Annotated in this window: 61 protein-coding genes and 1 tRNA gene (2 of these 62 only partly in view); 11 read left to right on the forward strand and 51 right to left on the reverse strand. The window is 40.2% G+C overall.

What is annotated here, in order from left to right; genetic code table 11:
• Positions 1–236: the 5' portion of a DNA primase gene (dnaG, locus tag ACYVQ1_RS03965; RefSeq protein ID WP_461249931.1), read on the reverse strand. 1,573 nt of this gene lie to the left of the window's left edge; the window shows 236 of its 1,809 coding nt (coding positions 1–236); the start codon lies at positions 234–236; the stop codon falls past the left edge of the window.
• Between the two features lie 162 nt (positions 237–398).
• Between dnaG and mscL the strand changes: the two genes are divergently transcribed.
• Positions 399–779, forward strand: coding sequence for a large conductance mechanosensitive channel protein MscL (gene mscL / locus ACYVQ1_RS03970; protein WP_151404455.1), 381 nt, complete (start codon positions 399–401; stop codon positions 777–779).
• Between the two features lie 158 nt (positions 780–937).
• Here mscL and rpsU read toward each other — a convergent pair whose 3' ends face one another.
• From rpsU to ACYVQ1_RS04015, 9 genes are all read right to left on the reverse strand, one after another.
• Positions 938–1,114 (reverse strand): 30S ribosomal protein S21, encoded by a 177-nt coding sequence (gene rpsU, locus ACYVQ1_RS03975; RefSeq protein ID WP_002884573.1) that lies wholly within the window; start codon positions 1,112–1,114, stop codon positions 938–940.
• Positions 1,115–1,309: 195 nt separating this feature from the next.
• Entirely contained in the window at positions 1,310–2,104 is a 795-nt protein-coding gene (locus ACYVQ1_RS03980; protein WP_461249930.1) for a transporter substrate-binding domain-containing protein, read from the reverse strand.
• A 61-nt stretch (positions 2,105–2,165) separates the two neighbouring features.
• Positions 2,166–3,275, reverse strand: a complete 1,110-nt coding sequence (locus ACYVQ1_RS03985; protein WP_461249929.1) for an aminotransferase — start codon at positions 3,273–3,275, stop codon at positions 2,166–2,168.
• Positions 3,276–3,519: 244 nt separating this feature from the next.
• Positions 3,520–4,317 (reverse strand): transporter substrate-binding domain-containing protein, encoded by a 798-nt coding sequence (locus tag ACYVQ1_RS03990; protein ID WP_461249928.1) that lies wholly within the window; start codon positions 4,315–4,317, stop codon positions 3,520–3,522.
• 12 nt (positions 4,318–4,329) lie between these two features.
• Positions 4,330–5,142: a transporter substrate-binding domain-containing protein gene (locus ACYVQ1_RS03995; protein ID WP_270615222.1), complete on the reverse strand. Its 813-nt coding sequence runs from the start codon at positions 5,140–5,142 to the stop codon at positions 4,330–4,332.
• Positions 5,143–5,357: 215 nt separating this feature from the next.
• Positions 5,358–5,822 (reverse strand): 8-oxo-dGTP diphosphatase, encoded by a 465-nt coding sequence (locus ACYVQ1_RS04000; RefSeq protein ID WP_118189174.1) that lies wholly within the window; start codon positions 5,820–5,822, stop codon positions 5,358–5,360.
• Positions 5,823–5,865: 43 nt separating this feature from the next.
• Complete coding sequence (gene uvrB, locus ACYVQ1_RS04005; protein ID WP_461249927.1) at positions 5,866–7,857, reverse strand: excinuclease ABC subunit UvrB; 1,992 nt, start codon at positions 7,855–7,857, stop codon at positions 5,866–5,868.
• The gene (locus tag ACYVQ1_RS04010; RefSeq protein ID WP_461249926.1) at positions 7,847–8,473 is read right to left on the reverse strand and encodes a hypothetical protein; all 627 of its coding nucleotides are present in this window, start codon (positions 8,471–8,473) and stop codon (positions 7,847–7,849) included. The genes uvrB and ACYVQ1_RS04010 overlap by 11 nt, the downstream gene beginning before the upstream one ends.
• A gap of 68 nt (positions 8,474–8,541) precedes the next feature.
• Positions 8,542–9,477, reverse strand: a complete 936-nt coding sequence (locus ACYVQ1_RS04015; RefSeq protein ID WP_461249925.1) for a CPBP family intramembrane glutamic endopeptidase — start codon at positions 9,475–9,477, stop codon at positions 8,542–8,544.
• Positions 9,478–9,677: 200 nt separating this feature from the next.
• Here ACYVQ1_RS04015 and ACYVQ1_RS04020 point away from each other — a divergent pair, with 200 nt between their 5' ends.
• Both ACYVQ1_RS04020 and ACYVQ1_RS04025 read left to right on the forward strand, forming a co-directional pair.
• Positions 9,678–11,876, forward strand: a complete 2,199-nt coding sequence (locus ACYVQ1_RS04020; protein WP_270615229.1) for an ABC transporter substrate-binding protein/permease — start codon at positions 9,678–9,680, stop codon at positions 11,874–11,876.
• Positions 11,876–12,616 carry an amino acid ABC transporter ATP-binding protein gene (locus ACYVQ1_RS04025; protein ID WP_037601657.1) on the forward strand — a complete coding sequence of 247 codons (741 nt, stop codon included), beginning with the start codon at positions 11,876–11,878 and terminating at the stop codon, positions 12,614–12,616. Before ACYVQ1_RS04020 ends, ACYVQ1_RS04025 begins: the two co-directional genes overlap by 1 nt.
• A gap of 76 nt (positions 12,617–12,692) precedes the next feature.
• Here the strand turns inward: ACYVQ1_RS04025 and ACYVQ1_RS04030 are convergent, their stop codons facing one another.
• From ACYVQ1_RS04030 to ACYVQ1_RS04060, 7 genes are all read right to left on the reverse strand, one after another.
• Entirely contained in the window at positions 12,693–12,890 is a 198-nt protein-coding gene (locus ACYVQ1_RS04030; protein ID WP_002884415.1) for a hypothetical protein, read from the reverse strand.
• 376 nt (positions 12,891–13,266) lie between these two features.
• The gene (gene obgE / locus ACYVQ1_RS04035; RefSeq protein WP_002891491.1) at positions 13,267–14,580 is read right to left on the reverse strand and encodes a GTPase ObgE; all 1,314 of its coding nucleotides are present in this window, start codon (positions 14,578–14,580) and stop codon (positions 13,267–13,269) included.
• Positions 14,581–14,674: 94 nt separating this feature from the next.
• Positions 14,675–14,803, reverse strand: a complete 129-nt coding sequence (locus ACYVQ1_RS04040) for a DUF4044 domain-containing protein (protein WP_002884629.1) — start codon at positions 14,801–14,803, stop codon at positions 14,675–14,677.
• An 80-nt stretch (positions 14,804–14,883) separates the two neighbouring features.
• Positions 14,884–15,615 (reverse strand): pseudouridine synthase, encoded by a 732-nt coding sequence (locus ACYVQ1_RS04045; RefSeq protein ID WP_461249924.1) that lies wholly within the window; start codon positions 15,613–15,615, stop codon positions 14,884–14,886.
• Entirely contained in the window at positions 15,616–16,590 is a 975-nt protein-coding gene (locus tag ACYVQ1_RS04050; protein ID WP_461249923.1) for a GyrI-like domain-containing protein, read from the reverse strand. It lies immediately after the preceding gene.
• Positions 16,591–16,603: 13 nt separating this feature from the next.
• Positions 16,604–16,987, reverse strand: coding sequence for a PaaI family thioesterase (locus ACYVQ1_RS04055; RefSeq protein WP_139724526.1), 384 nt, complete (start codon positions 16,985–16,987; stop codon positions 16,604–16,606).
• A 93-nt stretch (positions 16,988–17,080) separates the two neighbouring features.
• Positions 17,081–17,446, reverse strand: coding sequence for an OsmC family protein (locus ACYVQ1_RS04060; protein ID WP_037598323.1), 366 nt, complete (start codon positions 17,444–17,446; stop codon positions 17,081–17,083).
• 246 nt (positions 17,447–17,692) lie between these two features.
• Here ACYVQ1_RS04060 and ACYVQ1_RS04065 point away from each other — a divergent pair, with 246 nt between their 5' ends.
• Positions 17,693–18,058 (forward strand): histidine kinase, encoded by a 366-nt coding sequence (locus ACYVQ1_RS04065; protein WP_270615234.1) that lies wholly within the window; start codon positions 17,693–17,695, stop codon positions 18,056–18,058.
• Between the two features lie 115 nt (positions 18,059–18,173).
• On the forward strand, positions 18,174–19,064 hold the full coding sequence (locus tag ACYVQ1_RS04070) for a DMT family transporter (RefSeq protein WP_270326295.1): 891 nt from the start codon (positions 18,174–18,176) through the stop codon (positions 19,062–19,064).
• A 36-nt stretch (positions 19,065–19,100) separates the two neighbouring features.
• On the opposite strand, the gene ACYVQ1_RS04075 is transcribed toward ACYVQ1_RS04070, so the two are convergent.
• The 14 genes from ACYVQ1_RS04075 to ACYVQ1_RS04140 all read right to left on the reverse strand — a co-directional run bounded on the left by ACYVQ1_RS04075 (position 19,101) and on the right by ACYVQ1_RS04140 (position 30,936).
• On the reverse strand, positions 19,101–19,340 hold the full coding sequence (locus ACYVQ1_RS04075; protein WP_002884756.1) for a hypothetical protein: 240 nt from the start codon (positions 19,338–19,340) through the stop codon (positions 19,101–19,103).
• Positions 19,341–19,566: 226 nt separating this feature from the next.
• On the reverse strand, positions 19,567–20,214 hold the full coding sequence (serB, locus tag ACYVQ1_RS04080; protein WP_461249922.1) for a phosphoserine phosphatase SerB: 648 nt from the start codon (positions 20,212–20,214) through the stop codon (positions 19,567–19,569).
• 111 nt (positions 20,215–20,325) lie between these two features.
• The gene (ezrA, locus tag ACYVQ1_RS04085; protein ID WP_461249921.1) at positions 20,326–22,050 is read right to left on the reverse strand and encodes a septation ring formation regulator EzrA; all 1,725 of its coding nucleotides are present in this window, start codon (positions 22,048–22,050) and stop codon (positions 20,326–20,328) included.
• A 96-nt stretch (positions 22,051–22,146) separates the two neighbouring features.
• Complete coding sequence (gene gyrB / locus ACYVQ1_RS04090) at positions 22,147–24,099, reverse strand: DNA topoisomerase (ATP-hydrolyzing) subunit B (protein WP_048673771.1); 1,953 nt, start codon at positions 24,097–24,099, stop codon at positions 22,147–22,149.
• The gene (locus ACYVQ1_RS04095) at positions 24,100–24,660 is read right to left on the reverse strand and encodes an HAD-IA family hydrolase (RefSeq protein ID WP_048673773.1); all 561 of its coding nucleotides are present in this window, start codon (positions 24,658–24,660) and stop codon (positions 24,100–24,102) included. It lies immediately after the preceding gene.
• An 85-nt stretch (positions 24,661–24,745) separates the two neighbouring features.
• On the reverse strand, positions 24,746–25,441 hold the full coding sequence (locus ACYVQ1_RS04100) for an LrgB family protein (RefSeq protein WP_037598330.1): 696 nt from the start codon (positions 25,439–25,441) through the stop codon (positions 24,746–24,748).
• Positions 25,434–25,808, reverse strand: a complete 375-nt coding sequence (locus ACYVQ1_RS04105) for a CidA/LrgA family protein (protein ID WP_037598332.1) — start codon at positions 25,806–25,808, stop codon at positions 25,434–25,436. Before ACYVQ1_RS04105 ends, ACYVQ1_RS04100 begins: the two co-directional genes overlap by 8 nt.
• 152 nt (positions 25,809–25,960) lie before the next feature.
• A tRNA-Thr gene (locus ACYVQ1_RS04110) sits at positions 25,961–26,031 on the reverse strand.
• A 57-nt stretch (positions 26,032–26,088) separates the two neighbouring features.
• A complete protein-coding gene (locus tag ACYVQ1_RS04115) occupies positions 26,089–26,442 on the reverse strand; it encodes an arsenate reductase family protein (RefSeq protein ID WP_037598335.1) in 354 nt (117 codons plus the stop codon).
• Between the two features lie 34 nt (positions 26,443–26,476).
• On the reverse strand, positions 26,477–26,971 hold the full coding sequence (locus tag ACYVQ1_RS04120; RefSeq protein WP_104021263.1) for a methylated-DNA--[protein]-cysteine S-methyltransferase: 495 nt from the start codon (positions 26,969–26,971) through the stop codon (positions 26,477–26,479).
• A 55-nt stretch (positions 26,972–27,026) separates the two neighbouring features.
• Positions 27,027–28,205 (reverse strand): 3-phosphoglycerate dehydrogenase family protein, encoded by a 1,179-nt coding sequence (locus ACYVQ1_RS04125; RefSeq protein ID WP_080611865.1) that lies wholly within the window; start codon positions 28,203–28,205, stop codon positions 27,027–27,029.
• A gap of 18 nt (positions 28,206–28,223) precedes the next feature.
• Positions 28,224–28,781: a GNAT family N-acetyltransferase gene (locus ACYVQ1_RS04130; protein WP_461249920.1), complete on the reverse strand. Its 558-nt coding sequence runs from the start codon at positions 28,779–28,781 to the stop codon at positions 28,224–28,226.
• A gap of 12 nt (positions 28,782–28,793) precedes the next feature.
• Complete coding sequence (serC, locus tag ACYVQ1_RS04135) at positions 28,794–29,888, reverse strand: 3-phosphoserine/phosphohydroxythreonine transaminase (protein WP_461249919.1); 1,095 nt, start codon at positions 29,886–29,888, stop codon at positions 28,794–28,796.
• Between the two features lie 154 nt (positions 29,889–30,042).
• A complete protein-coding gene (locus tag ACYVQ1_RS04140) occupies positions 30,043–30,936 on the reverse strand; it encodes an ROK family protein (protein ID WP_461249918.1) in 894 nt (297 codons plus the stop codon).
• Between the two features lie 115 nt (positions 30,937–31,051).
• Here ACYVQ1_RS04140 and gloA point away from each other — a divergent pair, with 115 nt between their 5' ends.
• Positions 31,052–31,447 carry a lactoylglutathione lyase gene (gene gloA, locus ACYVQ1_RS04145; RefSeq protein ID WP_461249917.1) on the forward strand — a complete coding sequence of 132 codons (396 nt, stop codon included), beginning with the start codon at positions 31,052–31,054 and terminating at the stop codon, positions 31,445–31,447.
• A gap of 42 nt (positions 31,448–31,489) precedes the next feature.
• On the opposite strand, the gene ACYVQ1_RS04150 is transcribed toward gloA, so the two are convergent.
• The 8 genes from ACYVQ1_RS04150 to folB all read right to left on the reverse strand — a co-directional run bounded on the left by ACYVQ1_RS04150 (position 31,490) and on the right by folB (position 38,452).
• Positions 31,490–32,389 (reverse strand): SPFH domain-containing protein, encoded by a 900-nt coding sequence (locus tag ACYVQ1_RS04150; RefSeq protein WP_461249916.1) that lies wholly within the window; start codon positions 32,387–32,389, stop codon positions 31,490–31,492.
• A gap of 308 nt (positions 32,390–32,697) precedes the next feature.
• Positions 32,698–33,765 (reverse strand): ABC transporter substrate-binding protein, encoded by a 1,068-nt coding sequence (locus ACYVQ1_RS04155; RefSeq protein ID WP_461249915.1) that lies wholly within the window; start codon positions 33,763–33,765, stop codon positions 32,698–32,700.
• Complete coding sequence (locus ACYVQ1_RS04160) at positions 33,758–34,537, reverse strand: ABC transporter permease (RefSeq protein ID WP_368386608.1); 780 nt, start codon at positions 34,535–34,537, stop codon at positions 33,758–33,760. Before ACYVQ1_RS04160 ends, ACYVQ1_RS04155 begins: the two co-directional genes overlap by 8 nt.
• Positions 34,534–35,328: an ABC transporter permease gene (locus ACYVQ1_RS04165; RefSeq protein WP_461249914.1), complete on the reverse strand. Its 795-nt coding sequence runs from the start codon at positions 35,326–35,328 to the stop codon at positions 34,534–34,536. Before ACYVQ1_RS04165 ends, ACYVQ1_RS04160 begins: the two co-directional genes overlap by 4 nt.
• Positions 35,312–36,466 (reverse strand): ABC transporter ATP-binding protein, encoded by a 1,155-nt coding sequence (locus ACYVQ1_RS04170; RefSeq protein WP_064524180.1) that lies wholly within the window; start codon positions 36,464–36,466, stop codon positions 35,312–35,314. The genes ACYVQ1_RS04165 and ACYVQ1_RS04170 overlap by 17 nt, the downstream gene beginning before the upstream one ends.
• 46 nt (positions 36,467–36,512) lie before the next feature.
• Positions 36,513–37,415, reverse strand: coding sequence for a UDP-N-acetylmuramate dehydrogenase (murB, locus tag ACYVQ1_RS04175; protein ID WP_060972618.1), 903 nt, complete (start codon positions 37,413–37,415; stop codon positions 36,513–36,515).
• 189 nt (positions 37,416–37,604) lie between these two features.
• Positions 37,605–38,096 (reverse strand): 2-amino-4-hydroxy-6-hydroxymethyldihydropteridine diphosphokinase, encoded by a 492-nt coding sequence (folK, locus tag ACYVQ1_RS04180; RefSeq protein ID WP_461249913.1) that lies wholly within the window; start codon positions 38,094–38,096, stop codon positions 37,605–37,607.
• Positions 38,093–38,452, reverse strand: a complete 360-nt coding sequence (gene folB, locus ACYVQ1_RS04185) for a dihydroneopterin aldolase (RefSeq protein WP_060972232.1) — start codon at positions 38,450–38,452, stop codon at positions 38,093–38,095. The genes folK and folB overlap by 4 nt, the downstream gene beginning before the upstream one ends.
• Positions 38,453–38,674: 222 nt before the next feature.
• Here folB and ACYVQ1_RS04190 point away from each other — a divergent pair, with 222 nt between their 5' ends.
• A complete protein-coding gene (locus ACYVQ1_RS04190) occupies positions 38,675–40,126 on the forward strand; it encodes an alpha-amylase (protein ID WP_461249912.1) in 1,452 nt (483 codons plus the stop codon).
• Between the two features lie 36 nt (positions 40,127–40,162).
• Here the strand turns inward: ACYVQ1_RS04190 and folP are convergent, their stop codons facing one another.
• From folP to ACYVQ1_RS04235, 9 genes are all read right to left on the reverse strand, one after another.
• Positions 40,163–40,963 (reverse strand): dihydropteroate synthase, encoded by an 801-nt coding sequence (gene folP, locus ACYVQ1_RS04195; RefSeq protein WP_104021271.1) that lies wholly within the window; start codon positions 40,961–40,963, stop codon positions 40,163–40,165.
• A gap of 8 nt (positions 40,964–40,971) precedes the next feature.
• Positions 40,972–41,535 (reverse strand): GTP cyclohydrolase I FolE, encoded by a 564-nt coding sequence (folE, locus tag ACYVQ1_RS04200; RefSeq protein WP_175061450.1) that lies wholly within the window; start codon positions 41,533–41,535, stop codon positions 40,972–40,974.
• Between the two features lie 145 nt (positions 41,536–41,680).
• Complete coding sequence (locus tag ACYVQ1_RS04205; RefSeq protein ID WP_002884557.1) at positions 41,681–43,525, reverse strand: APC family permease; 1,845 nt, start codon at positions 43,523–43,525, stop codon at positions 41,681–41,683.
• Positions 43,526–43,591: 66 nt separating this feature from the next.
• Positions 43,592–44,854, reverse strand: a complete 1,263-nt coding sequence (locus ACYVQ1_RS04210; protein WP_461249911.1) for a bifunctional folylpolyglutamate synthase/dihydrofolate synthase — start codon at positions 44,852–44,854, stop codon at positions 43,592–43,594.
• Positions 44,855–45,015: 161 nt separating this feature from the next.
• On the reverse strand, positions 45,016–45,264 hold the full coding sequence (locus tag ACYVQ1_RS04215) for a KH domain-containing protein (RefSeq protein ID WP_002884680.1): 249 nt from the start codon (positions 45,262–45,264) through the stop codon (positions 45,016–45,018).
• An 11-nt stretch (positions 45,265–45,275) separates the two neighbouring features.
• Positions 45,276–45,548 carry a 30S ribosomal protein S16 gene (gene rpsP / locus ACYVQ1_RS04220; RefSeq protein ID WP_002884675.1) on the reverse strand — a complete coding sequence of 91 codons (273 nt, stop codon included), beginning with the start codon at positions 45,546–45,548 and terminating at the stop codon, positions 45,276–45,278.
• 162 nt (positions 45,549–45,710) lie between these two features.
• Positions 45,711–47,090: a hypothetical protein gene (locus ACYVQ1_RS04225; protein WP_461249910.1), complete on the reverse strand. Its 1,380-nt coding sequence runs from the start codon at positions 47,088–47,090 to the stop codon at positions 45,711–45,713.
• Positions 47,091–47,201: 111 nt separating this feature from the next.
• Positions 47,202–48,380, reverse strand: a complete 1,179-nt coding sequence (locus ACYVQ1_RS04230) for a sensor histidine kinase (protein WP_002884300.1) — start codon at positions 48,378–48,380, stop codon at positions 47,202–47,204.
• Between the two features lie 310 nt (positions 48,381–48,690).
• On the reverse strand, positions 48,691–49,428 hold the full coding sequence (locus tag ACYVQ1_RS04235; RefSeq protein WP_022496803.1) for a LytR/AlgR family response regulator transcription factor: 738 nt from the start codon (positions 49,426–49,428) through the stop codon (positions 48,691–48,693).
• Positions 49,429–49,641: 213 nt separating this feature from the next.
• Between ACYVQ1_RS04235 and ACYVQ1_RS04240 the strand changes: the two genes are divergently transcribed.
• Positions 49,642–50,892, forward strand: coding sequence for a matrixin family metalloprotease (locus ACYVQ1_RS04240; protein WP_461249909.1), 1,251 nt, complete (start codon positions 49,642–49,644; stop codon positions 50,890–50,892).
• A gap of 413 nt (positions 50,893–51,305) precedes the next feature.
• The gene (gene tehB / locus ACYVQ1_RS04245) at positions 51,306–52,184 is read left to right on the forward strand and encodes an SAM-dependent methyltransferase TehB (RefSeq protein WP_247915956.1); all 879 of its coding nucleotides are present in this window, start codon (positions 51,306–51,308) and stop codon (positions 52,182–52,184) included.
• 82 nt (positions 52,185–52,266) lie between these two features.
• Here tehB and ACYVQ1_RS04250 read toward each other — a convergent pair whose 3' ends face one another.
• Positions 52,267–53,019 (reverse strand): DUF4767 domain-containing protein, encoded by a 753-nt coding sequence (locus ACYVQ1_RS04250; RefSeq protein ID WP_247915955.1) that lies wholly within the window; start codon positions 53,017–53,019, stop codon positions 52,267–52,269.
• Positions 53,020–53,748: 729 nt separating this feature from the next.
• Here ACYVQ1_RS04250 and ACYVQ1_RS04255 point away from each other — a divergent pair.
• Positions 53,749–54,576, forward strand: a complete 828-nt coding sequence (locus ACYVQ1_RS04255) for an exodeoxyribonuclease III (RefSeq protein ID WP_002891542.1) — start codon at positions 53,749–53,751, stop codon at positions 54,574–54,576.
• A 72-nt stretch (positions 54,577–54,648) separates the two neighbouring features.
• A complete protein-coding gene (locus tag ACYVQ1_RS04260) occupies positions 54,649–55,128 on the forward strand; it encodes a QueT transporter family protein (RefSeq protein WP_247915954.1) in 480 nt (159 codons plus the stop codon).
• 40 nt (positions 55,129–55,168) lie between these two features.
• Here ACYVQ1_RS04260 and ACYVQ1_RS04265 read toward each other — a convergent pair whose 3' ends face one another.
• On the reverse strand, positions 55,169–56,797 hold the full coding sequence (locus ACYVQ1_RS04265; RefSeq protein ID WP_201712022.1) for a hypothetical protein: 1,629 nt from the start codon (positions 56,795–56,797) through the stop codon (positions 55,169–55,171).
• Positions 56,798–56,906: 109 nt separating this feature from the next.
• A protein-coding gene (locus tag ACYVQ1_RS04270; RefSeq protein WP_461249908.1) for a helix-turn-helix transcriptional regulator crosses the window boundary here: on the reverse strand, positions 56,907–56,971 show its end. 922 nt of this gene lie beyond the right edge of the window; 65 of the gene's 987 nt are visible here — the last part of the coding sequence; the start codon falls outside the window, past its right edge; its stop codon occupies positions 56,907–56,909.

Genomic DNA, 56,971 nt, shown 5'->3' on the forward strand with positions numbered 1-56,971 from the left:
GAAATCTGACGATATTCCTCTAAAAATTTGAAGACATCGCCAGACTTGCCACAACCAAAGCAATGGTAAAACTGTCTATCCTCAATAACGTTGAATGAGGGAGTTTTTTCCTTATGGAAGGGGCATAGGCCAAGGTAATTACGACCTGCGCGATTAAGGCTGACAACTTCACCAATCACGTCGACGATATTGGTACTACTCTTAATATCTTCTATTAAAGCTTTATCAATTACCATCTAATCGCCCCCTATCTTACCATAATTGCATTACCCCTAATTATAACATGATGAAAAATGAAAGTAAAATAAAATCGATTTTTCATGAGCAAATCTCTTGTCAAGATTTACAAAATCAGATAAACTATTAAAAGTAAATAAAAGAAAGGATTCATTGTCAAAATGATTAAAGAACTTAAAGACTTTTTGTTCAAGGGTAATGTCCTTGACCTTGCTGTAGCCGTTGTTATGGGGGCTGCTTTCAACGCCATCATCACTTCACTTGTTGGTGATATCATCACACCACTTATCCTTAACCCAGTTGTTAAGGCCGCTAACGTTGAGAACCTCTCTAAATTGTCATGGAACGGTATCGCATACGGTAGCTTCTTGAGCGCAGTTATCAACTTCATCATCGTTGGTACTACTCTCTTCTTCGTTGTTAAAGCTGCTGGTAAAGCAACAGCTCTTACCAAAAAAGAAGCTGAGGAAGCTGCTGAAGCAGCAGGTCCATCACAAGAAGAATTGCTCACTGAAATCCGCGACCTTCTTGCAAACAAATAATCTTTATTTGTTCAACTAAAGACATATGAAACTTAAGACGTCTGAAATCTCAGACGTCTTATTTTTTGTTTCTCATAACTACTAACTGACTTATTTATTCGATGAAAAGAAAAAAACTTGAGAATACTCAAGCTTTTTTCTGTTAATTTCATTCTTAATTAGAATTTTTTACGTTTGCGAGCTGCCTCTGATTTACGTTTACGTTTTACAGAAGGTTTTTCGTAATGTTCACGTTTACGAGCCTCTTGAAGAGTACCAGCTTTAGTCACAGAACGTTTGAAACGACGAAGAGCGTCGTCAAGTGATTCGTTTTTACGTACTACTGTTTTTGACATTGAATTCACCTCCTCAAGATAATGTAACATTTTACACGTTCTATTCAAGTATACAAGACTAGCCTTTTTCTGTCAAGAAATATATTTTAAGTTTGGGAATTTTTGCTATTACAGTTGACTTCTAAGTCTACTAAAAACTATCCAAGGTTTTTCCTATACAAAAAACTAGAGGAGTCATCTCCCCTAGCTACTGATTTATTCAACTGCTGTATATTTAGAAGCATCCTTGATGTACTCGTCGTAAGTACCATTGGCTTTCAATTTCTTGATGACTTTGTTGACTGCTTCTTTCAATTTGTCGTTGCCTTTAGCCATAGCGACTGCTTTTGCATCACCATCATCAACTTTGAGGGCAACACTTGCCAAGGTCAAATCTGAATTTTGTGCCACATAACCTTCTGCTACTGGTTTTTCAAGGTCAACAGCATCAACTTGACCAGATTTCACCTCGTTAATCGCCTCACCCATTGCTGTAAGTGATACGACTGTTGAATCTTTCAATTGTTTCTTAGCAAGACCTTCTTCAATGGTACCTTTTTGAACTGCTACTTTCTTACCTTTGAAAGCATCAAGACTTGAGTAAGTAGACTCTTGATCTTTACGAACGATGATAGCATTTTGTGTTTCGTAGTAAGGATCTGAGAAATCAAAGGTTTTCTTACGTTCGGCTGTTACTGAGATACCTGAGATAGCAAGATCAGCCTTACCTGATTGAAGGCTAGAGAGGACATTGTCAAAGCTCATTGTTGTCACTTCGAGTTTAACTCCAAGTTCATCAGCAATAGCTTGTGCCAACTTGATGTCTGACCCGACAACTTGGTCTTTACCGTCTACCAATGTTTTGAACTCAAATGGTGCATAGTCTGGGCTGACAGCCACGACAAGTTTTTTATTTTCTTTAATAGATTCGTAAGCGTCTTTTTTTGACCCACAAGCTACCAAAGTTACGGCAGCAAGGAGAGCCATCGCCCCGAGGAAAAGTTTTTTCATAAGAAACTCCTGTATAAATATAATTTTTGCTTGTTTATTTTACTTAAAATTAGTGGCATTGTCAACATTTATTAAGAAATTGCGACAGTTTTTCTAAGCCCTTTTGAAGGACTTCCTTATCACAACAATAACCGATGCGGACATGGGACTCCTTGTCAAAACGGTTACCCGGAACCACAAGAACACCATGGTCCTGAAGAAGCTCTAAGGCAAAATCTTCGATAGGACGATTCACATCTAATTTGACGAAGGAAGTTGACACACTAGCAGGACGAATCCAGCTAGCCTTAGGCTCTTTGGCAATCCAGGCATCCATAAGGGCTAGATTTTCCTCTACAATCTGACGGTTGCGTTTCAAGATGGACTCTTTATTTTCCAAGACAAGGGTAGCCACCATATCATCAAAGACTCCAGCACAAATCATCGTGTAGTCGCGGTAGTCACGCAGAATGTCCGCCACCTCAGTGTTAGAAGCTACCCAACCCACACGAATACCGGGAATCGAATAGGTCTTTGAAAGACTGTTGACGGCAATGCCCTTTTCATACAAATCCACAATAGAAGGTGCAGGTTGGTCAAAACTGCGATAGACCTCATCTGAGAAGATATAGGCGTCTACTTCTTTAGCGATAGTCACAAGCTCCTCAAGGTAAGCAGTATCCATAAGGGCACCAGTAGGATTGTTGGCATTGTTAATGCAGATCATCTTGGTATTTGGGCGAATCAGACGGCGAAGTTGGTCCAAATCAGGCAACCAGTTATTGTCCTCCTCAATCTCCCAGAGGTCCACATCTGCTCCTAGTGACTTAGGAATGTCATAGAGCTGCTGATAAGTTGGATACATGGAGATGACATGGTCCTCAGGCTCAATAAGAGCGTAAAGGGCTAGCATCGTCGCTCCTGTAGCCCCATTAGTTTGGAGGATATTATCAACCGGCATGTCCTTATATAAGCTAGCCACTTGAGTTTTGAACTCTGGTGACCCTTCAATCCAGCCGTAATCCATCTTTTTCTTTAGTAGTTGAGCAAAAAAGGCTTCCTTATCAAGGCCTGATAAGTCAAATAATTCTTCCATTGTGAGGGCCTTAATTGAAACTCCTGCGATATCATATATGGCAGACTTTTCATGGACATTCAGCCATTCTTCAACACCAAAACGTGGTAGCTTCATAGTTTCTCCTTGCTTTTCTTAAGCACTCTATACGATGTCATTTGTCTATTTTGACAGACTTACCTACTTTGATAATAACTGTTTTTAGCAGAGAATTCAATAAAAAATGGGGTATTGCCCCATTTAGATTTAAGAATTTTTGGCGACTCCCCTTGAGTGAGCAAAGCCAACACCAAACGAGACTTTCCGCCGTTGATGAAAGCACCTGAAATTGACTCGTTTCGGGTACTCAGAAGTTTTAAATTTACTTACTTTGTTTGTAGGTTGATGCTTCTTTTAACCACTGGTCAAATTTTCCAGAGTCCTTGGTTTCTTTGATGACGGCATTGATTTCTTTAAGCAAATCGTCCGAACCCTTACGTGTCGCGACTGCATAAGCATCTGAACCATCTGACTTAAGGTTAAAGCTAGCAAGGGTTAAATCATCATTCTGTGCGATATAACCTTCTGCAATAGCTTTTTCAAGGACAACTGCTTGAATCTGTCCTGACTTGAGTTCGTTAATCATCTCGCCATTTGAAGCCAGTGACACCACACTTGCCTTAGAGATTTGTTTCTTAGCAACTGTTTCTTGAACGGACCCTTTTTGCGTACCGACAGTTTGTTTAGCGAGACTGTCAGCACTTGTAAAATCATTCACCTTGTCTTTTTTGACAATCACTACATTTTCAGAGGTATAGTAGCTATCAGAAAAATCATAGACTTTCTTACGCTCGTCTGTTACCGAGATTCCTGCAATGGCGATGTCTGCTTTACCACTTTGCACACTAGCGAGGACATTATCAAAAGACATAACGGAAAATTCAACTTTCACACCAAGTTTTTTCCCGATAGCTTTAGCCAACTCGATATCTGCTCCAACTAAGGTATCCTTGCCATTGACCAACGATTTGAATTCAAACGGTGCAAATTCAGACTCTGTTGCCACGACAATTTTCTTATTTTCCTTAATCGTTTTTGTGCTCACTCCCTGACTCCCACTACATGCAACAAGGAAGCACGTGGCAACTAGGGCTATAAGCATAAACCAAAATCTCTTCATATATGTGACTCCTTATTTGCTAGAACTCTTAAGTGAAAGAGCGTAGGCATCTTGAACATAGCTGTCAATTTTACCTTCTTTTTTGAGTTTAGCGATAACCTTATTAACCTTGGCTTTAAGCTCATCGCTGCCCTTAGGCATAGCTACAGCGTAGGCATCGTTTGAATCTGATTTTAGAGCAATATCTGACATAGCTAAGTCACTATTTTGTTCCACGTAACCTTGAGCAATAGCTTTTTCTAGTACCACTCCTTCAACTTGACCTGATTTCAACTCATTGATAGCTTCACCAGGTTGCGCCAAGGAAACCACATTGGCATCCGACAAATTGGCTTTGGCGATATTTTCTTGAATTGATCCTTTTTGAACAGCTACAGATTTCTTAGCAAAGTCGCTAGTTTGTTTGTAAGTTTCTGTGGCATCTTTTTTGACAACAAGAACCGTTTCAGACTCATAGTAGGTATCTGAGAAATCAAAGATTTTCTGACGTTCCTTAGTGGCAGAGATTCCGGAAATGGCGATGTCTGCTTTACCAGATTGAACGCTAGCTAGGACATTGTCAAAGGACATCTCAGAAAATTTGACTTTTACACCAAGTTCATCAGCAATGGCCTTGGCAATTTCGACGTCTGCTCCAACAATAGTATCCTTACCATCTTGGATGGTTTTAAATTCAAAAGGGGCAAAGTGGGGATTAAGAGCGACAGTCAAAGTCCCCTTATCTTTTACTTTATCTAAGGTGTTAGTCGATGAAGAACAAGCCGCTAAAGCCGTCAAAGCAAAGACACCTGCAAGTCCCAATAAAAGTTTTTTCCAAGGTTTCATAATCAATCTCTTTTCTATATTTATTAACTATGTAAGTATAATAATGCATTATTATGCATTTGTCAACGATAAAATGGACTTTTATTGATTATAATTTTTATTTTTATTAATCTTAGCACCGTTATAAATTTTGAAATTCCTTTGTTTTAAGACCTTTTATCCGATTTTAAAGACAAAAAAACTATTCATTCATTTGAATAAATAGTTCATTTTTTTTACCAAAATTCTCGGATAAAGTCATTTTCAAGACGCTCACGATAGAAAAGTTCGGAAAGTTGATCCTCTTCAAACACTCGCAGGAGGTTGAGCATATCATAGGCTAGATCCATGTTAGGTACATCCTCTCGAGCAACCCAACGGACTTCTCCCTCTTCTGTCGAGTGAATGTCTCCTTCAAAGTCTGAAGTTCTATAGAGGAACACCAGATAACGCTCGTCATCTGTCGTGTACCAATGTTTCATACCAACTAGCTTAGGATTTCTGATGGTCAAGCCAGTTTCTTCCTTGACCTCACGGATAACTGACTCAACTAGCCCCTCGTGTGCTTCGATATGACCACCTGGCAAGGCAGCTCCCGACCAAGAATAACGCTTGGGATCGCGGATTTGCATGACAATATTTCCATGACCATCTTCGATGAGACACATATTGGTCAGAATAGTTGCTTGTGAACGTGACATATAGTTCCTTTCTTATTATATTGCTTAAGTGAGGAAAGCAGCCTTAATCCATACTCTTCAGTTCTAACACCATGTCACGGATTTGTGCAGCCAATTCAAAGTCAAGCAGTTCTGCTGCTTCGTGCATTTGTTTTTGAAGTTTCTTGATGGCTTCTTGGCGTTCTTTTTTGTTCATGGCACTGTAGTCCATAGTGTCCTCTGCTACTTCTGCTTCATTAGCCTTGGTAATAGAAATAAGGTCACGAATTTCTTTCTTAATCGTTTGTGGAACAATACCATGCTCCTTATTATAGGCCATCTGGATTTCACGACGACGAGCTGTTTCATCCATGGCCTTCTGCATAGACTCTGTAATCTTATCCGCATACATGATAACGTGCCCCTCACTATTTCGGGCAGCACGTCCGATTGTTTGGATAAGTCCACGTTCGTTACGAAGGAAGCCTTCCTTATCAGCATCCAAAATAGCAACCAGACTAACTTCAGGAACGTCAATTCCCTCACGAAGAAGGTTAATACCGATAAGAACATCAAAGACACCCAAACGTAGGTCACGGATAATCTCTGTACGCTCTAGAGTCTTAATGTCAGAGTGCATGTATTTGACCTTGACACCCATTTCCTTGAGATAGTCAGTCAAGTCTTCAGCCATCTTCTTAGTCAAAGTAGTTACAAAGACACGCTCGCCTTTTTCAGTACGGGCATTAATTTCACCAAGGAGGTCATCCATTTGACCCATAGTTGGACGCACTTCGACTTCTGGATCAAGAAGCCCTGTCGGACGGATGATTTGCTCAACCACAGTCTCGGTCTGTTCCATCTCATAGTCGCCTGGAGTAGCAGAAACATATACAATCTGATGCACATGACTCTCGAATTCTTCACGTCGAAGTGGACGGTTATCAAGCGCCGATGGCAAACGGAAACCGTAATCAACCAACATCTTCTTACGAGCTTGGTCCCCGTTATACATTCCCTTAATCTGACCCATTGTCATGTGGCTTTCATCAATCATGATGAGGAAATCTTCTGGGAAGAAATCAAGCAAGGTGAACGGTGGCTCGCCCTCTTTTCGCCCATCCATGTGTCGTGAGTAGTTTTCAACTCCATTTGTGTAGCCCATCTCACGAAGCATTTCAACATCGTATTCTGTCCTTTGGCGGATACGTTGAGCCTCGATGAGCTTACCCTCAGCTTCAAATTGTTTAACTTGAGCTTCCATCTCTTCCATAATATTCTTGATGGCCTCTTCCATATGCTCTTCATTAGTCATAAAGTGAGTCGCCGGGAAAAGAACAAGGTGCTCGACTTCACCGAGATTGCGTCCTGTCAAACTCTCAATCTCACAGATGCGGTCAATCTCATCACCGAAAAATTCGACACGAAAGGCGTGCTCATCACGGCTGGCAGGAAAAATTTCGACCACATCGCCACGCACACGGAATTTCCCACGTTGGAAATCAATATCGTTTCGCTCAAACTGGATATCAACTAGGTCATTTAGCAGCTTGTCTCGAGAAATCTCTTGGCCTGGTCGAAGGCTGACCGCTGAATCAGCATATTCTTTGGGCGAACCCAAACCGTAAATACAAGAAACAGAAGCCACAACGATAACATCATTACGCTCAAGGAGGGCCGACGTTGCTGAGTGTCGTAGCTTATCAATTTCATCGTTTACAGAGCTATCTTTTTCGATATAGGTATCTGATGATGGTACATAGGCCTCTGGCTGATAGAAATCGTAGTAGGAAACGAAGTATTCCACAGCATTGTCTGGGAAAAACTCCTTGAATTCTCCGTAAAGCTGACCTGCTAAGGTTTTATTGTGGGCGATAACCAAGGTTGGTTTATTCACGCGCTGGATGACCTGACTCATGGTATAGGTCTTACCTGTCCCTGTCGCTCCCTTTAGGATTTGAGCCTTCTCCCCACCTTCGATATTATCAACCAAGGTTTCGATGGCCTGAGGTTGATCCCCAGATGGTTCATATTTAGAAACCAAATGAAATTGGTTGTCTTCTTTTCTATCTATCATGATTTTTCCTTTCATTTATGTAATCATTCATCTCTTGGTCGGAGAAGATTTCTCCACTAGTGATGGGAATATGTATCATTCGTGTCTCAGCAACATATTTGCGCTTTCTTCGTGTCTGATAACCGAGTTTTTTGTCATAGGTAACAGCTGTCTCACCATTTTTGAAGAAGACAAGCAAAACCTGGTACCTCTTTTTATCATCAACTTCGGCATCATAGTCGAAGAGATGCTCAATACGTTTCAAAGAATATCTCACCGTCGAAGAGCGTCCAATATCCTCCATCCGTGTTGTCCAAGCTTTCTTGACAAATTCAATCTCAGATAAGGGAATGTCAAAGGTTTTCCGTCCAAATGCTTGGCCGTAGTAGGTAAAGAAATTGTCATCAAGTTCCAAGAGGTTACCATGACCTTTGAGATTTACGATACCGTCTATGAGAAGAATAATGCAAAATAAAAGCCAAAATAAAACAATGACAGCAAGAAACTGCTTGACTGGATTTTCACGGAGAGAACCTCTAATGAGCTCAGGACAAAGAATCCATAAAGACAAGACGGAAAATATAAGGCCAACCACTATTTTCAATTTCAACATGACCCTATCAAGCTTAACTATCATATTGCCCCCTCCAAGTGTTTCTTCTATTTTAACACAGAAGTAAAAAGACCGAGTCTTTGAACTCAGCCTTAAAAGTTTTCTTTCTTCAATTGTAATCGAAGGATGATGATACCTACCACCAAAACCACACAGGTAACGATATTACCTTCTAGGCCAAAGGCCCCACCTGACAACCAATCAGGCACGCCTGACCTGGCCTGAAAGTGCAATAAGCTGCCACCTGCATTTTGTCCACTAACTGACACGCCAACTAGATTTCCTTGCGCAAAGTTCCAAGCACCGTGAAGAGCCGCTACACCCCAGATATTATCTGTCTTGAGCATGTAAAGAGCCATGAGAACACCCACTAGAACAATACTGATGAGAGACAAGGCGGTAACACCTTGATTTCCTAGGTGTAATATTGAAAAGAAAGAACTTGAAATAGCAATTCCCCAAGAAAGGTTTAATTTATTAGTCACCGTCTGAAGCAACCAACCACGTGTCACCAGTTCCTCGGTTCCACCTTGGATAAACCAGAAAGGTATTAGAGATAGTATATATAGGATTGTTCTCTGAGAAAAGTCCACTTTTACAAATTCTACCCCTCCAAGTAAATAAGTCCCAAGGAAACTAACTAACAAGAGCAAAGTTCCAAGTCCCCAACCCTTAAGCAAGTTCAACCAAATATGACCCTTAAAAAATCCTAGTGTACGAATGGGGCGTTTTTCAACAACTTTAACCCAGAAAAAGATAGCTAAGGCAGTAAAGACAAAGGTTCCCAACTGAAAATACAAGGTTGAAAACAATTTATAGTAAATCGAATGTATATCCTGGAACTGAATGTTGCCATTTAATACTAAGAACGAAAGAACAATAGCCATTGGAATTCCCACAACAATCCCTGATAGAAATCCACTTATAAGGAAATAACCAAAGGCAATAAAACAGGACAGCATAATCATCAGCCAACTTGGGACTTTATCATATCGACTGGTATATTTCTCAAGCATACGTTTCTTCATTTTTTTAGCTCCTGTAACAAATCTTACATGTATTCGATTACAGTGTAACTAATTGACACAAGCTTGTCAAATTCTTCTAAAAAAGCTCTCATAACTAACTGATTTTGTCATATTTTCTAACATAACACCTCTGGAAGTTTGATATCAAGGGCTTTTTTTGATAAAATGGGAAAGTATTTTATAAAGGAGAACTTTTTATAATGAAGAAAAAACTTCTGACACTCTTTTTGAGTGCCATGTCTGTTTTCTTTGTTTTCGGAGCTAAGGTATCTGCCGAGACTGTCTCAGTCGTTTCAGATACAGCCTATGCCCCATTTGAATTCAAAGATTCTGATCAGACCTATAAGGGTATCGACGTTGATATCATCAACGAAGTTGCCAAACGTAAGAATTGGGACGTTAACCAAACCTTCCCTGGTTTCGATGCCGCCGTTAACGCGGTTCAATCAGGACAAGCTGACTCCCTCATGGCCGGTACTACTGTTACCGACGAACGTAAGAAGGTCTTTACTTTCTCAGACACTTATTACGACACCTCAATTGTTATCTACACACGTAGTAGCGATAAAGTCAGCGACTACAAACAATTGAAGGGTAAAACAGTCGGTGTTAAAAACGGTACCGCTTCTCAAACTTGGCTTGATAAAAACGCTAGCAAATATGGTTTCACAGTTAAAACTTTTGACACTAGCGACTTGATGAACAACAGCTTGGATTCTGGTTCTGTTGACGCAGCTATGGACGACACACCAGTTGTTAAATACGCTATTGGTCAAGGAAAAGACTACGCTATCAACATTAAGCCTGAATCTATCGGTAGCTTCGCTTTCGCTGTTAAAAAAGGTGGAAAACACGAAAATCTTATCAAAGACTTCAACGAAGCTCTTAAGGAAATGAAGGAAGACGGCACCTACGACAAAATCATGAACAAATGGTTGGGTGACTCATCAAAATCTTCTTCATCAAAACCTTCAGCAGATCTTAAATTGACTGGTGATGCCAACGCAAAAGCCACTCCTGCTAAGGAAACCTACACTATCTCAATGGACTCATCTTTTGCTCCATTCGAATACCAAAATGGTTCAGGTAAATATGTAGGTATCGATGTCGATATCATCAATGCCATTGCTAAAAACCAAGGTTTCAATGTCAAATTGACAAACCCTGGTTTCGATGCATCACTTAATGCTGTACAATCTAGCCAAGCTGATGCCGTATTGGCTGGTATGACCATCACTGATGCTCGTAAACAAATCTTCGACTTCTCAGATCCTTACTACACATCAAACATTCGTTTGGCTGTAGCTAAAGGAAGTAAGGTTAAATCTTACAAGGATCTTAAAGGTAAGACTGTAGGAGCTAAAAATGGTACGTCATCTTACTCATGGTTGGAAGACCATGCTGGTGAATATGGCTTTACTGTTCGTGCTTACGATGAAGCTTCTACTATGTACGACAGCTTGAACTCTGGTTCAATCGATGCTCTTATGGATGATGAAGCCGTTCTTCTATACGCTATCCAACAAGGGCGTAACTTTACAACACCTATCGAAGGTATTGCTACTGGTGAAGTCGGCTTTGCTGTTAAAAAAGGTGCTAATCCTGAGTTGATTGAAATGTTCAACAATGGTTTGGCTGCTATCGTGAAAGATGGTACTTACGATAAGATTATCAATAAATACCTCGATAGCAACAAATCAAAAGAAGGAAGCACAAAAAAAGCTACCGATGAAACAACCATCGTAGGCTTGATTAAAAACAACTACAAACAACTTCTCCAAGGTCTTGGAATTACCCTTGGTTTGACCCTTCTTTCATTTGCTATTGCCATGATTATCGGTGTTATCTTCGGTATGATGGCAGTTGCACCAAACAAGACACTTCGTGTGATTTCACAAGTCTTTGTCGACGTGGTTCGTGGTATCCCATTGATGATCGTTGCAGCCTTCATCTACTGGGGTATTCCTAACTTGATTGAAAATATCACTGGTCACCAGTCACCAATCAATGATTTTGTGGCAGCAACAATCGCCCTCTCACTTAACGGTGGTGCTTACATTGCCGAAATCGTGCGTGGTGGTATTGAAGCTGTCCCTATTGGTCAGATGGAAGCCAGCCGAAGCTTGGGTGTTCCTTACAATACAACAATGCGTAAGGTTATCTTGCCACAGGCGGTTCGCTTGATGTTGCCAAACTTCATCAACCAATTTGTTATCTCATTGAAAGATACGACTATCGTATCAGCTATCGGTCTGGTTGAACTCTTCCAAACTGGTAAAATCATCATTGCTCGTAACTACCAATCATTCCGTATGTATGCGATTTTGGCCCTCCTTTACTTGGTTATCATCACATGCTTAACGAAATTGGCTAAACGACTAGAAAAGAGACTTAAATAATGGCTGAATTGAAAATCGATGTGCAGGACTTGCACAAATCATACGGCGACAATGAAGTCCTTAAAGGCATTGACGCCAAATTCTACGAAGGTGACGTTGTATGTATCATCGGTCCTTCAGGTTCAGGTAAATCAACCTTCCTTCGTACGCTTAACCTACTTGAGACAGTGACATCTGGTAAAGTAGTCGTTGATGGCTATGAATTATCAGATCCTAAGACAGACCTTGACAAAGCCCGTGAAAATATCGGAATGGTCTTCCAACATTTCAACCTCTTCCCACACATGACAGTCCTTGAAAACGTAACATTTGCACCTGTTGAACTTGGACGTATGAACAAGGAAGAAGCTGATAAATTAGCTATGGATCTTCTTGATCGTGTTGGACTTGCTGACAAAGCCGATGCTACACCTGATAGCTTGTCAGGTGGGCAAAAGCAACGTGTGGCAATTGCACGTGGTTTGGCGATGAATCCTGACATCATGCTCTTTGACGAACCTACTTCTGCCCTTGACCCTGAGATGGTCGGAGACGTTCTTAACGTTATGAAAGAATTGGCAGAGCAAGGTATGACCATGATTATCGTTACTCACGAAATGGGATTTGCCCGTCAGGTTGCTAACCGTGTTATCTTTACTGCGGACGGTGAGTTCCTCGAAGATGGTACGCCAGATCAAATCTTCGATAACCCACAACACCCACGTTTGAAAGAATTCTTGGACAAGGTTCTAAACGCTTAATCATCACAACAGTTACTCTTGCTAGAGTAGCTGTTTTTGATTACCAATTTGGATAAGAAAAAAAACAGAGCAAGTGCTAGACTTGCTCTGTTTCTTCATTTAATTCAGGGTGTTTTGCTGCTTCTTCCCTTGCCAAACGTTCACGCTCAAGACGGAGTTTTCGGTTAGGATTTAAGCGCGTAAAGAGTTCTTCAAGTTTCTTTGGATTCCAAACATCGGCCGCAGAAACAAAGTTCCCATCTTTATCCCTGAAGGATATCGGTTTATCTCCCATTGTAAACCTCTTATTTCAATATTTTTATATTTCACCGACTTTACGCAGTTAGTGAGGTTGATAGGCAGTTCGCCATAGCGACTGCCGTAGACTAGCAAGTGCTTGGCACTTAGAGAGTCTTGCATGGTAACGACACGAAGGAAAGTTGGTCGATTATACCGACTTTGTGCAGTTAGTGAGGTTGATAGGCAATCCGCCATAGCGGCTGCCGTAAACTATCAAGTGCTAGGCACTTAGAGAGTCTTTCATGGTAACGACACGAAGGAAAGTCGGTCGATTATACCGACTTTACGCAGTTAGTGAGGTTGATAGGCAGTTCGTCATAGCGACTGCCGTAGACTAGCAAGTGCTTTAGCACTTAGAGAGTCTTTCAACGTCAATCCACAAACTCAAATTCGAAGTTACCGATACGAACAATGTCCCCATCCTTGGCGCCACGTTCACGAAGCGCTTCATCAACTCCCATACCACGCAATTGACGAGCAAATTTCATAATAGATTCGTCACGTTCCATGTTAGTCATGACAAAGAGTTTTTCAAGTTTCTCACCAGAAAGTACCCATGAGGCATCGTCGTCACGGCTAATTTCAAATGGACGTTCATCCTCGTTAAAGCCGTAGTAAACTTCTTCTTGTTCCATATCATCTTCGCTATAAAGCAAGAATTCGTCGGTCTCATCAAGCAATTTTGCAGTAGCTTCTAAGAGATTTTCCAAACCTTGGTGAGCCAAACTTGAAATTGGGAAAATTTGTGGCAACTCATCGAATTCATCGTAGTTAGCAGCCAATTTTTCCTTAAACTCTTTCAAGTTTTCCTCAGCCTCAGGCATGTCCATCTTATTAGCCACAATAATTTGTGGGCGTTCCATCAAGCGTAAGTTGTAAGTTTCCAACTCTTTATTGATCTGAAGATAATCCTCGTAAGGATCACGTCCTTCACTCGCTGACATGTCAATCACATGGAGGATAACACGTGTACGCTCAATGTGGCGAAGGAACTGCGTTCCCAAACCAACACCCTGACTAGCCCCCTCAATCAATCCTGGAAGGTCAGCCATAGCAAAGCTCTCACCTGACTTAGTACGGACCATTCCCAAGTTAGGAACAATTGTCGTAAAATGATAGGCACCAATCTTTGGTTTTGCTGCCGTTACCACACTGAGAATCGTTGATTTACCAACAGATGGGAAACCAACCAAACCAACATCAGCCAAAATCTTCAATTCCAATTGAAGTTCGCGTTCTTCACCTGGTTCACCATTTTCAGCGATTTCAGGAGCAGGGTTACGAGGTGTTGCAAAACGGATATTTCCTCGACCACCACGTCCACCGTGAGCAATGACAAACTCTTGGCCATCTTCAACCAAATCAGTAATAACCTTGCCAGTCTCAGCATCACGAACTGTCGTACCTGGCGGGATGCTAACGATGAGGTCTTCAGCACCTCGACCATGCATTCCCTTGGTCATCCCTTTTTCGCCATTCTTAGCCTTGAATTTACGGTTATAACGGAAATCCATAAGGGTACGCAAGCCTTCGTCAACCTTGAAAATGACTGAGCCACCCTTACCACCGTCACCGCCCCAAGGACCGCCATTGGGTACATATTTCTCACGACGGAAAGCGACCATCCCGTCACCACCACGACCAGCTTTGACACTAATCTTGGCTGTATCTAAAAACATACTCATCTCTATATCTCTCTTTCTGATTCATGTGTCCTATAACAAGACATTCTCATATGAGAGAATTTCTGACAGACACAAAAAAACGCTTGATAGCGTCTTAAAGGACAGCTGCGACTGCTTGGAAAATCAATGCCCCAACTGTTACTAATAGCATAATCAAAACGACCAATACTGTTAGACGTTCAAAAAATGATTTCTTACGTGGTCCGTTATCTCCAAATGCCACTTGAATTTACCTCGTTTTTTCTTCTATTATTTCACAATAATAGTAACAAAAATCTTCCCATTTCGCAACTCTTAACTAGCTTAAGCCAAAGGAATTCCAAAAACAGCTAAAGCTTCCAACTCCTCCTCGGTTAAACGTCGCCAAGCACCAAGTTCTAAATCATCTGGCAGACTTAAAGGCCCCATACTCATACGTTGTAACTCTGTCACTTCCTTACCACAAGCAGCTACCATACGCTTAACCTGATGGAATTTTCCCTCAGCAATGGTAATCTGAACCAAGCTAGTCCCAGCATCCCTATCTACGGATACAATCTCTAGTTTAGCTGGTTGGCAAGTGTGGTCTTTGAGTTCAATCCCTTTTTCAAAAGCCAGAATATCCTCCTGATCCATGATACCATCCACCTTGGCTTGATAAATCTTGTCCACATGTTTCTTTGGAGATAGCATGGCGTGAGCTAAGTCACCATTATTGGTCAATAGAAGAAGACCATGAGTGTCAATATCCAAGCGACCAACTGGAAAAACTTGCTTATGTCTTGCTGTGTCATCGAGTAAATCGAGCACTGTCTTGTGACGGGCATCCTCTGTTGCTGAAATGACACCCTGAGGCTTATTTAAAAGATAGTAAACAAAGGTCTCATGTGTCAGCTCCTGACCCAAGTAAGCAATTCGGTCTTTATTCTCATCAATCTGAGCCTTAGGTGACGTCTCCACTTGACCATTTACAGTCACTTGCTTCTTTTTTAGAAAGGTCTTGACCTGACTACGACTCCCGACACCACAGTCTACCAAAAACTTATCCAGACGCATCTAAACTTCCTCCTTTATTGGAATCCAAACTTCCATCTCATAATCTTCAGCCTGACGATTTCCTGGCAGATAAACCTCTACAGTGGGCTGGTCAATCATTTCAAAATGGTTCTTAGCATAGTGAAAACTCTCCCAAACAGCTGCCGTTGCAGGCCCTCTAAGTTTAAATACCGCATAAGTAGCTGGTGCTAGAGCAATCATTTCCATACTATCATCCTCACCAGCCAAGGCTGTTACATAAGTCTTGCGACTGCCATCATTGATCCGAATGCCATAGGTAGAAACAGACAAATCATCTTGTTCTGCTAAAAAAGGTACCCAAAGGAAGTCTGTTGGCTTACCTAATTCCTCGCCTTCAAAAGCCATCCCTGAAAAACTCAAAAATCCCTTCCGAACAATCCTCACATCATAACGAACGGTTACTAAATCCAACTTTTGAATCACCTTTTTCAGTTTTGTCAGCTCAACTGGAACCTCGTCCGCTAGGACATAGGAAATCTTTTCTACAAATGCTTCTTTTTCGGCATTACCAGAGCCTATAGGAACCAAGACCCAATCTTCTGCTGCAACACTTTGATTTTCACAAAGATAGGTAAAGTGCTTTCCTCCTTCGTTAAAAGACACATCAGCTAAACGAAAAAGAGGTTCAGGCAAATCGACAACCACCATCTCAAGCCCGTTTGCCTTAAACAAGAGCTCTTGATCTCTTAAACGAGCCTTCATAGCCAAGCTATCACTATCAATTGAAAAGGTGTTGTCAGTGTCCATTACAGACTGAAAGAAGGCCTGGTGTAAACCTGAAAAAGTCCAAACAGCATGCCAACGACACATCATCTCATAATCGTCAATGGTCACCAGAAGAGAGAGCTCCTGCTGGTCAGATGCATAGGAATATGCTTGAACGCCCAGTTGGTTTGGTGTCAGGTAGTCATTAACAAAGACCGCAAAGTCATCCATGGTTTGAAAATCTGACATAAACGCTCCTTTTCTATTCCTCGACCGAGCCTGTCACATACATAGTAAATGTAGCCCTTGTAAGAATTTTCTCTTCCTGATTAGTAATGACAACTTCCACCACCTTGGTCGTCTTGCCATTATGAACACACAATCCCTCAATCTTGAGTTGGTCAGACAAATGCCCTGCCTTGAGATAATTGATATTAGACTGAAGCGTCACCGCATAGTCACCTGTTGAAATGGCTACGAGCCCTGCGACCTGGTCACAAAGCGTAAACAGATATCCCCCATGAGCATTACCAAAATAATTCAGGGACTTCTCGACTACCTTAGTTATCACGATAACATGTCCCGTTTCAAATAGTTCTTCTTGAAAATTCTCAAATACACGGATCTCATGTAGTTTGTCTTCCATAGCAAGCCCTCCTATCGTTGCTCATTCCACACCTAGTGAAATGACACGTCTTTATCTACTAGTATAACACGAAGTTCATAAAGGATAACAAGCTTATTTAGCTAAGCTAATATCAACCTTAATATCTTCACGAAAAAGCTTCTTCACTCGACAATAATTATCCACAAAAGCCAAGAGTTCTTGTTCATTTTCCAAAATCAGATCCTTAGGTAAATGAATCGCAAGTGTGAAATGCCCTTCTTCATAGTTGGAATCAACCTGAATAGCAAGCTCCTCAATTCCCTGATACTTGGCAAAATAACTCTGTAGACACATGGTCACGCAAGAAGCCAAAGCAATATTCACCAGGCTCATAGGTGTTTCCCCATCTTCCGTATAGCCAAAAAGTTCTACAGGTGCTCCATACCCCTCTGAAAGTGAATGGAATCGTTTGTCACCTTTAATTGTTGTTTGATACATCATATCACCTCAATCTGTTTTTATTATTATAACAAAGAGAGGCCTAAGGACCGAGCTGAACGATTTGAAATATCTATCAAAAAAACAGAAAGCGTAAGGGTTTTTAACTCTTATTTTCCAATAGATTAGTCTTGTACAACACTGATATTACCTAGGGATTCCAGTTGAGTAAAAACGACTGGGAGCGCTTTTAAAATTTTGGTTTTTCATTTAAAATGAATTTATTAAGAAAAAAGGGAGTCTATTATGAAAACATTTTCTAAATTAACTTTAGCCTCTGTCTCAGTTCTTGCCTTGTTGACCTTAGCAGCATGTGGCAACCCTAAAGACAAAACTGACTCGTCATCTTCAGCACCATCATCAAGCAAGGTGACCAAAGAATCTTCTTCAACTGATTCAAGTGCTTCAGTAAAAGTCAACAAAGATGGATCAACTGAAGTCAGCGACGGAAACGGTAACTCAGCAAAAACAAACGGCAACAACACTGTAGAAGCTAACGATAGCGAAGGTAACAGCGCAACAGTTGGTCAAGATGGTTCAGTCGAAGTTAATAGCCAAGACGGTACAAACGTCAAAGTCGGATCAGACGGAACTGTTTCAATTGGTAACTAAATAAGATAAAAAAGGCTAGCTATTCTGCTAGTCTATTTTTTAGATTTAAATTGATGTAAACGCTTCCTGAAAGTGCTATAATAGGCGTGGAAATCCAAATTCAGGAGGTGAGACAATGAAAAATAAAATCATCTTGGGATGTTTGGCTGCAGCGACTTGTGAGATTCTCTTTGGGCTCAGTTTTATATTTACCAAATCTATTACAGCACAGGTCAGTGACCTGGCTTTAATCTCTTGGCGTTTTGTCACAGCCTTCCTTTTTATTAACCTCTATTTTCTCATCAGTCGACGTCGGATAACAATTAACGGTAGAAATCTTAAACCTCTGACACGTATTGCCATTCTTAATCCTATTATCTATTTTATCTGCGAAACGATTGGGATTCGGATGACTACTGCCTCTGAAAGTGGAGCCTTTCTCGCCTGCATCCCAGTCGTTGCCCTTATCATGTCTAGTCTTATTTTGAAAGAATGGCCAAGTCGTTGGCAAGTGGTCGGTGTCATTACAACCCTCATCGGTATTATCATTGCTGTCTTTGCTGCTGGCGGTTCTACCCACTTCTCCCTGGTGGGCTACTTGATTCTAGGTCTAGCAGTTGTCTCCTACGCCCTGTATTGCGTTGATGTTGAAAGGGCTAGTCAATTCAGTAGCCTTGAGATTACTTATTATATGCTTGCCAGTGGTTGCCTGACATTTGGACTCTTTGCTCTCAGCCAAGGCTTTCTAGCAGGCGATTTGAAAGAGCTCTTGCTACTCCCTGTGACCAATCCAAAATTCACTATCACCATCCTTTATCAAGGCTTGGGATGCAGTGTTCTGGGCTATCTTCTATCAAATTTTGCCATCGCAACTATCGGGGTTAACCGAACAGCATCCTTTATTGGGATTTCGACAATTATCTCAATTCTAGCGGCTGTCGTTGTCTTAGGAGAACCCTTCTCGCATTTACAAATTTTTGCAGGAATTTTAGTCGTCTTGGGCGTCTATGTGGCCAATAAAACCTAAAACTCTCGGGAATTAATCTTCCGAGAGTTTTTAGTCTTAATCAAGCTCTGTTTGGATTAACACGACGAGCTCTTCCTCATTAGGAATGCTACTTACCGCAGTCGGCTCAGGTAAAGCCTTATCTCCATACCCCTTAATAATATGTGATAAGAACACAGACGCTTTTGTCATGGCAAGAGGTAAAGAATCTGCCCTAATGCTACGACCAAAATCAGGAAAACTAATTTGATAACCTTCCTCAATCGTGTGAAAAATCGCTGGATATTCGTATAACATGTCTCTTCCCCCATTTCAATACTATGCTCCTCTATGATAAGATGAGTTTTAAGAGAAGTCAACCGAAAATCGTTATAACAAAGGTATTGAAACCATTTAAAACAATACAGCAAAGTTAAAATAAGGCTTAGTCCGTATACAACTTGAAAAAAGTGGCACCGATTCGGTGCTTTTTTGTTGCCCCAAAAGTCCCTTGGAATTATCCAAAGGACTCTTTTTATAGCTACTATTTCTTAACCTCATCCAAAATCTCAATCACCTTATACAAATCTGGTTCTGTGATTTGGTAAGGAGCTGGTTGACGGACAATTGGTTTGGCACAAAAGGCGATACCTATGCCAGCTGTCTTAATCATAGGCAAATCATTGGCTCCATCACCCATAGCAATGGTTTGCGAGAGTTCGAGACCATTTTCTGCTGCCCAATCTTTGAGTTTGGCTACCTTGACATCTTTGGTGACAATGTCACCATAGACCTTACCAGTTAAGACACCGTCAACCACCTCTAGGTGATTAGCCTTAACATAATCGATTCCTACTTCAACTGCTAGTCTATCCACAGTCTCATGGAAACCTCCAGAAACCAAGCCTACCTTAAAGCCACGGGCGTGGAGTTCATCTACAAGTTCCTTGGCTCCCTTGTTGAAATGAATACGGGCGTAGACCTTGTCAAATATACTCTCTGGCAATCCCTTGAGGGTCGCCACACGCTCATTCAAGGCCTGTCTAAAATCCAATTCTCCACGCATGGCACGCTCTGTGATTTCAGCAACCTTTTGACCAACGCCTGCTTCTTCTCCCAATAAATCAATAACTTCTTCTTGGACTAGCGTAGAATCTACGTCCATAACTAATAAACCTTTAACTTCTGACATAATTACCTCGATTCTTCGATGTCTATATAAGCCTTCACTAGATTTAATTCAAATATGAAATGAAAAACGGACCTTACAAAAAATTCTGGACCGTAGTCCAGAATCTTTCTCTTACATACGAATTTGTTCGCGTGTCTTCTCGTAAGATGATACAAAACGATCTGTCACACCTGGTTCAACTGTTTCCAAGGCATAAGAGATTTCTTCCAAAGATGCATCATAATCATGATCAACCTCAAACAATTTAAGTGCATGCTCAAAGCTACTTTGAACAGCAGGTTCGAACGAACGGTAGCGGTTTGAGTATTGCAAGAGTTGCTCAGTCAAGGTTGCATTTTGAACAACCAAGTAAGCAGTCTCTTCCAAATGATCAATGGCGTTTTTAGATGTTTCTGTCAAACGCATTACCGCATCAATATTAATACGGCCACGGCTAAGTTCGTCCATAAGGGCCTCAATTTGAGCACTAGTTGAGAAGAATACACTCAAGAAGGACTGAGGAATACCTGGCAGGTTACGTTTTTCCATGTAACGCTTGATAACATGCAATTTATTAACATAAACATCAAGCTCTTCACGTGCTTTAGCTTCGTTTTTCTCAATAGCCAGAAGATTTTCAAAGACCTCAACCTGACCGTTTTCAACAGCTGACAAGGTATTAAGACTCTTTTCAAAGATTTTCTCAAGTTCTGAGAATGGTTTTACCTGAGTTTCAAAATTTTCAAGAGTTGGAAGAACAGCCGTCTCCACACCTGAAATATCAGATGCAAAGCTACGAACATCTGCCGCATATGTTTCATCGAAGATGTAAGTCAACATGAGACGCTCAAGCTCTTCTTGAAGTTTCTTGTTGTTTTCTTTAGCATGCTTGAGATAATCTGGCAAAATTTTCTTTTGACGCATAACAACCTTGTACGATGCAATTTCACGTTCAAAAATGCTATACAAATTGTCAATTTTTTCTTGAATCTCAGCGTTTTCTTCTTCCGCACGATCCAGATCAAGAGAAACCAACTCACTTGAGTTTGAACGGATAGCTTCACGAATTTCCTGGAAGCGACGTTCGATATTTTTCTCAGGGAAGTGGTAATTTTGCTCAATCAACTTGCGGTAGCCAGATTCCAAATCATCCAACTGATCTGGGAAATCATCTTCCAACTTAGCTACAATGGCTGGAATCTTCTCTGAAATTTGACCCAAAGCAATAGTATGCTCCTCTGCACGGTCCAAAATGGTTGATGCCTCAACAGGGTCACCTGATGAGTTAAGAGTCACGAATTCAGCAAACTCTGCTTCAATGTTTTTAAGCTGTTTATTGATTTCACTCATAGTAGAGCCAAAATTATCAGAGTTTTCCTCGATAGAATTTTGCAACTCTTCGTACAAGTCAAGTGCGTGTTTAACGCGAGCACTGTTCTTTTCTTCTTGTTCTTTCAAGGTTGAGAGCGCCTCACGGATAGACTTAATGTCTTCTTCCACAAGATCTAACTGACTCTCAATATTATTGATTTCACCACTAGCCTTGAAGAAATGGAAGGTATCGTTCATATTTTCAGCTTCAAAAATATGATTTTCAATATCTGCGAATGAATTTGTCGAGATATCAATCCATTTCTGATTCCATTCACGGAATGTTGTTTGACTTTGTCCAATCAAGTGAAGCTTTTTAACTTCTTCAATTTCTTCGTTAATTGGCAAGTCAAACAATTTTTGCTTGCGTTCTTCAAGCTGTGCAATCCGCGAATCATTTCGTTTTCTAATAAGAATACCGACTAAGTAAGCGATAATTACGAGTATAACTACCACTACAATCAGTAAAACAATTCCGCTAGACATAGTTTCTCCTTAATCGTCTATTATGTTCATAAATGTAGAATAACATTACGATTATATCATAGTTATCCTAGCATTGCACCCTTTTCTAAAAGAATATTAGATATCTAGAGTACTGTAAACGGCATTTTCTTCGATAAATTCGCGGCGAGGTTCAACCTTGTCTCCCATCAGCATATCGAAAATCTTATCTGCTTCTGCAGCGTCATCCACAGAAACACGTGCCATCAAACGATTTTCAGGGTCCATGGTTGTTTCCCAAAGTTGGTGGTCATCCATTTCACCCAAACCTTTATAACGTTGAACTGTAGGTTTTGAACGTCCCACACTATACTTTTCAAGAGCAGCACGCAATTTGTCTTCTTGATCGACACCTGGTTGGATGTATTCTTTAATCTCAGAACCAACCTTAACCCCATAAATTGGTGGTTGAGCAATGTAGACATAGCCTGCTTCCAAGACTGGACGCATAAAGCGGTAAATCAAAGTCAGAAGCAAAGTACGGATGTGAGCCCCATCGACATCGGCATCGGTCATGATTACCAACTTGTGGTAACGAGCCTTGCTGACATCAAATTCAGCTCCAAAACCTGTTCCCATAGCTGTGAAGAGAGAACGAATTTCTTCATTGGCTAGAATCTTATCCATGCTAGCCTTTTCAACGTTCAAAATCTTACCTCGAATTGGCAGAATAGCTTGGAATTCACGGTTACGACCTGATTTAGCAGATCCACCGGCTGAGTCCCCTTCGACAATGAAAAGTTCATTCATTTCAGCATTATTCGATGAACAGTCTGCCAACTTCCCTGGAAGGTTAGAAATTTCAAGACCTGACTTCTTACGTGTCACTTCACGGGCACGCTTAGCGGCGATACGAGCCTTAGAAGCCAAAATCCCTTTTTCAACAATCTTCTTAGCGATTGCAGGATTTTCCAAGAGGAAGCGACTCAAAGCTTCACTGAAGAGACGATTGGTAATCTTAACCACTTCAGAGTTTCCAAGCTTGGTCTTAGTTTGACCTTCAAACTGTGGGTTTGGATGTTTAACAGAGATGATAGCAGTCAAACCTTCACGAACATCATCCCCTGTCAAATTATCATCTTTTTCTTTGAGAATCTTATTCTGACGCGCATAGTCATTAATGACACGCGTTAAGGCTGTACGGAAACCTTGTTCGTGAGTACCACCTTCATGGGTGTGAATATTGTTTGCAAAACTCATCACTGTTTCATGATAGCCAGTTGTGTATTGCATAGCAACTTCAACCGAAATACCATCCATCTCACCATCAGTGTAGATAGGTTCATCAAAGATAACATCCTTGTTTTCATTGATGTATTTCACATAAGATGTGATACCACCTTCGTAGTGATAATGTTTCTCTTGTTCGAGACCTTCACGCTTATCTGTGATAGAGATACGGAGCCCCTTGTTCAAAAAGGCTAATTCTTGGATACGTTTAGCCAATTTTCCAAAATCAAACTCGGTTGTCTCTTGGAAAATCTCTGGGTCTGGCGTAAAGTGAACAGTCGTACCATGTTTCTCTGTTTCCCCAATTACTGCCAAATCTGCTACCACTACCCCACGTTTATACTCTTGGAAGTGGATATGGCCATTTTTATAAACCTTAACATCAAGTTGTGTTGAGAGGGCATTAACGACCGAAGAACCAACCCCGTGTAAACCACCAGAGACCTTATAACCGCCTCCGCCGAATTTACCACCAGCGTGAAGTACTGTAAAGACAGTTTCTACCGCAGGACGGCCAGTTTTTTCTTGGATATCGACTGGAATACCACGACCATCATCGACAACCGTAATAGAATTGTCCGGCTCAATAAAGACTTGAATATGAGTGGCGAAACCAGCCAAGGCCTCATCGATTGAGTTATCGACAATCTCCCATACCAAATGATGCAATCCCTCTTTTGAGGTTGAGCCAATATACATACCCGGGCGCATACGTACCGCTTCAAGTCCCTCTAGGACTTGAATCTGGCTGGCATCATATTCTTGCGCTTTTTCTTCAAGATTTTTTAATTCATCAGTCATTTATGTCACAATCTCCAATAATGATTTATGGCCGTCAACAAGCAAGGTATCCAGACCCGCTACTTTTCCTGCCTCTATATCTATCTGGCGGTCACCAATGACCAAGCCGTGTTTAATATCGTATTTTTTAATTAAATAAAGGAAACTATCTGGACTCGGCTTTCTAGCAAAACCATTTTCAGAAGTTACAACCTCTGTAAAATAAGAGGCAATTTCTGCTTTATCAAGGATGTCTAGCACCAAGTGATTACGGTGGCTAACCAAAAAATTACGCCCACCCTCTGTCACAATCTTAGCTAGGACAGCCCTAGCACCTTCAAAAAGAACAGGTTCCTGTAAATGCTTGGCTTCCTCCTGCTTATATAAGGTTCGAAAATCAGCTATATCAGGCGCAAACATAGCAATGGCAGTGCTCGTTGATACCTTAAGGGCATCATAGACTGCTTGAGGTTCTGCTGTACGCTCAAATTGTTCTAAAGTTGCTAGAAAGGCTTGGGTTGATACCTGGTAATTATCCAACAAGGTACCACCCAAATCCCAGATATAATCTCCATAATTCATAACCTTAATTATAACATAAAAGGTCAGATTTTGCTTGCTTTTCACAGCTAAAAAGGCTTGGAAACCCTATCCAAACCTTAATTTTTTATTTCAGAATCAAACTCGCCACAATAGGACTAATAAAGACATATAGAATCCCTGTTACAGCGATTGAGAGACCACCCATGGCACCTGCAACTTGACCATATCTGAAGGCAGTTCCTGTACCTACAGCGTGTCCGGTTCCTCCTAGTGAAAGTCCGATAGCGACTGGGTCTTTAATCCCAATCATTTTTAGAAAGACAGGACCTAAGACAGAGGTTAAGATACCCGTAATAACAACTACAACCAAGGTTACCGTCGTAATCCCCTGCATTTTTTCCGAAATTCCCACAGCCATGGCAGTCGTTACAGACTTAGGAAAGAGCGAAATAGCCAAAAAATAATCCATTCCAAAAAGCTTAGCAATCAAGGCCGTGTAAGTCGTATTTAGAACACAAGCAACCGTTGATCCAATTAGAATACTCTTATAGTGATGGCGCATGAGGTGTAGATTTTTATAAAAAGGAACTGCTAGCGCGACTGTTGAAGGAATAATCAAACTGTTAAGATAAGAGCCACCGACATAGTAATCCTTGTAGGAAATTCCTGTATAGTGCAAAATGACGATAATCAGGGCAGTCGATACAAGAAGAGGCGTCGTCAAAGGATTAGGGAAACGGCGATAAATCAATAGCCCTAATGTGTAAGCTAGTACAGAAAGTGTTAGCCCAAACAAGGGTGTGTTAAAAAAATTAGCCACGTTTAACCTCCTCGTAATCACCTTCAAAATGTTTTTTGATGAAACCGACGACTACTGCAATCACTACAATATTAAGAACCAAGGCTCCCATAATAATCAAAATAATAGGGACAATATTCGCTGAAATAGCATTCCAACGTTCCATAATACCGACACCTGCTGGCAAAAATAGAATAGTCATATTGGCAATTAAAAATTCTGCCACAGCATGTATATGACGTAGACGAATCCACTTAAGCTGAAGAGCAATCAGAAGCAAGAATAAGCCAATAATGCTTCCAGGAATAGGTAATTTGAAGAATGTTGACAGAGCTTCACCAATAACGGCAAACAAACAAATCAACATGAATTGAACGTAGTATTTCACAACTTGCCTCCTAGGTTTAATCACCTATTAGTCTACTCCTTTTTTTTTGAATTTCAAGAGTTTTCAGTAAATTCTTTTTAAAAATTGAGAGTCATAAATCAGCCCATTTGAACATAAAAAAATCCAACCCAAAGGCTGGACTCTATCACAGATGCCACCACCGAGAATTGAACTCGGAACGGAGCATTACCATTGCTCTATTATACCATTTAACTATAGCGGCAACTGTCTTAATCTTACCATACTTCTATTTACTGTGGCAAGATTTTTTGCTTATTTTTTATAAATTTAAGTCTTGGTATGGCGTACGGTAACCAACCTGTAAAACCTTACCATCTTTAATCAAGATAGGACGTTTAATCAACATACCATCTGAAGCTAAGAGTTCAACAGCTTCATCAAGAGATAGCGTTGGTAGCTTATCCTTTAATCCTAGAGATCGGTAGGATTGTCCACTCGTATTAAAGAATTTCTTAAGTTCTAAATCTGACCCTGCCAAAAGCTCTTTTAAAAACTGAGCCGAAGGTGGGTTTTCCTTAATATTAATAGATTTAACATCTAAACCTAATTGATTGAGTTCCGCCTTTGCCTTACGACAAGTGCTACATTTGGGATATTCATAAAAAGTGTACATGTTTTTCTCCTTTTTTCTAGCATAAAATATCTGTCTAAGACTTGTCAAACCTAATGCCTTCTAAATGAAGTAAAAAACGCTTGGCTTCTTCTCCTGCTGCATATTTTCCTATATGACCACTACTAGGAAGAACCCGATGACAAGGGACGAGAACCAACCATGGATTCTTACCAACAGCAGTTCCTACGGCCTGTGCCGATTGACATGAAATCACTTTTCCAATCTGACTATAGGTTCTACTCTGCCCCGAAGGAATGTCCTGTAAAGCTGACCAAACCTTTAACTGGAAGGAGGTCCCTCTATCTGCTAGAGGGAGGGTATCTGGACTTGGATTATTACCTTTAAAATAAGCCTCTAACCAATCCCTCGTCATTTTCAAGATAGGATTTGAGGTGTCTACTAATTCCTCTTCCTTAATACCTGCCTGAAAATGCTTTTGTCCCTCCAACCAAATGCCATAAAGCGCTTGGTCACTTGCCACCAAACACAAGCGTCCAATAGGAGATAAATAATACTGACGATAAAACATATATTTATTATAACAATAAAGACAGGAATCTCTTGTTCCTGTCAATTAACTCTTATTATTTACCTTTAATCAAACGCACACGAACGATATTGTCGCTAGCCTCAAACTTAGCAACCAATTCATCAATCTTAGACTTGTCTGATTCATCAAGGTCAAGAAGTGTATAGGCATAGTCTCCCTTAGAACGGTTGATGATATTATCAATATTGATATTAAAATCAGAAACCGCTGTAGAGATACGAGCCACAATATTAGGCACGTTTTTATTAATCAAGGTGATACGGTATGGGGCACTCAAGGCCTGTTGTACACGTGGGAAGTTAACAGAGTTAACAATCTCACCTGTTTCCATGAAACGACGAATGGTTTGACCAGCCATAATCGCACAGTTAAGTTCTGCTTCACCTGTTGATCCTCCAACGTGTGGGAAGACAGTCACATGAGGTTTATTAAGTAGCTCTTCTGTACCAAAGTCGGTGATATAACGTTTAACCACACCTGTTTCCAAAGCATCAAAGAGGGCATCGTTATCTACCAACTCTGCACGGGCAAAGTTAATGATAGTTGTCCCTTTTTGCATAAGGTTAAAGGCATCCGCATTGAAAGTTCCTTTTGTGTCAGGTGTCAATGGAACGTGAACAGTGATATAATCACAGTTTTCAAAAATCTCTTTGAGATCAGAAACACGTCTTACATGGTGAGAAATATTCCAAGCTGCTTCAATAGAAACGTATGGATCGTAACCATAGACCTTCATACCCAAACGGTAAGCATCATTGGCAATACGTGCACCAATAGCACCAAGCCCGATAACACCAAGGGTCTTACCAGCAATCTCGCTACCAGCAAACTGTTTCTTCCCTGCTTCAATTTGTTTAGGAACATCGTCACCACTAAGTGTGTTAACCCAAGCATTGGCCGCAATATAGTCACGTGCTGAGAGTAAGATAGAGGCCAGAACAGCTTCTTTAACAGCGTTAGCATTGGCACCTGGAGTATTGAAGACAACAATTCCTTTTTCAGTTGCTTCGTCAACTGGAATATTGTTAGTTCCTGCACCAGCACGCGCAATAGCTTTCAAGTTGTCAGGGAAGACGGTATTATGGAGATTTTGACTACGAATGATGTAGGCATCTGGATTTTCCGCTAAATCACCATCAATTTGGAAATGATTTCCAAGTTCCTTCAAACCAATCTGGTTAATATTGTTATATGTTTTTACACTAAATACCATAATTTTATTCCTCTTAAATCAATGTATCCCGTGGTGAGCTGCTTCATCAACTTCTTGATAAAAGGCTTTCTCACGCTTGGTTTTGATTTTCTGATAAGCAAGACGTTCACCATCAATAGGGACCTTGCCACAATAGACATAGCCAAGCTTCTCCAAAATATGCTGCATGATAAGATTCTTTTCATGCGTGTCGCAACGAAAATCATGAGCATCAGTTCCCTCAATAAGACCTTGAATAAAGGTTTGAGCGACCCTTTGACCCGTAACCTCAGTCAAAACAGCAACCCTATGGAAAGTAATGTAGCGCTTATTGTGATGTTTCCAGTCTCCATCATAGATTTTGTCGTAAGCAGGGTCTCCATCAGTAATCACCGCAGCATAAGAAACAATTTGACCATCAATGAGTCCTACATAGGCCTGTCCCTTAAGGACATCGTCGAAGATTGTTTCTTCAGTAGGGTAACCATCAGCTCCTTGCCATTGGGTGCTACCAGCTTCTGCTAAAGCAGTTCTAGCACTCTCAACGACAGTCATAATAGCCCCAATTTCATTTGGAAAGGCTTGTCTAATTTCCATCTCTTTACCTAATTATTTATTTTCGGCTTCAAATTTCTTCATGAAGTCAATCAAATCAAGCACACCTTGACGTGGGAAAGCATTATAAACACTAGCACGCATACCACCTACTGAACGGTGTCCTTTGATATTCTTGAAACCAAGAGTATCTGCTTCTGCTACAAACTTAGCATCCAACTCTTTACTTGTTGTGATGAATGGAATGTTGCAGACAGATCGATCCTTGGCATCTTTGACAGGGTTTGTGTAGAAATCAGATGACTCAATGTAATCGTAGAGAAGACCTGATTTTTCACGTTGAATTTCAGCCATCTTGTCTACGCCACCAATTTCATTTTTAACCCAGTCAAAGACGAGTTTTGAAATATAGATGTTGAAACATGGTGGTGTATTGTAAAGTGATCCTGCTTCAGCTTGAATACGGTAATCCAACATGGCAGACAATTGTGGCTGGTCATTAAGGAAGTCCTCACGAACGATAACTACTGTTACACCAGCTGGTCCGATATTTTTTTGAGCTCCAGCGTAGATAAGGGCAAAGTCCTCAACATTGTAGCGAGCTGCCAAAATATTTGAAGACATATCAGCTACAATTGGCACACCGTTAGTATCAGGCAAATCGTAGATAGCTGTACCTTCAATGGTATTGTTCGTTGTCAAGTGAACATAGGCAGCTTCTGGATCAATTGTTGCTGGGTCAAAACTTGGGATGTGATCGTAAACAGTTTCTTCTGAAGAGGCCAAAAGAATTGGTTCGAAAGGAATGGTTTTTGAAAGTTTAACAGCTTCTGTATAAGCTTTTTTACCCCATGAACCACCTACAAGGTAGTAAGCTTTCTTATCTTGAGCGAGGTTAAGTGGGACCATTGTAAATTGTGTTGAAGCACCACCTTGCAAGAAAATAACCTTATAGTTATCAGGAATGGCCATGAGCTCACGAAGTGTCGCTTCCGCATCTTTAACGATCTTGTCAAATTCTGGAGAACGGTGGGACATTTCTAGCACGGACATACCGGAATCTTGATAGTTAAGCAATTCAGCCTGCGCTTTTTCAAGCACTGGTTTTGGTAATGTAGCAGGTCCTGCTGAGAAATTATAAATTGTCATAAAGACACCTCCAAAATTTTAATGGTCCCATTATAGCGAATTTTCTGAATATTGTAAAGTCCTAACAGTAAAAAACGAACGGAATTAACCGATCATCTTTAAAAAGTTAGGCATTTTATGTATATTTTTATCAGCATTTGATTTTAGTATCCGTTTATTTCTGCTTAAGAAAATAAGCTGCTCCAATCAGATTAGCTCCATTATGATGATGACAGGCCACAATCTTCGGACGTTTAATAATTTTACCAATAAAGTCAATCTCATGGTGAACCTTATCAAACTGGCGGTTGACCTCCTCGATAAGAATAGGCTGGGCTGAAATGCCACCTCCAATAACAAAGGTTTCCATATCAAAAATGGTTTGAAGATTCAAAATGGTAATGGCTAAGTTACGGCAATAGCTTTCAAAAAATGGATAGACCATTTTATCTCCTACATTGATTGCCTCAAATGCGGCTAAACCATTCTTTAAGTCAGAGTTACCTAACACTTCATTAATTTTGGTAATTAAACCTACAGCTGACAGAGTCATGCCTCGCATCAATGAAGGCTCAACTTTTTCCATTTGAACTGGTAAAATAAAGGTCAACTCGCCCGCTTGAAAGTGACTTCCTTGAAAAAGTTTACCATTAATTATAAGTCCACCACCAAGACCTGAACCCAAAACAAGGGCTGCACCATTGGTCACTCCTTGCAAATGGCCTGTGACTAGCTCTGCCAAGGCTGCCGCTTTACCATCATTAAGAGCCATTACAGGCAAATGGTACTTGGCTTCAAGGACCTCTTTAATACGAAAACCATGGAAGAACCTCAATAAGCCACCATGATAAATGACACCTTCCTCAGTATCAACCGTCCCAGGAACACTAATAGCAATACCTGATAGCTTGGCTTCAACTGAAGTAACTATATAATCAATAACATCAATAGCTTGGTCCAAGGTTTGTGGAGATGACTGCGTCGGCAGACTTTTTTCAATGACAAACTCCTCTGAAACAAGTGCTGACTTTACCTGTGTTCCTCCAAAATCAATCGCTAAAATCGTCATAATCATCCTCCACAGATTGTTTTTCGTCATTATAGCATAAAAGAGCTAATAGTAGAAAAAACGGTTTCAAAATGCTATCATAAACTTACAGAATTAGATAAAAGGAGTATCTCACATGACTAAATTTCTACACACTTGTGTCCGTGTCAAGGACCTAGAAACCTCACTTAAATTTTATAAAGAAGCTCTTGGTTTCAAAGAAGCTCGTCGAAATGATTTTCCAGAATATAAGTTCACCCTTGTCTACTTGCAACTCGAAGATGATCCTGATTACGAGTTGGAATTAACCTACAATTATGACCACGAAGCCTATGATTTAGGAGATGGATACGGTCATATCGCTATTGGTGTCGATGATTTAGAAGCTACACACCAAGCTCACAAAGAGGCTGGATACACTGTTACAGACCTCTCAGGTCTTCCTGGTAAACCAAAAATGTATTACTTTATCACTGATCCAGATGGCTATAAGATTGAAGTTATTCGTTTGGCTCAATTCCTAGAAAAATAAATCAAAAAAGTCAGATCGTATAGATCTGGCTTCTTTTTGTGCTTAATTTTTATTATCTGCTTTCAAGGCTGACAAAATTTGGGTACGAATATCATCCACACCGTTTGGATTATTTGGCAAGAATAAGGTTTGATTACCTTTAGCCGCAAAAGTATTAAGGGTATCCAAATATTGGTTAGTCAAGAGAATAGACATAATCTGCTCTTCAGACATCCCCACATTAGCCTCTTTAAGTTCTGCAATAGATTCAGCCAATCCATCAACGATAGCCTTACGTTGTTGGGCAATACCAACACCATGAAGACGATCTTTTTCAGCTTCGGCTTCGGCTGCTGTGACAATCTTGATTTTATCAGCTTCTGCCAATTCTTGGGCTGCTACACGCTTACGTTGGGCAGCATTGATTTCGTTCATAGACTGCTTAACTTCAGCATCTGGTTCAACTTTGGTAATCAAGGTCTTAACAATGATATAACCATAAGTTGTCATTTCTTCTGCTACTTGGTGTTGAACCTCAAGGGCAATCTCATCCTTTTTCTCAAAGAGCTCATCAAGCGTCAATTTAGGAACTGATGAACGAAGGGCGTCCTCAATGTATGATTTAATTTGAGCCTCTGGACGCATGAGTTTATAGTAAGCATCTGTAACATTTTGCTCATTTACACGATACTGAGTAGCCACATTCATCATAACAAAGACATTGTCCTTTGTCTTGGTTTCGACCACAATCTCACTTTGAAGCAAACGTAGTTGAATACGAGCTGCAATTTTATCGATACCAAATGGCAAACGCATATGGATACCACTCGTTGCGATTTTTTGATAGCGTCCAAAACGTTCAACGATAGCTACTGACTGTTGACGTACGACATAAAGCATACTGATGAGAATTCCCAAGATAAGTATGAAGGGAATTAGTAAAAAGAAAACTACTACTTGCATGTTAAGTCCTCCAAAATAAACATTAAAAATTCCTTTGCTTTATTATAGCACAGTAACACAATTTTTCAAAAAAAATAGTATGGCTTGTTCGGAATAGTGCAAAGTAGACACTTTCTTAATCTCTTATGTGTCAGCACTCCTGAAATCTTGGAAACTCTTGTTAATCGAGAGACTTGTACGCAACAGGCGAGACTTTTCGATGTAAGAAAAAGACTGAAACTATTGCGTTTCAGCCTCTCCGTAATTTTAAAATAAAATCGTTTGAAGAACCGTTTTAGATTGCATCTAAAACGTAGGTCTCAAAAAACTTATTTACGATACATCTTAACTTGAAGGTAAATATCGTTATAGATTCCTAGCCACTTTTGACCTAGGTTATTATAGACTTCAAGGTTTTTAATGGTTGATTCTGATGGGTAAAAGGCTTTATCATCCGTAATACTCTTTGGAAGTAAGGCTTTGGCTGCCTCATTAGGTGTCGCATAACCGATATATTCAGCATTTTGTGCTGCATTTTCCGGTTTAAGCATGAAGTTAATAAAGGCATAGGCTTCCTTCTCATGCTTCACAGTTTTAGGAATGACCAGATTATCAAACCAAAGATTTGAGCCTTCAGATGGGACAACATAACGTAGGTCCTCATTTTTATCAAGCATCTCACTGGCTTCCCCTGAGAAGGTTACTCCAATAGCCGCATCACCTTGAATCATGTAGCCCTTCATCTCATCACCCACAATAGCTTTAATATTCGGTGTTAGGCTATTAAGTTTAGTTTCAGCCAGACGCAATTCTGTCATGTTCTTGGTATTCAAACTGTAGCCCAAGCTATTGAGAGAAAGACCAATAACTTCTCGCGCGCCATCAACCAGCATAATCTGGTTTCTGTATTCGGGTGACCAAAGATCATTCCAGTGCTGAGGTGCTTTTTTCACCAATTTCGTATTATAGACGATTCCGACTGTCCCCCAGAAATAAGGGATAGAATAGTCATTATTAGAATCGAAACTAAGCCCCTTAAAACTTGAGCCAATCTGGTCAAAGCCCTGGATTTTAGATTTATCCAACTTCACCAAAAGGTCTTCCTTGACCATTTTATCAATGGTGTAGTCTGACGGCACAGCAATGTCGTATGTCGTACCACCTTGCTTAATCTTAGTATACATAGCTTCGTTGGAATCAAAAGTTTCATACTGGACCTTGATGCCTGTTTCTTTAGTGAACTTGGTCAAAAGATCAGGATCAATATAATCACCCCAGTTATAAATAACAAGCTTGTCCGAAGCATTTCCTGTACGACTTTGCATGTAGGCAGAAATTCCCCAAAGGAAGAAAATAATTGCTAAAATCCCTGCCAGAAATTGATAGAGTTTACGCATCGTGCTCCTCCTTTCTCTCCTTGGTAATCATATAATATCCTATGACTAGAAGAATAGAGAACAAGAAGACAACCGTTGATAGGGCATTGATTTCCAAGGAAATCCCTTTACGGGCACGTGAGTATATTTCCACAGCAAGTGTTGAAAAACCATTCCCCGTTACAAAGAAGGTTACTGCAAAGTCATCCAGCGAATAGGTAAAGGCCATGAAATAACCAGCAATAATACCAGGTGTCAAGTATGGCAACATAACCTCACGTAACATCTGCCATTGGGTTGCACCTAGGTCATAAGCCGCATTCACCATATCTCGATTCATTTCCTTAAGACGTGGTAACACCATGAGAACCACGATTGGGATTGAAAAGGCAATGTGACTCAATAAGACAGAAACAAAGCCAAGTTGGAAACCAATCAAGGTGAAAAGAATCAAGAAACTCGCACCAATCATAACGTCAGGTGCAACCATGAGTACGTTATTTAGGGATAAGATTCCAGTCTGCTGCTTCTGTTTGCTCTCATAGATAAAGATTGACCCAAAGGTACCAATAATCGTCGCCAGAAGAGCACTAAGGAAAGCTAAAAAGAAGGTTTGAGCCAGAATTAACATGAGTCGGCTATCTGAAAACATGCTCTGGTAGTTATCCAGAGTAAAGCCAGTGAAGCTATTCATATCGCCACCACTATTGAAAGAATAGGCGATTAAATAGAAGATTGGCAGATAGAGGATAACAAAGACAAAAGCTAAATAGAGATTTGCAAATTTTTTCATTGACGTCTCTCCTTTGTTAACCACATGGTCGCAATCATGGCAGCAATAAGAACAACACCAATGGTTGCACCCATTCCCCAGTTTTGTGTCGTGAGGAAGTGCTGTTCAATAGCTGTCCCTAGGGTAATCACTCGGTTCCCACCAATCAAGCGTGTCAGCATAAAGAGGCTGAGACTAGGAATAAAGACCGACTGGACACCAGAGCGTACTCCATTAAGCGATAAAGGAAAAATAACCTTGGTAAAGGTCTGCCAATCATTGGCTCCCAAATCTTTACTCGCATTCACAATATTTTCATCCAAATCATCCAGTGCATTGAAAATCGGTAGAATCATAAAGGGAATTTCAATGTAGCTAGCCACGAAAATGAAGGAGAAATCCGTAAAGAGAATTTGCATGGGTGCAATCCCAAAGAAGCCGAGAAAGGCATTGATACCACCTTGTTGCCCAAAAATCCCCATAAAAGCATAGGCTTTCAGAAGGAGGTTGACCCAGGTCGGCAAAATGACCAACATCAACCAAAGTTGCTTATGCTTTAGTCTGGTTAAAAGATATGCCGTCGGATAAGAAATGAAAAGGGTTACCAGAGTAATGATGGCTGCATAAAGAACCGAGTTAAAACTCATCCTTAAGTAAGTCCAACTGGAAAAGAAGGTACCATAGTTGTCCAAAGTAAAGTTGCCACTGATATCAAAGAAAGACTGATAGAGTAGCATGAGCACTGGAGCAACCACGAAGAGTAGGAGCCAAAGGAGGTAAGGAACCGAGAAGAGGCTAGCTGTTTTCTTCATAGCGCTCCTCCTCAATGGCATTAATCAAGCCATCTTCATGCTCTTCCACTTCCACATATTCTTCAATACGAGCATCGAATTCTTCTTCTGTCTCATTAAGACGCATGATATGAATATCCTCAGGCGTAAAATCAAGACCGATAATCTCACCCTCAATCGCCTTACGGGTTGAATGAATCATCCATTCATTACCAAGATTGTCATAGGCAATGATTTCATAGTGGACCCCACGGAAGAGCTGCGTTTCCACGCGAACTTGCAATTTGCCTTCTTCAGGAAGTGTAATCTGTAAATCTTCAGGACGAATCACCACTTCGACAGGTTCATTAGGACGCATTCCTCCATCAACAGATTCAAAACGTTTCCCATTGAACTCAACCAAATAGTCCTCAATCATAACGCCTGGTAGGATGTTAGATTCTCCAATAAAGGTTGCAACGAAGTGATTGATCGGTTCGTCATAGATATCAACCGGAGTTCCTGATTGAACAATTTCACCATCATTCATAACAAAAATCCAGTCCGACATGGCCAAGGCCTCTTCCTGGTCGTGAGTGACAAAGACAAAAGTAATCCCTAAACGTTGTTGCAATTCGCGCAACTCGTATTGCATTTCAGTACGTAGTTTCAAATCCAGTGCTGACAAAGGCTCATCCAAAAGGACTACACGGGGTTGGTTAATAATCGCACGAGCAATAGCCACACGTTGACGTTGACCACCTGATAATTTTTGAATCGAGCGCTTTTGATAACCATTTAGTTGAACCATCTTTAAGGCTTCTTCTACACGCTCTTCAATTTCCTTTTTAGGCACCTTTTTCAATTTAAGGGCAAAAGCCACATTGTCAAAGACATTCATATGTGGAAAGAGGGCATAAGATTGGAAAACGGTGTGAACATCCCTTTTATTGATAGGAATATCATTGATACGTTTTCCATCCAAAAGGACGTCACCACTGGTCGCATCTAAGAGACCTGCAATGATGTTCAAAATCGTTGATTTACCAGAACCAGAAGCCCCAAGAAGGGTATAGAACTTACCTTCTTCTAGTTCAAAGTTGATGTCTTTTAAAACTTGTGTGCCACTGTCTTCAAACACTTTTGAGACATTTCGAAAGGCAATAATCGGTTTAGTCAATTGTCATAAATCCTCCATGGATAGCAAATATAGGGATAGGGTTTTATTAGTTTAATTCGTCGCCAATGATACGTACTTCAGGCTCTAGTGTAACACCTGAATTTTCCTTAACCTTAGCGATAACATCTGAAATAAGGTCTTCATAGTCTTTTGCTGTTCCTTGATCGACATTAACCATGAAACCAGCATGCTTAGTTGACACCTCAACACCGCCGATACGATGTCCCTTGAGGTTGGCTTCCATAATCAGCTGACCTGCAAAGTGACCTGGTGGGCGTTTAAAGACCGAACCACATGACGGGTATTCAAGAGGTTGTTTAAGCTCTCGCAAATGATTAAGACGATTCATCTCATTCTTGATTTGCTCGTAGTCTCCTGGTTTGAGGTTAAATTTAGCTGAAATAACCACTTCACCTGTTTCTTGGAGCACCGAACGACGATAACCAAAACGCATATCTCTTGCATCAATCGTACGAATATCACCGTCTTTTGTAAGAACCTGAGCAGAAACCAAGATATGGGCGATCTCACCACCATAGGCACCCGCATTCATAAAGACGGCACCACCAACACTACCTGGAATCCCAGCTGCAAATTCAAAACCAGTCAAACTTTGGAAACGAGCCACCTTGGTTGTCGCAATCAAATTAGCCCCCGCTTCAGCTTCAATTTGATAACCATTAACTGCAATACCATTAAGTCTGTCAAACATAATCACAAACCCTCTGATACCACCGTCACGGACAATCAAATTACTGGCATTACCGAGCACCATCCAAGGAATGTCATGCTTATTAGCAAATTTGACAATACGAGAGAGTTCATAGCGGTTACGTGGAAAGGCCAAATAATCCGCTGGACCACCAACCTTGGTATATGTATAACGTTTTAAGGGTTCGTCGAAACGAATATCAATTCCCACTAAATCTTCTTTAAGTTCATCTAACATGTTATTTTCCATACTTTTTCTATACATTTATTTCTTTGTAGGTATCGTGATAGACTTCCCCATATTACTATCACTACCTAAAAATGAGTTAGTATTTTTCCCTAAAAATAAAAAGAAAAATACAGCAAAAAGCCAAGATTAATTATAGCAAAAAATCCCCATCTTGACGACAAGGAATTTCACGCAAAGCTAGTCCATAACTTCCAATTTGCGGACATCACTAGTGTCTAATTGACTCAAATATTTTTTGTAGGCTTGACCAGTTTTAGGGTCAACCAAATCATCTGCTATTTCTATCAAGGGAACCAAAACAAAAGCTCTCTGACTCATATAAGGATGGGGCACTTTAAGGTGCTCAGTCTCCCAGATTTCCTGCCCATATAGAAGAATATCAATATCTACTGTCCGAGGCCCCCAATGCTCATGACGAACGCGATCAAGGTCTTTTTCAATCTGCTGACATGACCTTAGTAAGGCTTCAGCTGGCAACTGAGTCTCTAAGACCAAGGCAAGGTTCAAAAAATCAGCCTGCTCTGTTAATCCCCAAGCAGCCGTCTCATAATAGGAAGATACTGCTTTAACCTCTGTCTCAGGTAAGTCATTCAAGGACTCCACAGCTTTTTGGAGATAGTCCTGACGATCACCCATATTAGATCCCAAACTCAAATAAACTCTTGTCATCGGCTACGCTCCAATTCAATACCAACACTCTTATAATGCCCATTAATTGGTGGATTTTCCTTGGTAATTCGAACTTTAATAGATTGAATTGGTGTAAATTGGGCAAATAGATCCTCACAAATCGCACCCGCCAAACGCTCAATCAAAATGTACTTTTTATCTTCCGCTTGTTTTTGCACGGCTTCGAAAACCAAACCATAGTGAACCGTATCATCTAGATTGTCACTCTGTGAGGCCTTAGTTAGATCAACAGTCAATTCCAAATCAACCACAAAAATTTGCCCTAGGGTCTGCTCCTCAGCAAAAGCCCCGTGATAACCATAAAAACGGCAACCATTTAAAATAATTTTATCCATAGTTTCTCCTTAAGACACTAGACTCTTCTTTATTCTAGCACAAAACGGTTGAAAAGTTGGTCTCTAATTAGTATGATATTTTAGACAAATCTGAAGTTAGTGTATTTACACTTTATGCAATCGATTGCATAATTCTTCTAATTTGGTAAAATATAGACACAGGAGCTAAAAAGAAACTCCTGAATTATAAGCAAGACTATCTCAACTAATAAGGAAAAAACTATGACAAATCAAACCGCAATGCAATACTTTGAATGGTATCTCCCAAGTGACGGTCAACACTGGAACAATTTGGCTAAAGATGCCCAACATTTAGCAGACCTAGGCATCAGCCACGTTTGGATGCCACCCGCTTATAAAGCTACAAACAAAGATGATGTTGGTTACGGAGTCTATGACCTCTTTGACCTTGGAGAATTCGACCAAAAAGGAACAGTCCGCACCAAATACGGCCTCAAAGAAGAATATCTCAATGCTATCAACCAACTCAAAGAAGTTGGTATTGTACCTATGGCCGACGTTGTGCTTAATCACAAGGCGGCAGCGGATAAACTTGAGACCTTCGAAGTGGTCGAAGTTGACCCAGAAGACCGTACCCAAGAGATCAGCGAACCATTTGAAATCGAAGGCTGGACACATTTCACCTTTGACGGACGAAATAAAGCCTACAACGATTTTGAATGGCACTGGTACCACTTTAACGGAACCGACTTCGATGCCAAACGTAATAAAAGTGGTATCTATCTTATCCAAGGTGACAACAAAGGCTGGGCAGACAACGACTTGGTTGACAACGAAAATGGTAACTTCGACTACCTTATGTATGCCAACCTAGACTATAAACACCCTGAAGTTATTGAAAATATTTACGAATGGGCAGATTGGTTCGTTGAAACAACAGGCGTTCAAGGATTCCGAATGGATGCCATTAAGCACATTGATTCTTTCTTTATGCGTAATTTTATTCGCGATGTCAAAGAAAAACAAGGTCAGGATTTCTATGTCTTTGGTGAATTTTGGAATGGTAACGAGGAGGATAACAATACCTATCTTGAAAAGATTGAAAAACGTTTTGACCTCGTCGATGTTTCCCTCCACAACAATCTACACAACGCTAGCACAGCGGGAGCTGATTATGATTTAACAACAATTTTCGATCATTCCTTGGTCAAAAATCATCCTGAACATGCCGTGACCTTCGTAGACAACCACGACACTCAACGCGGACAAGCTCTAGAATCTACTGTTGAAGAATGGTTTAAACCAGCTGCTTACGCTCTCATCCTTCTCCGTGAAGACGGTCTTCCTTGCCTATTTTATGGTGACTACTATGGTATTGAGGGTGAATTTGCCCAAGAAAATTTCCAAGAGAGCCTAGATACCTTGCTCTACGCTCGTAAAGACCTAGCTTACGGTGAGCAAACTGACTACTTTGATGACCCTAACTGTATCGGGTGGACACGCTCTGGCAACGAAGATGGGGCTCCATTAGCTGTAACGATTTCTAATGATGCTGCTAACAGCAAGTCTATGGAAATTGGTAGTGATTGGGCTGGACAAACCTTCTATGACATTCTTGGAAACTGCTCTGATAATGTAACCATTGACGAAGACGGATGGGGAGACTTCCCAGTTTCTGAAAAATCTATCAGCGTTTGGACAATTCAAGACTAAGAAAAAAAGCTCAGTTGAACTGAGTTTTTTTTAGTATCATAAAATTCCTGAAATAGTCTTAACGATATCACGATTGGCATCAACATTATGCACACGTACAATCTGACATCCTTTGGTAACAGCATAGCCAGATAAGGCAGCTGTCCCCTGGTCGCGATCCTTAGCTTGAGTATTCCCACCTAGTAGGTAGTTCACAACACGCTTACGAGAAATCCCAAAAAGAACAGGATAGCCCAAGGCAACGACCTTGTCCAAACCTTTTAGCAGGTCAATATTGTGTTGGACATTTTTCGCAAAGCCAAAGCCTGGATCAATCCAGATATTGTCCTTGGCCACACCTGCTTCCAAGGCGGCCTGGGCTCGTTGACTGAGGAATGTACAGACATCTTCTGTGACATCATTGTATACTTCTTCTTTTTGATTATGCATGAGAATAATCGGCACATTCTTTTCAGCTGCTAAAGCTAGCATCTGACCATCATAGAGTCCAGCCCAGACGTCATTTAGAATATCTGCCCCTGCTTCAAGAGCAGCTCTGGCAGTAGCTGTCTTATAGGTATCAATACTGATGAGCACATCATATTTTGCCTTGATAGCCTGAATAACTGGCACGATACGAGCAATCTCTTCTTCCTCGGTCACAAATTCTGCTCCTGGTCCTGTAGATTCGCCACCTACATCGATAATGGCAGCTCCCTGGGCAATCATACGCTCAACCTGAGCCAACGCATCCTCTACAGTGTCAAAATCGCCACCATCTGAGAAAGAATCAGGGGTGACATTCAAGATTCCCATAATACAGGCCTTACCTGCAATCTCATGTTTGCCAATAAACATCTTAACTCCTAAAAATCACGCATCAATGAAAGAATTTCCTTGCGTTCTTCACGGTCTTCTTTATAAAGGCCCTTAGCGACAGTTGTGATTGTCTTACTTCCTGGTTTCTTAATGCCTCGCATGGTCATGCACATGTGCTCTGCTTCAACCATGACAAAAACTCCTCGAGGATTCAGAGCTTCTTCAAGTGCTGCAGCAACTTGATCTGTAAGACGTTCTTGCAACTGTGGACGACGAGCAGCTACTTCAACCGCACGCGCTAATTTGGAAAGTCCTGTCACCTTGTCTCCACTTGGCAAATAAGCCACATGGGCCTTACCATAAAATGGAACCAAATGGTGCTCACACATAGAGTAAAAAGGAATATCCTTGACAAGGACAACTTCGTCATGAACTTCTGAAAAGACAGCTGTAAATTGATCCTTAGGATCTTCATTTAGGCCTGAAAACATTTCAGCATACATCTTAGCCACACGTTTTGGTGTGTCCAAAAGACCTTCACGCTCAGGATTTTCACCGAGAGCTTCCAATAGTTGATAGACTGCTTGTTCTACTTTTTCTTGATTTGCCATAATTTCCTCTTGCAACGTTATAATACTATATATTATACCTTATTTTGCTGGATTTTTCTTGCAAAAAATAAGATTTCCTAGCTACCTAAACCTCAAAAAAAGCGAAGACCACCTTTCATATAGAGGTTATCTTCGCTTATATTTTTTAGTCTTTCAAGTGGTAAGAATAAGATGAAACCACAATATTCTCACGCCATTTGAGATAATATTTCAATCGTAAACTCATTTGGTTGTGAAGCATGGTTTGCCATGATTTTTTAGGGACAAACTGAGGAATCATGACTGTCAGAGTCGCATTATCCTTCTCAGCTTGAGTGGCGACCTCGTCCACATACTGAATGGTTGACTGAGTGATTGAGCTATATGGTGATTGGATATGAACCATCTCAATTTCAGGGAAATATTTTTTAAACTCTTGTTCAGTTTCCTTGTCCTTGTTCTCTGTATCCTTAGTAGATACATGCATGGCGATAACCTTGTCACCAATAGAACGTGCATAGGAAATAGCTCCGATATTAGCCTTGGTAACATTCCCAACGAGGATAAGAACAATATTTCCTTGATAATGGTGTTCTTCTACCGCCCCATCAATACGCAACTGTTGAGCAACACCATTATAGTGTTTTTTAATCTTAAGGAACATCCACATCAAGATTGCAATAATTGGGAAGAATGGCCAGATATCTCCTAAACGGAAAAGGAAGAGAATGAGAACAATAGCATAACAAATGAGGGCACCTAAGATATTTGCTAAAGAGTGTTTCCAGAATCCCTTACCATATTCACGAATCCAATGAATGACCATCCCCGTTTGAGAAAGAGCAAATGGAATAAATACACCGATGGTGTAAAGCGGAATCAACCGTTCCGTATTTCCTCGGAAAATAAACAAAAGGGTAATGGCACCAATTGCAAGTGTCAAGATCCCATTAGAGTATCCCATACGTGCACCTTTTTCAAGATACATGTGAGGCATGTATTTATTTTTCGCCATATTAAAGGACAACATCGGAAAGGCTGAAAAACCTGTGTTAGCTGCCACTGCAAGAATCATGGCAGTAGAGAATTGAAAAACGTAAAATAGAATACTACCAATCCATGACTGACCGAGAATTTCTCTAGCCATTTGTGACAAGATGGTTACTCCTGCATGAGGTGTAATACCTGTCCACCAGTTGAGGAAGGTAATTCCCGCAAACATAGCCCCCAAAATGCTAGACATGATAAAGAGGGTTGAAGCTGCATTTTTGGCCTTAGGTTTCTTAAAGAAAGGCACCGCATTAGAGATAGCTTCTACCCCTGTCAATGAGGCAGAACCTGAAGTAAAGGCCCTTAAAATAAGAATCAATGACACACCTGTAATTGGTTGTCCTAAATGTGCTGTGGCTGCGTAAGGCATATGACCCGTTAAAATTTGAAAGAAACCAAATCCCAACAAGAAGAGCGTCGAAACAATGAAGAGATAAACTGGTATCATCAAAGATTTTGCCGATTCACGCATTCCCCTAAGGTTCATAACCATCAAAACAAGCACCAAAATCATTGATATTTCAAGATTGAAAGGATGCAGGAAGGGAAGGGCTGAAGTAATGGCATCTGCACCTGAGGCCACTGAAACAGCGACCGTCAACATGTAATCAACCAAAAGACTACCACCAGCTATCAAGCCAAACTTAGGAGACAGATTTTCCGTCGTTACCATATAGGCACCACCACCTTGAGGATAGGCTTTGATAACCTGTCTATAAGAAATGGTAAGACTGGCCAAAAGGACGAGAACCAAAAGCCCAATAGGGATTGACCACCAAATAGCCGCACTAGATACAGCTGTCAGAACCAAGACGACCTGCTCTGGACCATAGGCGATAGATGAAAGTGCATCACTCGACAACATGGCCAAGGCCTGAATCTTGGACAATAAGTGTCCATCACCACTATCATCATGAGTTAAAGGTTCACCGATTAAAATGTTTTTCAGACGTTGAAACATTGTGATCTCCTTACTTTTAAAACATACGAGGGCTATTATACGCCCCTAAATGTCATCTTTCAAGTCTTAACCATCACTTGCCTGCTCTAAAACCCATTTTCTGACCTGAGAAATGAAGTATAGAGATCCCGTTACCACATAAAGTTTCTTATTGTCAGTCGTCACATGTTCTCTAATCCATGTTTTGAAGTCTGGTACCTGCTTATAAGCCTCTGGGTATTTATCTAATTTAACACTGTTTGGATAGTCAAAACTCGTTACAGTCAAGTCACCAACCGATTTTAGTTGGGCAAGCATACCGTCAATAGGCTTGGTATCAATCGCTGCAAAGAGAAGTTCAATCTCCTTATTGGCATACTCTGATTGCAACAAGTCAATCAAAACTTTAACACTCTCATTATTATGAGCACCATCAATCATGAGATTAGGTCTTAAAAATTCTGTTCGACCTCGCCAATGGGCATGAGCCAGGGCATTCTTTATGAGTTCAAGAGTTACTTTAGGATAATCTTTTTGAAGCAATAAAGAAGCCATGATAGCCAAGCTAGCATTTGCCACTTGGTGTTGACCGGCCATAGCCAAGGCTATATCATCTAACCTTTGCTCTCCATAGGTAAAATCAAAGGAATGGCTTGACCCTTCAGCTGTGAAATCTCTCCCCAGCTCATAGGTCTTAGAACCTTCTTCACGCGCCTTCTTCTCGAAAACATCTCGAACATCAGTACGGTCAGTCGCATAAATAAAGGGAGCCCCATTCTTCAAAACACCAGCTTTTTCTGCTGCAATTTCAGCATGGGTATTTCCCAAAATAGCCTGATGATCTAAACCAATCGATGGACACAGGACTGCCAAGGGCTTAAAGAGATTAGTCGAATCATGAAGACCACCCATTCCCGCTTCAATGAATGCGATATCCACAGGATGGATCTGACCAAAATAGAGGAACATCAAGACTGTGATAATTTCAAACTCTGTCGCATTTTCATGCTCTGTCTCTTTTGGTAGACGTTCAACCACAGGCTTCACACGATTAACCAGGTCAAGTAAGTCCTCTTCTGAAATCATCTGACCATTAAGAGAGATTCGTTCCTTGAAGTCAATAATATAGGGTGAAGTAAAGGTTCCAACTTCATAACCTGCTTGGGTGAAAATGGTTTGGAGGGCATTGACTGTAGACCCTTTGCCGTTTGTTCCCACGATATGCACAGCCTTGAGATTATCTTGTGGATCTCCCAACTCTTTAAGCATCCAAGCCATACGCTCCAACCCAGGCTTGATGCCAAATTTTAATTGTCCATGAATCCAATCCAACGCTTCCTGATAAGTCATAATTACTCCTTTTTTAGGCTAATGCTTCAACTTAGTCATTAAACCGACCTCTAAACTAGATTTCTAGTTTTTCCTGAGCTTAATGCTTTGACGCTCTTATTATACCAAAGACTCCTAGGTATAACCAAAATATGCAAAAAAGGCAACCCTAGGGTCACCTCTTAAGCTTTCTCTTTTTCGTCAATAACAAGACGAACTTTTTTACCTTGAGTAGGTACCGAATAGACAATCGCTCTTATCGCCGTAATAGTACGTCCTTTTTTCCCGATAACACGCCCAATATCGGCTGGGGCAAGATCAAGATGGTACTCCAAAAACTCAGGACCGTCAATAATTTTGATGGTCAACTGATCTGGTGAAGCAATTAAAGGTTTAACGATAGCGATAATAAGATTTTCAATGGTATCCATAGGCTAAAAAATTATTTTGAGAATTTTGATTCGTGGAATTTCTTCATAACGCCTTCTTTTGAAAGGATGTTACGAACTGTATCTGAAGGTTGTGCACCTTTAGACAACCACTCAAGAACACGTTCTTCTTTAAGTGTTACTTGGTTTTCTTCAACGAGTGGGTTGTAAGTACCAACTGTTTCGATGAAACGTCCATCACGTGGAGCACGTGAATCTGCAACGTTAATACGGTAGAAAGGTTTTTTCTTAGAACCCATACGAGTCAAACGGATTTTTACTGCCATTTTTAATATCTCTTTTCTTTAGTTTTTTATTATGGTGGGGGCACTTATCGCCCCTCGACCTTAACTAGTATACCATATCATTTTTATGTGTCAAGAAAAAAACTTGACAGACTTAAAATTTCTACAAAAAAAGTTAGAGTCAAACTCTAACTTCCTTTTCGACTATTTCTTAGTTGTAGTCTTGTGATTTTTTTCATAAGCTACCTTTGCTTCAGCATATTCAGCTTCTAAACCCTTAGCAGCTGCCTTCGACACTTTCTCGTAAGTATCACGACTGGTCAACTTGCCATCCTCGTTGTAGGTAGAAACAACCAAGGTATCTTTATTTACAGTATAAGACTTGGTGCGTTTCCCTTTACGGTAGAGTCGATAGTTATCTACATTATCCGAAATATAGTAATCTACTAGATTCTTATCTGCATTTGGATAAAGTTGCGAGACAACTTTAGTCAACTCACGCTTAAATTCTGAAACTTCTTTAGTATAGGTAATCGATTTATTCCACTGATCAACAACTTGATATTCCTTCAAATAATCTGAAGCTGTAAAAGTAGGCTGATCCTCCTCACCTTTTTTATAAAAGTAAGAATGTGTTTGTAAATTATTAGACTGATCAACTTTAAGGAAAGAGACGTAAATTTCATCTTTATCTTCATGTTCTTTCAGAGTATTGGTTAACTTTCCAGAATTTTCGTCCAATACCTTAGACGATTTTAATTCCCAAGTCCCCTCAATGTTCCCCGAAGCATTACGCCAAAAACCGTATACACCACCAACAAGCAACATCAAAACAACAGCAACAAGACTAGAAATCAAGGCTCCTTTGCCCCAATTTTTGGCCTTTTGCGATTTTTGATTAGCGTTTTGAATCGTTTCTAGAAGACGAACCTGACTTTCCAATCTCTTTTCTAGTCTGGCAACTGTCTGTTCTTCCTTAGATTTAGCTTTAGCAGCTAATTTTTCAGCCTTTTTCTTATCACGAGTAGCTTGACGAGCAAGCTTCTTAGCTGCTTTTTCTTCCTTATGATCAAGTTTTGTCAAATCCTCAGACAATCCAAGATGCTGTGCTTGGTTACTGAAAACTGGAATAGATTGATTAGGCTCACTCGAAGTATTAACAGAATGATTTCCTGCATCTGGACGGGTTGGCGCATAACTTGCCAAACGCTCCTTAGCCTCTGCTACGCGTTTGCGTTGTTCCTCTTCTTTTTGAATATCCTCAGCCTGACGGCCCGACTGAATGGTTCTTACTTGACCAACAGTCTCTTGAGATAGGGCCTTTCTCTTTTCTTGAGCCACATTTGCCATAGCCTCTTGCGCGTTGTCACGCTCTTTCTGAGACTGGGCTAGTGCTCTGGCAGTTGCGGTTCCTTCTTCAAACTGTTGGTCAGCTGATGACTCTCCTTGATCAGCTACTTGGTTAGCCTCTGCACCTTCAGAGAGAACAAACTCTCCTCGTTCCAAGGCTTCTTTAAAGTCGATTGGTCTTGGTTTTCGGCCATTCACAGCCTCAAAGTACTCTAACCATTCGTCTTTCAACATAATAAATCCCCCTGAATTAAAAAACACATGATTAACTTCCCTATTTTACCATACTTTTTAACATAAAAATAGGGATTAACAAGAATTCTAAAAATTCTTATTAAATCCCCATTAATCTTCTTTTGGTGTAATAGACAATAATTGGACAAAACGGTGTTGTGCTGATTCCGTTTCAAGCGTGACATTATCGTATCTAAAGAGAATCTCTTCGATATTTGCCAAGCCCAATCCTCGACCTGTTCCTTTTGTTGAAAATCCTCTTTGTTTCAAAGGAGCTACATCAATAGAAGCTTCCTTAGTTGAATTCTCAACAACAATAACTGATTGATTTTCCATCTTAAAGATAGCGATAGATAATTTTGGTTCATCTGCTAATACAGTAGCTTCTATAGCATTATCACAAAGAATGGATATGATTGTAATCAAGTCGAGTGGACGCATATCTGTGAAGAAGACGCCCTCTTCAACCTCAACATGACATTGAATACCTTTATCAAAAGCTTCGGCTACTTTAGATGACAACAGACTCTTAAGCGGCATGTTGGTCACACGAGTTAATTTTGCCAAATCAAACTTTTGCTGCTTCAAATCTGATGCCGAATCTTTCAAGACACTATCATAAATCATCTTGATTTGGTCGATGTCTTTCATCTGAATGGCTTCATTAAGCGAAATCATAACATTAGTATAGTCGTGACGGAAACTGCGTAACGTTTCGTAAAGACTTTCGACTTGTTCAGAATACTTCTCTAGGTCATCCAAGTGACGACGATTTTCTTTTCTTCGCTCATTTTCAAAGTACTCATCTGCGTATCTATTGACACTGTAAACAGCATAAAGAATCGCTATATAGCCAATCAAGGTTATAATATGGCCAGCATAGTACAAATCAAAGAAACGCGAAGCCACAACTACGGAATAGTTCATAATCACATAACTAATCAAAACAAAGTTAGTGAAAAACATTATCCGACCAAATTTGCGATCTCGCTCCAAAACCCTCAAATATTTAAAATCAATATTAAGAAGTTTGGAAAGAGCGACAAATGTTGGAATAATTAAAAGGTCAAAGAAAATGAAATAAAGATAACTTTTGTTAAGGAAATCCGATGTGATACCAAATCCCGGCATCAAAAAGTAGGCATAACCATTAAAAATCAAAAGATAAAGAACAAGAGGATAGAAAGCATAAAATGCCAACATATTGGTGGTTCTTTCCTTGCCATAGAAATAAGCATAGAAAAGAAGGTAGAAGGGTGTCATAAAGGACAAACCGACATTATATGACATCCCCAGTATCCCCCCTATACATTCAACTAAGAACGCAATAGGAAGAATCATACGTGGTATCTTGACCAAGCTGGTCTTTTCGTAAATCCACTGTATGACGATGAAATGCAAAAGATATTCTAATGCAATTTGCAAATTGAGCATCATTTAATGGTTAGCCACCTCCTTCTAGTAATCTTAAATAAGCAGTAAAAAGCCACATTACTATTTTATCACACTTCCTGCTATTATATGAGATAAAATTAAATAATTATCTCGAATTTCAGAAAACTTTCAATAATGATTAGAGAAGAAGGGGAAAATCTGAGCCTTAACGATTTTTCAATCGTTCCAAAAGTTCCTTTTTACGTGTCCGCGAGAGGAGGCATGACTCGTCTCCCTCAAAGAAGACCATATTAGCCGTACGATCCACACTTGTCACATTACTCACATTGACAACAAAAGAGCGATGCGTTTGGAAGAAAATATCATCCAATTTCGCTACTTCTGCAATTTTTCCATAGAATTCTACTAGATTTGACTTGGTGTGAGCAATCAACTTATGTGGCACAGGGGCTGTTTCAATGTATAAAATGTCATCATAAGGAATATTAACATCATTTTTATCCGTTTTTACCGTCAGACTCTGTGCCTTGGTTTCTTGCTCAACCTGCGAATACGCAAAATCTAAAAGTTCTACCAAGGCTCTCTTAAGATCTGCATCTTCCATGGATTTATCAACAAAGTCCAGAGCTTGAATCTTATAACGGAAGGTCAAGGGCATAAACTCAGAGTAGGCTGTAACAAAAGCGATTTGTGCTTTCAAGTCTTCCTTACGGATTTCAAGCCCAATATCTAGTCCCTGCTTCGTTTGATTTTTAAGGTCAATATCCAAAAGATAAACCATGGATTTACCCGAACCTCTATCAGCATCTAACAATTCCTGACCTTGCTCATAAAAGGTAATCCCATCAACAACGGCCTTCGACTCCTCAACTGCTTCGTCCAATAAACGACTAACACGATGACGCTGCAAGGCATCATCTTCAAGGACGATAATAGAAAGCATCTTATTTCCCTCTTTCTTTCTAATATACTTTAATATACCTATTTAACATTTTATCATAATTAATCGGAGAATATTCCTTTTTTTACAGCATAAAGTCTTTTTAACTCACCTCATTTCATTTATAAAACAATTGTTATCTACTCGTCACTTTATCTTCATTTTTAGATGTTATCATGAGAGCTGTTTTTGTTTTATATTAAAAAGGAGAAAGTTATGTTACGTTCTTTTAAAACGCAAGAGACTAAGACAAAGACCATCTTAACCCTTGCAACTGTCGGTATCATTAGTGCTTTTCTTGTGGGAAGTCCTCAGCATGCCTCTGCGGATCAAACCTATGTTTCAGATCCTAACCAGGCTATGACATTTTCTGAACTTGAAACAGCTACAAATACCAATACCATCACTCAAACAGGTGTATCTAGTGAAACACCTACTACTGTGACTACTGTGTCACATACCTCTGTGGATGATATTCATACACATGAAAATGACTATGAACAAACGCCCACAAATACTCCGACTTTTGAGGAATTGAAACAAGATAGTCAAACAGCTAGCAATACTGTCGACAGCCAGACTGGTAGCAAAACCTATGAGACTAGAATTCCGACAAATACAGATAGCAATCATAAGGCTGTAGAAAACCAGTTTGAACCAAAGACCGAAACTGTCGCTCAAGCACAAACCTGGTCAAAAGATGGTGCCACATGGGTTTCAACAGAAATTAATAATGGTAATGTTCATAAGATTCTATCTACTTATATTCCAAAACCATTAACACCTTCTACAAAACCAACGACAACAGCTACACCAAAACCTAAACAATCAACTCCTGCTGTTAGTCAACCTAAAAAACCAGCGACTTCTACAACGACACAACCTAAGAAGCCAACAACGACTGTCACTAAACCGACAGCTCCTAAAGCCACTCCTATCCAACCTGCTAAACCAGTGGACCGAATTGCTCAAGTATGGCAAAAGAATAACGAACTCGTAAAAAAGAATTACGATACTCCTCACTGGTCAACTAAGGAAGCGACAGTTTTCATCAATGCTAAAAATCCTGAAATCGTGAATGCCTACAAACAGGCTATCACTTCTTGGAATAACACTGGTGCCTTTAATTTCTTGCTCACTAACGATAAACAAAAAGCCAACATCATTGCTGATGAACGTTATGAAGGTAATGTGGCAGCTCCTCTTGGAGTTACCTACTCTACTTACTACCTCCCAACTAAGCAATATAGTAATGCTACTGTTTACTTGAACACCTTCCATGTTCAAAACAATTATTACCAAAAGAACGGTGGGAAACTCCTTAACACTGCGCAACACGAATTAGGACACTCAATTGGACTTGAACACAACAGTGCCGTTGCCTCTGTAATGGAACCTAAAGGTGGTAAGACAAGTATCCAACCTGTTGATATTAACAATGTTAAGAAACTCTATAGCAAGATTTAAGTTCTTACACCATCACTACAAATATAAGCAGACCTATCAGGTTCTGCTTTTTTTATACAAGTGAGATGACCATTCAAGACCAGAAAATGACTGTTCATGATTTTTTCTTACAAATTTTGATATTATGTAAAGTTTTCTTCATTTTTTTTGGTAAAATAGAAAATGTAAAGAGAGACCGGATGAGTTGGAAAACTAAACTTTGTTAGTTTTTGCTCATTATTCTCATAAACAGAATAAAAATAGTCTAGGAACCCTTCTTAACATTTATACCTATCTTCCCCAAACACTTTTCCCCCATTCCTAGATTATCAGATTTCTCACAAGAAAAGCGTCTAGCTCACCCGGCTAGGCCTTTTTTCTTTTTCCATACTTTTGCTATAATAGAGTCATACCGTTTGAAAGGAACTCATAAAATGACTATAAATCAGCAACTTCTTTGCTACAAACGTTTACCAAACTGGACAGCTACAACACTTCCAGAAATGGTGACGCAAAAACACAATACTAAGGTAGGAACTTGGGCTAAATTGACCGTTCTATCAGGATCTCTCCGCTTCTACGAATTAGATGAACAAGGACAGGTTACTGCAGAGTACCTTTTTACACCCGAGACAGATATTCCTTTTGTTGAACCACAAGCTTGGCATCGCATCGCTGCTGCATCAGATGATTTGGAATGCTATCTTTCTTTTTACTGTAAACCTGAGGACTACATGACTAAAAAGTATGACACTAAGGCTCACTCCGAGGTTCTTGAAGCAGTCCAATCTGGCCATATCAAACCTGGTCGCACCCTCGACCTAGGCTGTGGTCACGGCCGTAACGCTCTTTATTTGGCATCTCTTGGGCATGATGTTACAGCCGTTGATGTTAATAACGAAGCTACACAACGCATCCAAATGATTGCAGATGAGGAAAATTACAATGTTAGAGCTGGTTACTACGATATCAATGCTGCTGCTCTTCCTGAGTCTGAGACCTTTGATTTCATCCTCTCAACAGTGGTCTTCATGTTCCTTGATCCCGATCAAATTCCGGCTATTATCAAGAATATGCAAGAGCGTACAGTCATTGGTGGTTACAACCTAATTGTTTGTGCCATGGACACTGAGGAGCACCCTTGTACCATGCCTTTCCCATTTACGTTTGAAGAAGGCGAGTTGAAAAACTACTATAGTGACTGGGAATTAATCAAGTACAATGAAAATCTTGGTCACCTTCACCGTTTGGATGAATATGGCAATCCCATCGCCCTTCAATTTGCAACCATGTTAGCTAAGAAGGTTAAATAAGAGCGAATGGCTGTAGAAGAGCTGATTACTGTTTGACTTGTCTTCAAATTAAAAACTAGGAATCCAGTTGGAATCCTAGTTTTTAATTGTTTACAATATCTGCATACCCCGATTTAAGGTCTGCGTTTTCTGTTTCTTTGACATAATACACGCCACCATTAGTAGTTGGTGAATAAAGAACAAAGGGAGTCCCATCTTTTTTAATGGTAAAGAAATAACGGTGAACAGATACATTTTCCCATCTCTCGTATACCGAAACAATGGTATACTCCGAATTGCTATTACCATTTGCAGCATAAGTAGCATCCACAGTCTGGTTATGGTCCGACATCCAACGGATAGGCAAGGAAGAGGCTTCATTGGTAATTTCTTTGTATCCTGGCTGATTCATCTGATTGCCCCAAGAAACCATCAAACTAGCAAGTCGACTAGCTTTGTCATTGGTCCAACGTGGATTTTCAGTATAGGCTTCCTTAGCATGATTAGCGTCAGGTGTATCAATACTTACACTGCTAGATTCACTCGTCTTCGCATTTTCGATCGATGACGTACTTGACTTGGCATTAGCCTTATCTGTCGATGAGAATATCGAGCTAGCCACCGTGGCAGACGACTTAGTCTGTTTGACGTTCTTCATTGAACTAGAGACTAGAGTCAAGCCAATACCAACGACGATCGCTACTAGAGCCCCCAGAAGAATATAGATATAATTATAATTTTTCGAGATTCCAATAAGGCCAGACTGATAAGCTAATTGTAGTTCATCAGGTTTCGGTTTACGCCCTTGAACTTGCTCAAAACGATTTATCCATTCTGCTTCTGATAGCTTTCGCATAATTTTCCTCTTCTCTTTATCAATTATCTTCCATCCTATCATAGAACAGGGATGATGACAATAGTAGAGAGAACTTGAGGTTTACCTTCAACCTATTATCTTTTATTTTCAAAATAACGACGAACAAGTCGATTATAGGAGGGTAGTTTCTCCAAAAGTTGAAATGCCAAGTTCAATCGTCATAAATCTTTCCTCCAGTAATTCTTTTATTTGTTATGAGAATACATTACAAATAATTAGTGATAATTATAAATAAAAAAACCTAAGACTCTATTTTCCAAGAAAAGCTAATAGGGTTAGGCAGAAAAGTAAAACTAAAACACCCACAACTAGTAGGAGACTAATCTTATAGCCTAGGGGATTTTTGGGATTCAAACTGGTTCCAAGACCAAACCTACGGAGGACAAATAAGGGTTCTGAGGTAGATTGCTTAAGGTTGTAGCGTAAGAGGTACCTTAAATAAAGCAGGAAGAAGAAACTCATCCCCGGAAAAATAACAAGAGGAAGTACTAGTCCCTGTGACCACCAAATCATGATTGTAAGAAAGACTTGTATCAACAAGAGACCCCAAAACAAGTAATAAATGTACGATTGCTTTTTCATTATATGTACCTCTCAATCTAAGATAAGTATACTCCTCCTAGCTTCTCATATCAAACCCATAACTCGCCTGACACCTTATTTTCTGCTACAATAGAAAGGAAAGATTCAAAAAAGGAAACTGTACACATGAAATTAATTTCTTGGAATATTGATTCCCTAAACGCCGCTCTTACTAGTGATTCTGCACGCGCTCAATTATCACGTGCTGTTATCGACACTTTAGTCGCTGAAAATGCAGATATCATTGCTATTCAAGAGACAAAACTGTCTGCTAAAGGACCGACTAAAAAACATCTGCAAATCTTGGAAGACTACTTCCCTGACTATGACAATACTTGGCGTTCATCTGTTGAACCTGCCCGTAAAGGTTATGCTGGAACCATGTTCTTGTATAAAAAAGAATTGACACCAGTCATTACTTATCCTGAAATTGGGGCACCTTCAACCATGGACTGTGAAGGGCGTATCATAACTCTCGAATTTGACAATTTCTTTGTGACACAGGTCTACACACCAAATGCTGGTGATGGCCTCAAACGTCTGCTTGAACGTCAAATATGGGATGAAAAATATGCGGATTACCTAGCTGAATTGGACGCTCAGAAACCCGTTCTTGCGACTGGTGACTATAATGTTGCCCACAAGGAAATCGACTTGGCTAACCCTTCAAGTAATCGTCGTTCACCTGGTTTTACAGATGAAGAACGTGCTGGCTTCACTAACCTCCTTGCCAAAGGATTCACAGATACCTACCGTCACCTCAATGGCGACGTTACTGGAGCCTACACATGGTGGGCCCAACGTAGTAAAACTTCTAAAATCAACAATACAGGCTGGAGAATCGACTACTGGTTGACTTCAAATCGTATTGCCGATAAGGTCACAAAATCAGACATGATTGACTCTGGTGATCGCCAAGACCACACACCTATCGTCTTAGAGATTGATTTATAAAATAACTCTAGACCTAAATCACAAAAAGAGTAGACCTGCTACTCTTTTACTATGCCCAATTAAGGAGAAATTATGAAAACCAAACTTAATACCACTCAAAAACTTGTTCTGTCAGCTATTATGATGGCTCTTTACATCGCTATCCTCTTTGTATCTCAAGCCATTTCCTTTGGTGCGGTTCAGATGCGTCTAGCCACTGCTTTATATGGATTAACCTACATCTTCCCATTTTTGGTATTCCCAATTAGTCTGGCTAATGCCATCGCAAACTCTTTTGGCGGATTGGGATTGATTGACGTGGTCGGTGGCTTCTTTGCTAGCCTTTTAACAACCGGTAGCATCTACCTCATCCGTAAAGCTAAGTTATCTAGCTGGTTCATCATCCTTCCAATTCTACTCGTTCCTGCCTTAGTGGTACCAATCTGGCTTAGTGCCTTGCTCAAACTTCCTTATTTTGCTCTCGTTATTAATCTCCTCCTCGGACAATTAGTGCCTGCGATTTTGGGAGCAGTCCTGATACGAGAGCTAGCTAAACGTGGATATAAAGACTAACAAAAACAAAAATATCTCTACAATGTGCAGAGATATTTTTTTAGTAATGATATGCTTTCTTGTAAGCTTCTCTTGGTGTCAGTTTATCACCAGAGATAAGCAAACGGTAGTCAACATTAGTAGGATCTTTCTGATAGTCATCAACCCAATCTTGATTCATTTCGAGATAAAGATTATAAGTTCCCAACTCAGTCGAAACAGTACCTACCTTGTAAAAATCTTTATAACGCTTTTGGTTATCCGTTTTTTTCAATTTTTCATATCGATAATAGGTTCTGGCAAAGTCAGTGAACTGGTATTCTTTCTTATCTTTTCCAGAGCCAGTTGTGACTTCAATGGTGCCCTTGTTATTTGTTAAATGTAAATCATAATCATAGTCATTGTGACTATTCACTTGGAAGACACCTGAAGTGATATCACTGTCATCAGAGAATGTCTGAATATCAGCGAACTTAGCAGCCTGCCAAGAAGCAGGGATCCCTTCATACTCACCATCGCTTTGCAAGCCTAGAAGTGACCAATAATGACCAAGATAGAAGGTATTAGACTTATCACGATCTGTCACCAGTTCACCTACCATCTTAAGGTTTTCAGCACCTAGACGGTAAGGGTTAGAAAGGTAACCAAAGACTGGGAAGAAATAAATGATGACTGTAAAGGTCAAGAGAGTCTTCATATTAATCTTATTGATAGCCCAGAAGAAATAGGCAGCTGAGAACAAGAGAGCGTAAGCAGCACCATAGCTAAACTTATGCGCATGGGCAATCAAAAGCAAAATGAAGAAAATAGGTTGGATAGGACGAACCTTATGATAGATGATAGAGAAAACGTCCTCCTTGTCTTCCTCAGATTTGAAAATCAAGGACAAGACAATGGTCAAGAGTACAAAGAAGGCACCGAAGCCGAAACCAACATCATTTGGACGGAAGAAATAAGCCAAGATGGACATATCCATCACCAAAAGCCAGACAGCTGCAAATTTAATCATGTTGTTACCAAATTTTGCAGCCGTTTGACTAGGTGTCTTCAAAGGTACCTCAAAGGCTTGTGCAAGTGCTCTTTCTTTGGCTTGGCGTTCAGCCTCTATTGCAGCTTTCATTTCCTTAGTACGGCGTTCCTTTTGGAACAAATGGGCAACCTTAGTCGGTTCATCTTGCCTTGACTTAGTGATGCTTAAGAAGAGTAAGTACTGCATGGCGAAAATGAGAGCCGTGTTTCCACCGTATTCTAGGAAAGAACCATTCCAAATACTAGAAACAACTGCAAAAACGATGTAACCTCCAAGTGAGATCAAAACCGTCAAGAGCAAATGAATCCAACGATAGCGGTAAGTGTATTTATCAGTTGTATCTCGTCTCAAAAACGTGTCACGTGGGTAAAGATACCAGATAACGAAGATAAGTTCAATGGCCTGAACTGCTGTTAGAAAACCAACATAGTTGAAGCCAAAAAGAGCTGCTACCACATTGATGAGATAGGAAATAATAGCCAAAACTCGCAGACTGGTGCGCTTAGACAAAAGTCCAATACTCATCAGGGTGATAGTTGAGAAGGCAGAAAAACCAGCACCCACCTTATCATCAAAGATGAACACGTTAACAAAGGCAAAAATCAAGATTCCTAAAAGAGTCAAGACTTGTTTTTGCATTTCTTTTTTCTTTTCTTTCATATTTTCCCTCCTTATGAAAATGATAACGCTTCCGTATTCCTATTTTAACACAATTATACTATTTTTGTCAGATTTGAAAAGACATTCGGATAATCGAATGCCTTTTTTATTAATTATTCATTGCTTCAATCTTAAGGAAAACAAAATCTCCATCAAAGCGTTGAATATACTTTT

The organism is Streptococcus parasalivarius, assembly GCF_054785155.1.

What these genes read in the sequence shown, in the direction of transcription:
- mscL (WP_151404455.1), top strand. Translation starts at nt 399, where the DNA reads ATGATTAAAGAACTTAAAGACTTTTTGTTCAAGGGTAATGTCCTTGAC.
- rpsU (WP_002884573.1), bottom strand. Translation starts at nt 1,114, where the DNA reads ATGTCAAAAACAGTAGTACGTAAAAACGAATCACTTGACGACGCTCTT.
- ACYVQ1_RS03980 (WP_461249930.1), bottom strand. Translation starts at nt 2,104, where the DNA reads ATGAAAAAACTTTTCCTCGGGGCGATGGCTCTCCTTGCTGCCGTAACT.
- ACYVQ1_RS03985 (WP_461249929.1), bottom strand. Translation starts at nt 3,275, where the DNA reads ATGAAGCTACCACGTTTTGGTGTTGAAGAATGGCTGAATGTCCATGAA.
- ACYVQ1_RS03990 (WP_461249928.1), bottom strand. Translation starts at nt 4,317, where the DNA reads ATGAAGAGATTTTGGTTTATGCTTATAGCCCTAGTTGCCACGTGCTTC.
- ACYVQ1_RS03995 (WP_270615222.1), bottom strand. Translation starts at nt 5,142, where the DNA reads ATGAAACCTTGGAAAAAACTTTTATTGGGACTTGCAGGTGTCTTTGCT.
- ACYVQ1_RS04000 (WP_118189174.1), bottom strand. Translation starts at nt 5,822, where the DNA reads ATGTCACGTTCACAAGCAACTATTCTGACCAATATGTGTCTCATCGAA.
- uvrB (WP_461249927.1), bottom strand. Translation starts at nt 7,857, where the DNA reads ATGATAGATAGAAAAGAAGACAACCAATTTCATTTGGTTTCTAAATAT.
- ACYVQ1_RS04010 (WP_461249926.1), bottom strand. Translation starts at nt 8,473, where the DNA reads ATGATAGTTAAGCTTGATAGGGTCATGTTGAAATTGAAAATAGTGGTT.
- ACYVQ1_RS04015 (WP_461249925.1), bottom strand. Translation starts at nt 9,477, where the DNA reads ATGAAGAAACGTATGCTTGAGAAATATACCAGTCGATATGATAAAGTC.
- ACYVQ1_RS04020 (WP_270615229.1), top strand. Translation starts at nt 9,678, where the DNA reads ATGAAGAAAAAACTTCTGACACTCTTTTTGAGTGCCATGTCTGTTTTC.
- ACYVQ1_RS04025 (WP_037601657.1), top strand. Translation starts at nt 11,876, where the DNA reads ATGGCTGAATTGAAAATCGATGTGCAGGACTTGCACAAATCATACGGC.
- ACYVQ1_RS04030 (WP_002884415.1), bottom strand. Translation starts at nt 12,890, where the DNA reads ATGGGAGATAAACCGATATCCTTCAGGGATAAAGATGGGAACTTTGTT.
- obgE (WP_002891491.1), bottom strand. Translation starts at nt 14,580, where the DNA reads ATGAGTATGTTTTTAGATACAGCCAAGATTAGTGTCAAAGCTGGTCGT.
- ACYVQ1_RS04045 (WP_461249924.1), bottom strand. Translation starts at nt 15,615, where the DNA reads ATGCGTCTGGATAAGTTTTTGGTAGACTGTGGTGTCGGGAGTCGTAGT.
- ACYVQ1_RS04050 (WP_461249923.1), bottom strand. Translation starts at nt 16,590, where the DNA reads ATGTCAGATTTTCAAACCATGGATGACTTTGCGGTCTTTGTTAATGAC.
- ACYVQ1_RS04055 (WP_139724526.1), bottom strand. Translation starts at nt 16,987, where the DNA reads ATGGAAGACAAACTACATGAGATCCGTGTATTTGAGAATTTTCAAGAA.
- ACYVQ1_RS04060 (WP_037598323.1), bottom strand. Translation starts at nt 17,446, where the DNA reads ATGTATCAAACAACAATTAAAGGTGACAAACGATTCCATTCACTTTCA.
- ACYVQ1_RS04065 (WP_270615234.1), top strand. Translation starts at nt 17,693, where the DNA reads ATGAAAACATTTTCTAAATTAACTTTAGCCTCTGTCTCAGTTCTTGCC.
- ACYVQ1_RS04070 (WP_270326295.1), top strand. Translation starts at nt 18,174, where the DNA reads ATGAAAAATAAAATCATCTTGGGATGTTTGGCTGCAGCGACTTGTGAG.
- ACYVQ1_RS04075 (WP_002884756.1), bottom strand. Translation starts at nt 19,340, where the DNA reads ATGTTATACGAATATCCAGCGATTTTTCACACGATTGAGGAAGGTTAT.
- serB (WP_461249922.1), bottom strand. Translation starts at nt 20,214, where the DNA reads ATGTCAGAAGTTAAAGGTTTATTAGTTATGGACGTAGATTCTACGCTA.
- ezrA (WP_461249921.1), bottom strand. Translation starts at nt 22,050, where the DNA reads ATGTCTAGCGGAATTGTTTTACTGATTGTAGTGGTAGTTATACTCGTA.
- gyrB (WP_048673771.1), bottom strand. Translation starts at nt 24,099, where the DNA reads ATGACTGATGAATTAAAAAATCTTGAAGAAAAAGCGCAAGAATATGAT.
- ACYVQ1_RS04095 (WP_048673773.1), bottom strand. Translation starts at nt 24,660, where the DNA reads ATGAATTATGGAGATTATATCTGGGATTTGGGTGGTACCTTGTTGGAT.
- ACYVQ1_RS04115 (WP_037598335.1), bottom strand. Translation starts at nt 26,442, where the DNA reads ATGTACACTTTTTATGAATATCCCAAATGTAGCACTTGTCGTAAGGCA.
- ACYVQ1_RS04120 (WP_104021263.1), bottom strand. Translation starts at nt 26,971, where the DNA reads ATGTTTTATCGTCAGTATTATTTATCTCCTATTGGACGCTTGTGTTTG.
- ACYVQ1_RS04125 (WP_080611865.1), bottom strand. Translation starts at nt 28,205, where the DNA reads ATGGTATTTAGTGTAAAAACATATAACAATATTAACCAGATTGGTTTG.
- ACYVQ1_RS04130 (WP_461249920.1), bottom strand. Translation starts at nt 28,781, where the DNA reads ATGGAAATTAGACAAGCCTTTCCAAATGAAATTGGGGCTATTATGACT.
- serC (WP_461249919.1), bottom strand. Translation starts at nt 29,888, where the DNA reads ATGACAATTTATAATTTCTCAGCAGGACCTGCTACATTACCAAAACCA.
- ACYVQ1_RS04140 (WP_461249918.1), bottom strand. Translation starts at nt 30,936, where the DNA reads ATGACGATTTTAGCGATTGATTTTGGAGGAACACAGGTAAAGTCAGCA.
- gloA (WP_461249917.1), top strand. Translation starts at nt 31,052, where the DNA reads ATGACTAAATTTCTACACACTTGTGTCCGTGTCAAGGACCTAGAAACC.
- ACYVQ1_RS04150 (WP_461249916.1), bottom strand. Translation starts at nt 32,389, where the DNA reads ATGCAAGTAGTAGTTTTCTTTTTACTAATTCCCTTCATACTTATCTTG.
- ACYVQ1_RS04155 (WP_461249915.1), bottom strand. Translation starts at nt 33,765, where the DNA reads ATGCGTAAACTCTATCAATTTCTGGCAGGGATTTTAGCAATTATTTTC.
- ACYVQ1_RS04160 (WP_368386608.1), bottom strand. Translation starts at nt 34,537, where the DNA reads ATGAAAAAATTTGCAAATCTCTATTTAGCTTTTGTCTTTGTTATCCTC.
- ACYVQ1_RS04165 (WP_461249914.1), bottom strand. Translation starts at nt 35,328, where the DNA reads ATGAAGAAAACAGCTAGCCTCTTCTCGGTTCCTTACCTCCTTTGGCTC.
- murB (WP_060972618.1), bottom strand. Translation starts at nt 37,415, where the DNA reads ATGTTAGATGAACTTAAAGAAGATTTAGTGGGAATTGATATTCGTTTC.
- folK (WP_461249913.1), bottom strand. Translation starts at nt 38,096, where the DNA reads ATGACAAGAGTTTATTTGAGTTTGGGATCTAATATGGGTGATCGTCAG.
- folB (WP_060972232.1), bottom strand. Translation starts at nt 38,452, where the DNA reads ATGGATAAAATTATTTTAAATGGTTGCCGTTTTTATGGTTATCACGGG.
- ACYVQ1_RS04190 (WP_461249912.1), top strand. Translation starts at nt 38,675, where the DNA reads ATGACAAATCAAACCGCAATGCAATACTTTGAATGGTATCTCCCAAGT.
- folP (WP_104021271.1), bottom strand. Translation starts at nt 40,963, where the DNA reads ATGTTTATTGGCAAACATGAGATTGCAGGTAAGGCCTGTATTATGGGA.
- folE (WP_175061450.1), bottom strand. Translation starts at nt 41,535, where the DNA reads ATGGCAAATCAAGAAAAAGTAGAACAAGCAGTCTATCAACTATTGGAA.
- ACYVQ1_RS04205 (WP_002884557.1), bottom strand. Translation starts at nt 43,525, where the DNA reads ATGTTTCAACGTCTGAAAAACATTTTAATCGGTGAACCTTTAACTCAT.
- ACYVQ1_RS04210 (WP_461249911.1), bottom strand. Translation starts at nt 44,854, where the DNA reads ATGACTTATCAGGAAGCGTTGGATTGGATTCATGGACAATTAAAATTT.
- ACYVQ1_RS04215 (WP_002884680.1), bottom strand. Translation starts at nt 45,264, where the DNA reads ATGGATACCATTGAAAATCTTATTATCGCTATCGTTAAACCTTTAATT.
- rpsP (WP_002884675.1), bottom strand. Translation starts at nt 45,548, where the DNA reads ATGGCAGTAAAAATCCGTTTGACTCGTATGGGTTCTAAGAAAAAACCT.
- ACYVQ1_RS04225 (WP_461249910.1), bottom strand. Translation starts at nt 47,090, where the DNA reads ATGTTGAAAGACGAATGGTTAGAGTACTTTGAGGCTGTGAATGGCCGA.
- ACYVQ1_RS04230 (WP_002884300.1), bottom strand. Translation starts at nt 48,380, where the DNA reads ATGTCATATAATGTCGGTTTGTCCTTTATGACACCCTTCTACCTTCTT.
- ACYVQ1_RS04235 (WP_022496803.1), bottom strand. Translation starts at nt 49,428, where the DNA reads ATGCTTTCTATTATCGTCCTTGAAGATGATGCCTTGCAGCGTCATCGT.
- ACYVQ1_RS04240 (WP_461249909.1), top strand. Translation starts at nt 49,642, where the DNA reads ATGTTACGTTCTTTTAAAACGCAAGAGACTAAGACAAAGACCATCTTA.
- tehB (WP_247915956.1), top strand. Translation starts at nt 51,306, where the DNA reads ATGACTATAAATCAGCAACTTCTTTGCTACAAACGTTTACCAAACTGG.
- ACYVQ1_RS04250 (WP_247915955.1), bottom strand. Translation starts at nt 53,019, where the DNA reads ATGCGAAAGCTATCAGAAGCAGAATGGATAAATCGTTTTGAGCAAGTT.
- ACYVQ1_RS04255 (WP_002891542.1), top strand. Translation starts at nt 53,749, where the DNA reads ATGAAATTAATTTCTTGGAATATTGATTCCCTAAACGCCGCTCTTACT.
- ACYVQ1_RS04260 (WP_247915954.1), top strand. Translation starts at nt 54,649, where the DNA reads ATGAAAACCAAACTTAATACCACTCAAAAACTTGTTCTGTCAGCTATT.
- ACYVQ1_RS04265 (WP_201712022.1), bottom strand. Translation starts at nt 56,797, where the DNA reads ATGAAAGAAAAGAAAAAAGAAATGCAAAAACAAGTCTTGACTCTTTTA.